Source organism: Ruegeria sp. H9 (assembly GCF_056532915.1).
The window spans coordinates 165,031-221,805 of sequence record NZ_JBQFNX010000002.1; the positions used below are offsets into that span (position 1 = coordinate 165,031).

Genomic DNA, 56,775 nt, shown 5'->3' on the forward strand with positions numbered 1-56,775 from the left:
GACGGGAAGAGAGCCTCCGGTGCCACCTGACACGGTGCCTGTCATTCGGATGGAGTGGCACGCATGAAGCAGATCATTGCAGTCCTCACCGTGATCGCCGCCATTGTCGTTGTCTGGTACGCGGCCTGTATTCCTATGAATATCAAAGGGGTTCTGACTGAACAGGAGCGCGCGGGTGCTGAAGTCCAACCACCTTCAGCCAAGGATCGCCGGGACATGGGGGAGATCGGTCTGGCCTTGAACAACGCGTCTGCAATCCCAGCTACATGGGAGCAGGACCGCCCGCGGCTGCCTGCACCGCATCAAGTTGGGATTGAGCTGTGGGAAACCACGATTGAGAAAAAAATCACCTCGAAACGCTCTCTGATTTATCATGGCTGGGTCACGCTGAGCGCTACGATGCTGGGTTTTGCTATCGGAACCGGGTTGGGCATCCTGCTGGCGGTCGGGATCGTGCACAGTCGGGTGATGGATCTGTCGGTGATGCCCTGGGCGATCGTCAGCCAGACCATTCCTATCATTGCGCTGGCTCCGATGATTATCGTTGTTCTGTATTCTGTTGGGGTTCAGGGGATCATTCCTAAGGCGATCATTTCGGCGTATCTGAGTTTCTTCCCCGTCGTCGTAGGCATGGTAAAAGGGCTGCGCAGCCCGGATGCTATGCAGTTGGATTTGCTGCGAACCTACAATGCCAGCCGTTCGCAGGGGTTTTGGAAACTGCGGCTGCCGGCCTCGATGCCCTATCTGTTTACATCGCTGAAAATTGGCGTCGCTGCTTCGCTGGTCGGGGCCATTGTTGGAGAACTGCCGACCGGGGCTGTTGCCGGGTTGGGTGCACGGCTGCTGGCCGGTAGCTACTATGGCCAGACGGTACAGATCTGGTCGGCGCTGTTTGCTGCGGCCATTCTCGCCGCCTGTCTCGTCGGGTTGCTGGGGCTGATCGAGCGGACCGTCCTGAAACGAATGGGGATGGCACAATGATACCTATTGTTGGTGCAATCGCTGTCTGGTTATTGGGTTGGTGGTTGAACAGCCGTCTGGCCAGCGGACCCTATTCTGACACGCGGATGGTGCGGTTTCTTGCGCCCCTGATCTTCGGTCTGACCGTGATTGGCATCTGGGAACTGGTGGTGCGTGGACTAGAAGTGCCCTTGGTCATTCTGCCCGCGCCATCAGTCATCTGGGACCGTTTCTGGGATAGTTTGCCAACACTTTGGGCTGACTTTGTTCAAACGATCATCAAGGGAGCACTCAGCGGCTACATCATCGGCTGCGGTTCGGCCTTTCTCATGGCAATTGCCGTGGATAGATGGGATTTCCTGCGCCTCGGGCTTCTTCCCGTCGGCAACTTTGTTGCAGCGCTGCCTATCGTGGGCACCGCACCCATTTTAGTGATGTGGTTCGGGTTCGACTGGCATTCCAAGGCGGCGGTCGTCGTAGTGATGGTGTTCTTCCCGATGCTGGTGAACACGGTGGCAGGGCTGCGCGAAGCCACAACGATGCAGCGCGATCTGATGGAGACCTATGCCGCCACCTATTGGCAGAGCTTCCTGAAACTTCGCCTCCCCGCCGCGATGCCGTTTATTTTCAACGGGCTCAAGATTTCTACCACTCTGGCGCTGATCGGCGCTATCGTGGCTGAGTTCTTTGGCTCCCCCACATTGGGCATGGGCTTTCGGATATCGACCAGCGTCGGGCAATTGTCGCTTGATATGGTGTGGGCCGAGATTGTAGTGGCCGCGCTGGCGGGGACGGCCTTCTATGGCGTAGTGGCGATGATCGAAAAGGCGGTGACCTTCTGGCATCCGTCGCAGCGAGGATAAAGGAATAACTCAACAGACCCCATAAACGGGGCAAACATAAGCAACTAGGAGATATGAAGATGAAGAAGCTACTCAGTGGGGCGGTTGCGGCCTTTAGCCTGGCAGCCAGTGCGACACTTGCTGCGGATGAGGTGACACTACAATTGAAGTGGGTCACGCAAGCGCAGTTTGCGGGCTATTATGTGGCAAAAGACAAAGGGTTCTACGAAGAAGAGGGGCTGGACGTCACCATTCTGCCCGGTGGTCCTGATATTGCGCCCACACAGGTGATCGCAGGTGGTGGAGCAGACGTTACGGTGGAATGGATGCCGGCTGCACTTGCCGCGCGCGAAAAGGGTCTGCCTCTGGTGAACATCGCGCAGCCTTTCAAGAGCTCGGGCATGATGCTGACCTGCTGGAAAGATGCGGGGATTGCCTCGCCTGAAGATCTCAAAAATCGCACGCTGGGAGTCTGGTTCTTCGGCAACGAATTCCCGTTCATGAGCTGGATGAGTCAGCTGGGAATCGGTACCGATGGCAAAAGCGACAGCGGTGTCGAAGTGCTGAAACAAGGCTTTAACGTCGACCCGCTGCTGCAGCGTCAGGCCGATTGCATTAGCACCATGACCTACAATGAGTATTGGCAGGTCATTGATGCCGGTGTCACGCCCGAAGAACTGGTAACCTTCAAATACGAAGATCAGGGCGTCGCCACGCTTGAGGATGGTTTATATGTGCTTGAAGAAAATTTGAGCGATGCGGCCTTCACCGACAAGATGGAACGGTTTGTCCGTGCCTCGATGAAGGGTTGGAAATACGCCGAAGAGAACCCGGATGAAGCCGCTGAGATCGTTCTCGAAAACGATGCGACCGGTGCCCAGACCGAGGAGCATCAAAAGCGCATGATGGGCGAGATTGCCAAGCTGACCGCAGGGTCGAACGGGGCGCTGGATCCAGCCGATTTCGACCGCACGGTTGATACCCTGCTGGCGGGCGGATCTGATCCGGTTATCACCAAAAAGCCTGAAGGGGCATGGACACATCAGATCACCGACGCTGCGCTGAACTGAGCCAGCTACAGCAAAAGACGTGCCAATCAAACGCGGCCCTGACGGGGCCGCGTTCTTAGTTTTGAATGTCGAATTTGTGCCTGTACTTGCTGGACAGAACCTTTAGTATTTCCTGTAATTTATAGCATTTTGTCACAGCATACGGCATGAATGGTAGGATATGCAGGGATTTGCATCAGAATTCACCCAAGCGCTCTCGCTGATCCTCGAAGGGGATGCAGAGCTGTGGGCAATTGTGTTGTTGTCGCTGCGTGTTTCGATCTTTGCTGTTCTGATTTCGGCGGTCATCGGGATGCCTATTGGGGCAGCTTTGGCCGTCGCGCGGTTTCCGGGACGGCGGGCGCTGATTATCCTTGTGAACGCTCTGATGGGGTTCCCACCAGTCGTCGTCGGTTTGCTGGTCTACCTGATGTTGTCCCGATCCGGTCCTCTGGGGGTGCTGGAACTTCTCTACACCCCCACCGCAATGATCATAGCGCAGGTGGTGCTGGTGACGCCGATCATGGCCGCACTTACCCGGCAGGTGGTCGAGATGCTGGCCGAGGAGTATTCTGAACAACTCCGCTCGCTCGGCGTATCGCGGTTGGCTTCGATCCCGGTGCTGTTGTGGGACGCGCGTCTGGCTCTGGTCACCGCATTACTGGCCGGGTTTGGCCGGGCGATCGCCGAGGTAGGCGCAGTGATTATTGTCGGCGGCAATATCAATCACGTGACGCGGGTGATGACGACCACGATTGCGCTTGAGACTTCGAAGGGGAACTTGGCGCTGGCGCTGGCCTTGGGTGTGATCCTGATCGGTTTGGCCGTGGCGGTAAACGCGATGGTCAGCGCATTGACCCTGCGGGTCGAGCGGGAAGGGCTGCGCCATGCGTGATGTCGTAACCGAGGTGCCGGGCATGTTGGAGGTCCACGGGTTGCACATTGCACGCGAAGGCAAGGTGCTGCTCGATGTCCCGCATTTGTGCCTGGATGGCCCGGGTCCGACCTTGATCTTGGGTCCAAACGGCGCTGGCAAAAGTCTGTTGCTGCGTTGTCTGCATGGTCTGATTCAACCCGACAGCGGGCGTGTCTGTCAGGACGGTGTTGTGTTGAATGCAGCCCACAAAGCGCGGCAGGCGATGGTGTTTCAAAGCCCCGTGCTGCTGCGCCGCTCGGTCGCGGCCAATCTGGACTTTGTGCTAAAGCGGAAATCGATGCCCCGTGCCCTGCGCAAGCAACGTATCGAAGCTTTGCTGGCCGAAGGTGGACTGGATGGCAAGGCACGTCAGTCCGCGCGTTCGCTGTCTGGTGGCGAGGCGCAAAGGTTGGCGATCCTGCGCGCGTTGGCCTTAGACCCCAAGACCTTGTTCCTGGACGAACCCACCAGCGCATTGGATCCAAGCGCCATGCAGATGATCGAGCGGATGGTCCTGCGTGCCTCGGCCCGGGGTGTGCGCATCGTGATGGTGACGCATGACATCGGGCAGGCGCGGCGCCTGGCATCTGACATCGTGATGATGCAGGCAGGGCATGTGGTTGAACATGGGGGGGCACAGCAGGTGCTGGAAACCCCAAAAAGCAACGAGTCGCGCCGGTATCTGGCTGGCGGTCTGGTAACCTGATTAACAGAGATGGAGACTTCGAATGATCCCTGATTTTGTTCGGGCTTCAATTGTTGCGCTTGGACTGACCACAGGCGCAGGTTTGGCGGAAGAACCCTTTATCGTCGTGCAATCCACGACCTCGACGCAGAATTCGGGTCTGCTGGACTATATCCTGCCAGGGTTTGAGGCTGAAACAGGTATCGATGTACGGGTTGTGGCCGTCGGGACCGGTCAGGCGATCCGGAACGCAATCAACGGCGATGGCGATGTTCTTCTGGTTCACTCCAAGCCCGCTGAAGAGCAGTTTGTAGCAGACGGTTGGGGTGTCGAACGGTTCGATGTCATGTACAATGATTTTGTATTGGTTGGCCCAAAATCTGATCCAGCCGAAATTGCCGGTGGCAACGACATTGTAACCGCTTTGACCGCTTTGGCCGAAGCGAAACTGCCGTTTGCCTCGCGCGGTGATGACAGCGGCACTCACAAAGCCGAGATGCGCTATTGGGAGGCGACCGGCGTTGACCCGACGGAGGCGTCGGGGACTTGGTATCGCGAGACCGGATCGGGGATGGGGGCAACGCTGAACGTGGCCAGCGGCATGGACGCGTATGCTCTGACCGACCGGGCAACCTGGTTATCCTTCGGAAACCGGGGCAATCTGGAGGTCTTGGTCGAGGGCGATCCGCGCCTGTTTAACCAATATGGTGTAATCCTCGTGAACCCTGAAAAGCACTCCGGCGTTCGCGCCGCTGCCGGGCAAAGGTTTATCGATTGGCTTATCGGCCCTGATGGACAGGCGGCGATTGCGTCTTACACGCTGGATGGTGAGCAGTTGTTTTTTCCAAACGCACAGTAAGTTCGACTTGGGTTAACGCAACCGCGAATAGACGACAGATCAACCACTGGTGCCGTTGTGGTGGATCCGACCCAGATTTGCGAGGTCATAGCCGCCTAGTTCATCAGCGCGTTCGGTAAAACGCTCGGATTTCAAAAACTGGGTCAGCGTCTGCATGGGGGCCTCGAAGAAGGCGCGGCGCCAGATTGCAAGGTCCAGACGCTCGGAATGGGTGGGCACGAAACTCAGCCCGTACGGGCGCGCCAGTGCACCGAGGCCAAAACCAACCTCTGCCTTGCCGTCACGCAGGGCGGTGGCCAGCTCTTCTTCGGTGCGGGCGCAAACAGGCAGGGTGTTCAGATCATCACGACCCAGACCGTGGGCGCCGAGCAGTGCATCGAACAGACGCTGGCTGGCGGCGCTGTCTTGCCGCAGAATGATCCGTCTGCCTTTCAGATCCTGAAACCCTGAGATGTCCGAAGTGCCGGGTGCCAGCAACAGGCCGCGCTGCCGGTTGGCAATCTGGTAGAGGATCACAGGTGCTTCGCCCATCGTGTCGCGCAGGGTCTGAGTGTTGAAGCCTTCCGGTTCGTGGATATGCAAGGCCGCCGCCTGTGCGCTGCGCTCCGCGAGACGATTCAGCCCGTCGAAAGACCCATCATAGTAAGTTGCAAGCCCAGAGCCGCTTTCCCGCAAAGCCCAGTCCAGCAGGGGATCGTGGCTACCTGCCACGATCGGCGGCAGGGGTGGTTCGACGACATCGGGGCCAGAGCGTGAGGCGTTGAGCCACGCTATGATCTCGGCTTTTGGGAACAACAGCTTGCCCATGGCGCGTACACAGGGGATTTCGCCCGAAGATGCCAGATCATAGGCCTTCCGCTCACCAATGCGCAGCAGATCCGCCAATTCGCGGGTGGTCAGGTATTGCGGCATTCAGTCGAGGCGTACAGCCGAACCGGACGTCTTGTCGGCGGCGCTGAAACCGAATTGATCCAGCGTGTAAGGAGCGGCGACAGTGATCACGACCATCGCGGCGACGGCGGTCAGAAAGGCTTTCATGTTCTCCTCCGGCTCAATCCTGCGGTGCGGTGGCGCTGCGCAGGAACGCGACCAGATCTAACCGGTCCTGTGCTTGCGTGATCCGCTGCATTGGCATCTTTGACCCCGGAATGTAGTGGTCCGGGCCTTCGTCGAAAAGAGCATTTATTGTCTCTTCATTCCAAATAATATCAGAGTCTTGCAGCGTATCCGAGTACAAATAACCGGGCAATGTGCCCGCTTTCCGCCCAAAGATGTCGTGCAAGGTAGGGCCTGCACGTCGACCCCCATCCGGCGTCAGGCTGTGACAGATCGAACATTTGCGCGCAAATTGCCGTTCTCCGTTGCCCATCTCGCTTGGGTCTTTCAGAAAGCTGGGTTCGGCAGCGGCCATCTGTTCGCGATCGCCCAGTGCTGAAACGGGCCAGCTGTACATTGCCTCATCAATGCCGCCTGCGTGAAGATTTTGACCATCTGCAGAAAAAGCGAGCGCCCAAACCGGACCGCGCAAGGTGGCACGGAAATCTTGTGCAATGCGCCATTCAGCCGTGTCGATGACCATTATAAAGCCCTCACCATCGCCGACAGCCAACAGCTTGCGATCGGGGCTCAATGCCATGGCGAGGATCGGGCGCCGATCCAACGTAAAGTCATGTTCTTCTTCGGTGGTGAGGCTCAGGATGCGTGTCACTCCATCGACGGTACCGTAGGCGATCCAGTTGTCTTGTGCGTTCAGGACCAATTCATTGATGCCAAAACCATGCTCGATCAGGCGATTTGTTTCCTGACCGCTGGCGACATCCCAGATACGCAACGCTCCGTCGACACCTGCCGAATAAAGCTGCTTTCCGTTCGGCGTAAAAGCAACTGCATTCACCCCGCTGCCGATTGGCCCAAGCAGGGTCGGCTCGGACCCGTCCACCGGCCACAGGCCGATGGTGCCATCCCAGCTGGCCGTCGCGATATGAGTTTTCGACGCTGCAATGCCGATAATCTTGCCTTCGTGCTGCCCGACAACATCCCCTCCAGGCCAGCGGCGGAGGGTAAAGTCATCCCCGGCAGAATAGATTGCAGTGCCATTGAAAACGACCGAGTTCACTGCCGCTTCGTGCCCCTCCAGCCATTCCGGTGTCTGTCCGGTCCAGAGACCGACCGAATTGTCGAAACTGGCCGTTGCGATACGCCCATCCGGCGCCGAAGCGATCCCCATGATCGGCCCGCCATGGCCTTTGAGCGTGAAAAACTCGGACCAGGCGGGCAGGGGGGTCAAAACAAGCGCAAGAGCGAGCCAGCGCATCTATTCTGCAGGTGAGGCCGCTGCCTTGCCGGCCTCTTTTTCTTGCACCTCTTCCAGCCACAGCGAGTGGTGCTCGCGTGCCCATTGTTCTTCGACTTCACCGGTGCCCATGGCGTCAAACGCACCCTCCATGCCCACCGAGCCAAGGTAGATATGGGCGATGATGATGGCGATGAACACGTAGGCGACCATGACATGCCAAACTTGGGCATATTGCATCTCTTCCTGCGGTGACATCTGCACTGGCAGGTTCAGACCCAACGCCTGCGGAATACCTGTCGAATTGGCGATTGAGAAGGTTTTGGCGAACATCGGCAGCTCGAACGGGAATAGCAGCGACAGGCCTGACAGGCTGATAGAGACACCCAGTAGAATGCAAGCCCAGAAGATTATCTTTTGACCCGCATTGAATTTCTTGGCTGGTGGGTGGCTGTCTTTGGTGAACAAGCCCCCTCCGGCGGCCAACCATTTCAGGTCGGTCTTGTTGGGGATGTTATGGGCAATCCAATTTATGGTGATGATTATCAGTCCCAGCATGAAGGCCCATGCGAGGTTGTTGTGAAGCCACTTGCACCCTTGCGCGATAGTGGCGAACCCTTCTTTGCCAAAGACCGGGATCAAGAAATCGCGGCCATAAAGGGTCAGCAGGCCTGTGATGCCGAGCACAAGGAACGACCCGGCAAAGAGCCAGTGACCGAAACGTTCGAAACTGTTGAAACGAAGGACCGTGCGGCCGGTTTTTTCTCCGTCGATGCGGATTTTTCCTCGGATCAGAAAGAAAAGCACAATGATCGCAAGCATTCCGCCCAGAATGTAGGTTCCATAATCACGCAACGGGCCAGTTCGGAAGTTCAACCACCACATGCCGCCGTCTTGAATCAGCACGCTGTCCGCAGGTCCCTGGGAAGAAACGGTGACGCCCGCAGATCCGTAACGCAGCGCGCGGTAGACATCACTGTCAGAGGCAACACCGCGGGTGCCGAACTGTCCCAGCAGGCCTTCAACATTGCCCTGACCGGTGTTTTCAGATCTGTAGCTGTTGTCGACCTTCTCGCCTCGCTGGCGGGCCAGAATGTCCTCAAGCGTGGTCGCGCCGCCGGTTGTAGACCGGTCGGTCGGATCCGCAGGGGCGGCCCCCTCACTGGTTTGAGCGCCCGCAACTTGGGTCAGCGTTAGCGAAAGCAGGAAAGCGATGAATAAGCGCAACATCGGAACCTCAATAAAAATCCAATGCAGGATGACCCACATCTGCGGGTCATCCGTTTTGCTTTAGCAGACGGGGTCAGCCGTCTTTCTGATCGTAGGCCGTGCCCCAACCCCAAGCGCCCGAACCAAATCCGCGCGCGACGACACGCTCACGGTAAATAGCCGAGACCACGTCGCCATCGCCGGCGAGCAGGGCCTTGGTAGAACACATCTCGGCGCAGATGGGCAATTTGCCCTCTGCGATCCGGTTGCGTCCGTATTTGGCGAACTCTGCGGTCGAGTGCGTTTCCTCGGGGCCGCCAGCACAGAAGGTACATTTGTCCATCTTGCCTCGCGATCCGAAGTTGCCCGCCTGCGGGTATTGCGGCGCGCCGAAGGGGCACGCATAGAAGCAATAGCCGCAGCCAATGCACAGGTCCTTGGAGTGCAGGACGACCCCTTCTTCGTTCTGATAGAAGCAGTCGACCGGGCACACCGCCATGCAGGGCGCATCCGAACAATGCATACAGGCCACCGAGATCGAGCGTTCACCCGGATTGCCGTCATTGATCGTCACCACCCTGCGGCGGTTGATGCCCCACGGCACCTCGTGCTCGTTCTTACACGCGGTTACGCAGGCATTACACTCGATGCAGCGTTCAGCGTCGCAGAGAAACTTTGCTCTAGCCATTATCGTCCTCCTTACGCTGACCAGATTTTGCAGAGAGTCGCTTTGGTCTCTTGCATCTGGGTCACTGAATCATAGCCATAGGTCTGGGCGGTGTTGGTACTTTCACCCAGCACATAGGGGTCTGCACCAGCAGGATACTTGTGCCGCTGGTCTTCGCCCTGGAAATGGCCGCCAAAGTGGAAGGGCATGAAGGCGACACCGGCACCGACCCTGTTGGTCAGCATCGCCATCACCTTGACCTTGCCGCCTTCCGGACCTTCGACCCAGACCTGCGATCCGTCACGAATACCAAGGTTATTGGCATCGCGCGGATTGATCTCGACGAACATGTCCTGCTGCAGCTCGGCCAGCCACGGGTTCGACCGCGTCTCATCGCCGCCACCTTCATATTCGACCAGACGACCAGACGTGAGGATTATCGGGTAATCCTTTGAAAAGTCGTTCTTTTGGATCGACGCATAAAGGGTAGGTAGACGATAGGCCTGACGGTCATCGTAGGTTGGATAGTCCTCCACCAGATCGCGCCGGTTCGTGTAAAGCGGCTCGCGGTGCAGTGGGATCGGATCCGGGAAGGTCCATACGACCGCGCGTGCCTTTGCGTTCCCGAAGGGCGCACAGCCATGGGCAATCGCGACCCGTTGGATACCGCCGCTAAGGTCGGTTTTCCAGTTGGTCTCTGGTCCCGCAACGGCGTCGATGGCCGCACGTTCCTCAGCCGTCAGGTCACCGTCCCAGCCAAGGTCCATCAGCATCTGCATCGTGAATTCCGGATAACCATCCTGAATTTCCGAACCAACGCTATAGACCCCTTCGGCCAGCAGGTTGTCGCCGTCACGTTCCACTCCGAAACGGGCGCGGAAGGTCAGGCCACCTTCGGCCACCGGTTTGGACATATCATACAGGTTTGGTGTCCCTGTATGACCCATCTCAGCCGTTCCCCAGCAGGGCCAGGGCAGACCGTAATACTCGCCGTCGTTGGGGCCACCAATGGCTTGCAGCGTGGTTCTGTCGAACGTGTGCTGGTTGGCCATATGGCTTTTCAGACGTTCCGGCGACTGACCGGTATAGCCAATTGTCCAAAGGCCGCTGTTGAACTCACGCGTGATGCTTTCAACATTCGGGGTTTCGGGATCTTCCATCTCGATATTGCGGAAGAACCGATCCGCCCAGCCGAACTTGTTGGCGAACTTGGCCATGATGACCTCGTCCGGCAGGCTTTCGAACAGAGGTTCGACCACGCGGTCCCGCCACTGCAGCGATCGGTTCGAGGCCGTGACCGAGCCACGGGTTTCGAACTGCGTACAGGCGGGCAGCAGATAGACGCCATCGGTGCGGTCATGCAGCACGGCCGAGACGGTGGGATACGGGTCGATCACGACCAGCATGTCCAGCTTCTCCATCGCCGTCTTCATTTCCGTCATCCGGGTCTGCGAGTTGGGCGCGTGGCCCCACAGAACCATGGCGCGGACATTGTTGTCCTGATCCATGTTAGCTGGGTCTTCCAGAACACCGTCGATCCAGCGGGAGACCGGGATGCCGCGCTCATTCTGCAGCGGTTTATCCTTGCCTTCCTTGTCTTTGATCGTGGCGAACTGGCCTGCAAGCCACTCGGGCTCTTCACCCCAGACACGGGCCCAGTGACCCCATGCGCCTTTTGACAAGCCATAGTAGCCGGGCAGGGTATGGGACAGAACACCAAGGTCTGTCGCGCCTTGCACGTTGTCATGGCCGCGGAAGATGTTGGTGCCACCACCCGAGGTGCCCATGTTGCCAAGCGCAAGCTGAAGCACGCAGTAGGCGCGAGTGTTGTTGTTGCCGTTGGTATGCTGCGTACCACCCATGCACCATACAACGGTACCGGGGCGGTTGTTCACCATGGTCCGTGCGACGCGGCGCAGCTGCGAGCCGGGCGTGCCGGTGACACGTTCAACCTCATCCGGGTTCCACTTGGCAACCTCTTCACGGATTTGGTCCATCCCCCAGACACGGGTGCGGATAAACTCTTTGTCCTCCCAGCCGTTGTCGAAGATGTGCCACAGGATACCCCAGATCAGAGCGACGTCGGTACCGGGGCGGAAGCGGACATATTCATCCGCATGGGCCGCGGTGCGCGTAAAGCGCGGGTCACAGACGATTAAAGGCGCATTGTTCTGCTCTTTCGCACGCAGAATATGCAGCAGCGAGACGGGGTGCGCCTCGGCCGGGTTACCACCGATGATGAAGATGGCCCGGCTGTTGTGCATGTCGTTGTACGAATTGGTCATGGCGCCGTAGCCCCATGTATTCGCAACACCCGCAACAGTGGTCGAGTGGCAGATACGCGCCTGATGGTCCACGTTGTTCGTGCCCCAATAGGCGGCGAACTTGCGGAACAGATAGGCCTGTTCGTTATTGTGCTTCGCAGACCCCAGCCAGTACACGCTGTCCGGCCCGGATTCTTCGCGGATGCTCATCATGCCATCGCCGATCTCGTTGATCGCCTCTTCCCAGCTGATGCGCTTCCACTCGCCACCTTCCTTTTTCATCGGATATTTCAGGCGGCGCTCGCCATGGGCGTGCTCGCGGACCGAGGCCCCCTTGGCGCAGTGTGCACCCAGATTGAATGGGCTGTCCCAGCCGGGTTCTTGCCCGATCCAGACTCCGTTCTGTACCTCGGCAACGACCGTGCAGCCGACCGAGCAGTGAGTGCATACGGATTTGATATTCTCAACGGCGGTGTTTGCCGCTGTCTGGGCACTGGCGGGCGTCACGGTTCCACCCGTGGCGCTGATCGCGGCAAGGCCGCCGATCGTCAGGCCCGAGCCACGCAAGAATGCGCGGCGATCGACGGTTTTCTCGCCGACCTGGGACAGGATACTTGTCCGCTGGGGGCGTCTCGCAACCCCGTTGGTCTTTTTCCTAAGCATTTCTTTCCTCCCTTGCTGGCCATGTAACCCATGGCTGGCTTGGTACTTCGCGAAACCGACTTCAGGGCCAATCGCAACCGTCAGTCGGGTATGACTACGTCCGGGTCAGAACCGGGCGCTGTCGAGGTATGCGCGCGTGTGCGCGGTGTCCTGCATCCGGGTTTCGTCCGTCGGCAGTTCGGCTGCTTCGGCTTTCCCAGACAGGCTGGCGGCGGCTACAGCAGCGGGCGCTGCGGTACCGGCCAGTTTCAGGAAGTCGCGGCGGGTTGCGCCTTCTTCCTTGGTCTTGCTCATGGGCTCCTCCTGTCCCAATTGCGGTTTGGTGCCTAAAGGCACCGGCGAGTGGCGGGCTAGGCCGCCGTCATTCGAAAGGCTTCACGTTCGATCTCCATGAACACCCGACCAGCCGTGCCGACCGAGGCGTAGAGAACCGAGTTCTCGGCACCTTCCAAATCCGAATAGAAATGCGCGGCCCAGGGCCCGATATGTTTGCTCCAGAACGCCTTTTGATCTTCCAGCGTGGCGGGCGCGCCGAACCGACCGACGATCATGCCCGCCATCATTTCCATTAGCGAGGCGATGTTGTCTTCGGGTTCATAAACATTCTGCGCCCGGGTGATGCCCCGCGCGGCCATGTCATTGCGCAGCTGCGCTAGGGGTTTTTCGTTCAGAAAGCCCGTCAGGTAGAAAGAGGCATAAGGCAGCAGTTCGCCTCGGCCCAATCCGATGAACAGTGCGTTGAATTCGCGCTCTGCGGCGGCAGGCTTGGTCACCTTGGCCACCCGTGCCATTGCCTGAATGGCCTGACCTAGATCCGAGTCATCACCGCTTAGCCCGGCCATCTGATCCAAAAGCAACTGATCGGGTGGACCGGCCAATAGCAGGCCAAGAAAATTATAGAAATCCGCACGCAGACGATCCTCAGTCGAGATATCCAATGTTTGCGCGTTGTCTGCGGTCATAGAGTTATCCTTCGAATTCGAATTTCATACGGCGTGGAGCAGGGGGGAGTTCGATCTCCTCTGGCTCTTCCATTTCAACCATCTGTGGGGCTTCCGGTTCTGGTTCGACGGCGTTGATCGGTTCTTCACCTGACTCGATCGCCTCGGGCATGTCAGCTTCTGTTTCTGCTTCGGACACTTCTGCCTCGGCAGCGAGCGCTTCGACATGCGCCAACATACCCTTGCCAACCTGATACGCGGTCTGGATGTTCTCAATCACGCAGGCCGCATCGGTATAATCCTCGCCGTAATCGACCAGCCCGTCGACATTGGCCAGAACAGGATTCAACCGCCATAGGCGCCGCAAGGCGCGGCGGCGCAAACGGTTAGGTACAGCTTTGGCCATGAAGCCCGAGACATCATCGCCGGCTTCCAGCGTGTCGGGATCGGGCAGATCAAACTCGGCAAGAATTTCGGCGTCGCTTTTTTCCTCCAACTCAGCTTGCCGCGTTGTGATAATCTGTTCCTCTGCGGCCAAAGCTTCTGCTTCGGTCTCGGCCTGAACGGCGGCCTTGCGGCGGGACCAGAAATCGCGGGCCTGGGTCATTGCAGCACCCGACGCGGAGCCCGGTAGACATCTGAATCCTGCCGGATTCGTGCATCGCCCTTGCCGTCTTCCACCAGATCGGTGCGTTTCTTGTCCCGTTTACGTTTTATGAACACCTCGTCCTGATGATGCTGCAGGGTGAAATCGCGGAGCCATGCAATCAACCCTTCGGTCATCGGAATCTTCTCAACGATCTCTTCGCCGGTATCCGCATAATCCTGACCCTCGAACGGTGAGGCGGTGATCAATACGGCATTCAGGGGTGTTTCGCCTTTCAGCTCATCCCGCAAAACCAGGTACAGCGAAGGTTGACCGTCCGACAGGTTGACCATGTAGGCTTCGGTTTCATCGGCCCACAGGGTGAGGGGCAGGGTGGCTGCATGGTATTCGATGGCCTCACCTTCACGTCGCAACTCTTGCCAGTCGGCAGGCTTTGCACCTGGCAAAACAGCGACCGCGCGCCAGTTCCAACGCGCCCAGCGTGTCACCCCGGGTGTTCTGCGCACGACGACGCCAATTGTCATTTCAGTCCGGCTTGCGGCCTTGGCCACTGGCTCCTCCCTGGAAGGCTCTCCCCTGCCTTCCATTGATGTACTATGTTACATAAATTGGCGACCTGCCAAGTCTAGTTTCGCCTAATATGAGACATTCACTTAGAGTTTATTTCCAACTTCAGGTTTTGATGGCGATTTGTGATGAAAAATAATGCACATATCGGGATTTTCTCTGATGCTTCGCATTGCCTCTGCGCGGATTGGGTCTAAGCTGCTGATGGGGCAGAACGCAGCGTCGGGAGGGGAAATGGCCAGCAAGCTCATATTGTGTGATTGCGAGGGGACGCAGTCCCTGAACGCAGATGGTATTTCTGCAGCCTGCGATACGGAGTGCTCGAAGGTGCATACCGCCCTTTGTACGCGCCAGATTCAAACTGCCGCCGAGTTGATGACGGGCGATGAGCAGGTGGTGTTTGCCTGCGCTCAGGAAAGTGCAGTTTTTAGCGAGCTTGCCGAGGAACTGGGTGTTGAAGCGCCCGGATTTGTCGATCTGCGCGACCGAGCTGGCTGGTCCGAACAGGGGACCGATGCAACCCCCAAAATGGCAGCGCTCGCGGCTGAGGCATCACTGCCGCAGCCAGTGACCCCAAGTTTCGATGTCATCAGTGAAGGAACCTGCTGTATTGTCGGGCCCGGAGAGGTTGTCTTTCCGTTGGCCGAACAGCTGTCCGCTGTGTTGGCCGTGACTGTGCTTTTGGTTGACGATGCAGAACCGCTAAGCCGCAACTATGACGTTGCGCGCGCACGAATACGCAGACTGACCGGCGCGCTGGGCGGATTTGTTTGGCATCTGGATCAGGTGCAGCAACTAGATCCCGGCGGACGCGGAGAATTTGGTTGGAGCACACCCCGTGACGGTGCAACGTCGCGTTGCGACATTGTTGTTGATCTGACCGGAGCAACACCTTTGGTTAATGCCCCCGAAAAGCGCGAGGGGTACTTGCGCGCTGATCCTCGCGATGCGGTGGCCGTCGCGCGTCTTGCTTTTGAAGCGGTGCAACTGGTCGGGACTTTTGAAAAACCTCTCTATGTCCGATTGGATGAGACGCTTTGCGCCCATTCGCGAGCGGAACAAACGGGGTGTTCAAACTGTCTGGACGTCTGCCCGACCGGTGCGATCACACCGGCTGGCGATCATGTAGCCACTGATCCGATGATTTGCGCTGGGTGCGGTGCGTGTTCGGCGTTGTGCCCGTCGACTGCTATCACATATGAAGATCCTCCGGTCTCGGCGGTATTGTCGCGGATGCACATACTGGCCCGGACCTTCCGGCGCGCGGGCGGCGTTGCACCGCGACTACTGGTGCACGACGCCCAAGGGGCGCAGATGATCCGGATGGCGGCCCGGTTTGGACGGGGACTGCCAGCGGATGTCATTCCGCTGGAGCTGAATGTGGTTTCGGGCTTTGGACATGCCGAGATGCTCGCAGCGCTGGCGCATGGCTTTGCGCGCGCCGATATCCTGATTAGCCCCAAGACCGAACGGGACGCGCTTGATCGTGAATTAGAGCTGGCTCGGGCTATCGCAGTGCAAGACGCGCTGAGTCTGATCGATGAAACCGACCCGGATGCGCTGGCAGATCTGCTTTATGCGCAAGATGTTCCGCAGCCATTGATTGATCCGGTGCTTCCACTGGGTAATCGTCGTCAAATAGCGCGTCTGGCGGCGCAAGCTTTGAACCCGGAGGTCGAGGTGCCGCTGGCTCTGCCCGAGGGCGCACCTTATGGCGCGATTGCAGTAAATACCGACACCTGTACATTGTGCCTGAGTTGCGTGTCCCTTTGCCCATCGGGGGCGCTGATCGATAACCCGGACAAGCCGCAGTTGAATTTCCAGCAGGACGCCTGCCTGCAATGCGGGATTTGCCGAACGATCTGCCCAGAACAGGCGATCACACTAGTGCCCCAGCTTGATCTGAGCGACCAAGCGCTGTCACAACAGGTGCTGAATGAAGAGGAACCCTTTGAATGCGTCGAATGCGGCGCAGCGTTTGGCGTTAAATCAACGGTTGAGCGGATCATGGAAAAGTTGTCGGGCACACATCCGATGTTCGCGACCTCGGATCAGGCGCGGATGATCCAGATGTGCGACAATTGCCGGGTGAACGCCCAGTTCCATAGCGCTGACAATCCATTTCAATCCGCCCCCAGGCCACGGGTTGTCACAACGGATGATTACCTTTCAAAGCGCAAGGATCACTGAAGTTGCAGTGGCGCGCCCAGATCGGCGGCGCGCATGGCGGTCACGAAAGCCAGAATTGCTTCGAGGTCATCCAGGCTCATCTCGACCGGATGGATCGGCGAGGGACGCTCGGGCGGGAAAGGTTCGGTGACGCCCTCGATCTGCGTGAAAGCTGGGTGTGGGTTCAGGGCAAAGAACGCCTGAAACCGTTCCGACCAGTCGGGCATTGCGCGCAGCACTGCGAAAGACGGGGTCGAACCCAGCCCGTTCATCCGATTCTTTGGGCCAATTACGTGGCACCGGCCACAATGGGTCATCGACAGATCTTCGCCAAGCAGCGCGTTTCCGTCGACCACGACCTCTTTGGTAACAGTGGCAGTTTCGAAACGTGCGCTAAAGGGCGTGCCCTCGTCGGGGATGAAGTTTTCAACCGTCCGTCTGCCAATGTCGGAAAGTAGCCATTCACGAAACCTTACCTGCTTGGCGCTGTCGTCGATTCGTAGATGATAGACCACCCCGTCACGGGCAAAGACCGGATCGCCGGGCGAACTCGGGGCCAGTGACATGACGCCGCTTTCATCCGCAACAACACGTATTCCGGTCTTGAGAGAAAAGCGCGGAAGAATATGTTGCAAAAGACCTGAGTTTGTCACCTCATCCGGGGCGGCAAGGCCCAATGCCTCTTGCGACCAAGAGGGGGTGGCGGTGAGCGTCAGGCTCAGGCACAACAGGACAAAGCGCATGGTTAAGCCTAACGGTGGCTGACCCGATGCGTCAAATGTACAAAATGAGACGGAGACACATGCAATGAGCGGCGACTATATTCTGTCGATACGCAAGGCGCCCAGCGCGGGGCGGATCAAGGGGAAGACGGCATGAGCATCCGTGATGCAGTTCTAGCAAACTTGAAGAAGATTACCGATCCGGTTTCTGGTCAGGATATTGTGAGCGCGGGTATCGTGCGTGCATTGAATGTTGAAGGCGATACCGTTCGGTTTGTGCTGGAGATCGATCCCAAACAGGCCGAGAAGATGGAGCCCGTACGAGCCACAGCCGAACAGGCGGCGCAGATGGTTGATGGTGTTTCCAAGGTCTCGGCAATGTTGACCGCGCATTCGGACAAGGCGCCGCCTGATTTGAAGCCCAAGCCCAAGCCCTCACAAACCGGACCGCAGGCCGTTCCCGGTGTGGACCGGATCATCGCGGTTGCGTCGGGCAAGGGTGGCGTGGGCAAGTCCACCGTGTCGGCCAACCTTGCCTGCGCGCTGGCAGCTGAAGGCCGTCGCGTAGGCCTGTTGGACGCAGACGTATATGGCCCTTCACAACCCCGGATGCTGGGCGTGTCGGGGCGACCGGCCAGCCCAGATGGCAAGACGATCCTACCGCTGCGCAATCACGGTGTCACCATGATGTCGATGGGGTTAATGACCAACGAAGGGCAGGCGGTTGTCTGGCGTGGCCCCATGCTGATGGGCGCCTTGCAGCAGATGATGAGTCAGGTGCAATGGGGCGCATTGGATGTGTTGATCGTTGATCTGCCCCCCGGAACCGGCGATGTGCAACTGACGCTGAGCCAAAAGTTTCAGGTGGATGGAGCCATTGTCGTCTCAACCCCACAGGATGTTGCTTTGATCGACGCCCGCAAGGGGATCGATATGTTCAACCAGCTCAAGACGCCCATTGTTGGGATGATCGAAAATATGTCGACGCATATTTGCTCGAATTGCGGACACGAAGAACATGTCTTTGGCCATGGCGGTGTTGCCTCAGAAGCCGAGGCGCTGGGCGTGCCATTGCTAGGGGAAATTCCGCTGCATCTGGATATCCGAGTTGCCGCCGACGGGGGTGCCCCCATCGTTGTCAGCAAACCTGACAGCCCGCAAGCCGAAGCCTTCCGCAAGATCGCCCGCGACATGATTGCCAAGGGCAAAGCGTGACCCAGCCGGTCTTTCCCCCATTACTCAAAGGGCAACCTGCCAAGGCCGGCGAAGACCCGTTCGAGCGGGCCCAGGCCATGGCAGCGCTGGGCTGTGACGCGGGAACTGTGGTCCACAATATTCAGGCGGATCGTCTGCGCGTTGCGATAGTATTCGCGCCCGAGGTTCCGTTGCGGGATGCTATGGCGATGCTGCCGCTTTGTGCTGTCGGGTTCCAGAATGCGCTGGGCGCGCTGGCCCCACCCGAGGTCGCGGTGCACTTGGGTTGGGATGGGCTGATCTGTGTAAACGGTGCAAAATGTGGGACAATAAAAGTTGCAGCGTCGTCTGCCGAGGTGGATGAGGTTCCCGATTGGCTGATCGTTGGTTGGGAACTGGCCTTGCTTCAAACCAGCGATGCACCAGGGGAAACACCGGATGTTACCTCGCTCTATGATGAAGGATGCGCCGAGGTTTCTGCGACGCAGTTGGTCGAGAGCTGGTCGCGTCACATGTTGACCTGGTTGAACCGCTGGAACGAGGACGGTAATGCGCCGCTTCATGCTGAGTGGATGGGGCTGCTGCGCGGTGTCGGAGAACCTATTGGAGAAGGGGGTGTCTTTCTGGGCACCGATGAGCGCTTCGGTATGCTGATCCGTGACGGCGCGGACACACATATACGCCCGCTGACAGAATTATTGGAGATCGCCAGATGAAACTCGCCCGTGCTATCCATTTTGATGAAAGCGATATGAACGTGTTTCATTCACCCGCAAGAACCGGTGAATGGTGCATTTCGGGCGGATTCGAGTTTTCGAACTGGAGTGAGGCTGATCTGGAAGGCAAGGCGCGTCAGGCCTTTGCCAATGGATGGCTGGGGCTTGAAACCTTCGGGCGCGTTACATTTGTTGCCGTCACGCAAGTCGAGCAGGCCGAGATTGACCAGATCACGCAATATCTGGCCGAGCATTTCGTGCAATTCTACGGCGCGCCTTCGGTTGAAGCCGCGTTAGAAGTGGCGCAGGCCGAAGTCTCACATATGTCCGAGCTGTGCGAAGATCATGCCCCGAACACATTGCTGACCGTCGCCCGAGAGCTGACGGGGGCAGGGGTGCACGAGGCATTCCGAGTGATCACCCCGCAAGAGACGCAACTTGAAGCGTTGGCCGTCCACGGCTCGCTGGACGATTAGATCAGATCGGCGAAGCCGCCGAATTGTCCGCGCTTGAAGATCAGCCCCTGACCTGGGCGATGCATGACCTGTTCAACATGACCAACAAGGATCAGGTGGTCACCTGCCTCATGACGGGCCGACAGGCGGCAATCGAAGCGGGCGAGGCATTCCGCAAGTCGGGGGCGCCCCGCGTCATCCTCCTGCCAATCCGCATGAGAAAAATCGAACCCGTTGCGCGCGAATTGCAATGCTTGGTCGTGCTGGTCCTGCGCCATAACGTGGATCGCGTAGTGTTCGCAGTTGTGGAACGCGTCGTACCGGTTCGAATCCCGATCAAGACACCACAGGACCAGCGGCGGGTCCAGCGATACAGACGCAAATGAGTTCACCGTTATTGCTGCGGGGCCCTCGGAGGTATTTGTGGTCACAACGGTGACGCCGGTGCCGAAACAGCCCAGGGCCTCGCGAAAGGCAAGGCTTTGCTCGGGGCTGGGAATGAAAGTTTTTTCCATCATCGCGCGCTCGTACATGGGCCTGTCTCAGGTGCCACGCGACGCCGGGATTGTCCACGGAAAGCTGCGGTGATTTTAGGAATTTCTGGTCAGTTCAGGTCTTCAAGCAACCGTCCGTGTTTGCGAGTCTCGGTGATGACGTCGCCAAAGGTCACCAAATTACGGGCCGTAAGCATCGGCAGCATCCGAACCAACACTTCGGCGGTCGCCACGGCATCACCCAAGGCCGTGTGACGCAAGGCTTCCGGGATGGTTATGCCTAACCGCTCGCAGACCGCGTCCAGCGTATGCGTTTCGCTTGCCCCGAACAGCACCGCCGACAGCAGGACCGTGTCCAGAATGGGGTGGCTCCATTCCACCCCCATACGCTCGGCATGGCGGCGCAGGAAAGCCATGTCGAATGGTGCATTGTGGGCAACAATGACGGCATCCCGGGCAAATTGGTGAAAGCTGCGACCGGCCTCGGCAATATCAGGCGCACCCTGAACCATCCGGTCGCTAACCTTATGCACTTTGGTTGAAGCTGGGGGGATCGGGATGCCGGGATCGACCAGGGTATCAAGCCGTTCGCCTTCGACGATCTTACCCTTTACGACGCGCACCGCACCGATCTGTACGATCTCATCCTTATGCGGGAGCAGGCCCGTGGTTTCGGTGTCAAAGACTACGAAGCAGAGGTCCAACAGGGGTCTATCTTCAAACGCGTCGTCACCGGGTGTGTCGAGAAGTTCGAAATCGTAAACCAGCGGGCGGGCCGCGTCGGGTTCGATTTGCGCGGCACTGTCATCGAAGACCAGCATGTAACCGGGGGCATCGCCCAATGGTTTCATACGGGCAGAATACGATTGCCGCCCATCGACACTGGTTAGTGTGCAATGGACGTCTTTCCCGGTTTTGATCAGCTTCGCGTAGGAATCCGTCAGACCGGTCGCTTCGAGGTAGTCAAAAAGCGAGGCGTTTAGCCGAGGATGTGCGATCTGTGCCAGAACCTCAGCCGCCTGCGCGTCATATAGAACGATCTGATGCTTCGGTCCGGCTAAAAGCATTGCAACCGGAATCTCGGTCAGCAGCGCCGTTAGACGTTGTTTTTCCGAGGCCAGATGGGCTGTTTCCGCGGCCACGGCCTCAGCCGTGGTCATGGCGTTGGCAGCCAGTTGTTCGGCCAGTCCAGCGGCGGCGGGGGCCAGATCGCCCAAATAGCGCGCCGCCTGAAGGTCCAGATCCGTGCTGACCCCGGCGTGTGCGCGCGCCCGGAGTTGGGCCGAGAGCCGCTCGATCGGTTTTGCAACGTTATCATCAAAAAGAAGCCAGACTCCGGCAACTAGCGCCAACATTCCAAAAGCGATCAGTATCTCTGCGAAGATGAACGCATCCATAAGGGCGGGATCACTTGCCCTCTGATAACCGACCCACAAAGCCAGGGTGCTGATGATCAGCCCTCCTGCCGCAAGTAATAGGAAGAACAGGAACACCCTCAGGCGCAGGCTCAGATGGTTCAACATAGTCAGACCCCGCAGGTTGCCTCGATTACCGGATCTTCAGCGTCGATCTTGATCCAGCTGGCGTTCAGCAAACGTCCGTCATCGGCGAATTCGGCCCCGTCTGCCAGGTTGGCGCGGCTGTTTTCGGCGCAGTTTACAGCGACCGGCATCTTCGAGACCGGTGCCCAGCGACCAAAAAAGTAAAGATCGACCAGACGCTCGTCCGGCAAATTGGCATTGGTGCGTACCGATGTGGCGTCGATCGCAGCAAAGCGGTCGACAAAGGGCACGGCATACGTCCAAGGGCGATAAAAGGCGCGGCTTTCCACCTCCTGCACGATGGTGAGGCTGTCGGGCAGTTGGTCGCGCGTACGGTCATACCAAGAATACTCGCTGGTAATCGTCATACCGATCATCCCCGCACCTGCCGCAACCGGCGCGGCCCATTTGGGCAAGCGGCCCCCGGTCAGCTTGTTCACCACCATCACGACACCCGCAAAGGCAAAGCCTGCAAAAATCGTGCCGATCAGTTCCAGAAACATGTGATTTCTCCGTTCATTTCCAGTTTCTTAACCCAGCATTCCTTTGCCATGGCCAACCGCTGATTGCATGGTTTTTACCACGACAAAGGCATCGCGGAGATGACTTCGCTCAAAGTCCGACAATTCAGCGGGTGGCAGGTAATTGTCCGGTGCATCCCCGGATTTGACCAGACGCACTTGATGTTCCAATCGGGTCTCAGCGATCAGGTCATATGCGTCCAGTAAATCGCGTGCGCCAGACGCGCTGAGCACACCCGCAGCCTCGGCGGCGCTAAGACGGGCGCGGGTGTTCGCTTCGGTTAATTGTCCCTGCAGGCTGTAGATGCGTGCCAGATCCACGACAGGCACCACGCCATTATGCTTGAGGTCGAGCGTATTGCGATGCTCACCCGAACGTATGGTGGCGAATCCACGCAGCAGGCCCAGAGGAGGCGTGTGTTTCAGTGAGTTCGAAATCATATGCGCGACAAAGATCGAATTCGCATTGGCTGCCGCCAGCGTATCGGCCTGCAGGTCGGTGAACAGATCGAAGGACCCTCCGATGGGCCGCAGGTCAAACATCACCGAGGCCAGCATTTGCGCCTCAGGGTTGGGTTTGGCGATCCAGCCATTGAAATACTCGCGCCAGACACGCACGGGCTGGCACCAGCGAGGGTTGGTCGCCATCATGTCACCGGGGCAATAGAAATAACCGCAGGTATCCAGCCCGTCTGAGACGAATTTGGCCAGCGCAGCGAAGTAGGCCATATCACCGACCGCCACACTGTCATCTAGCATCAGGCAATTGTCCTGATCAGAAACTCCGGTCTGTTCCTGCCGTCCTTGCGAGCCGCAAGCAAGCCACAAGTAGGGCACTGGCGGCGCACCCAGTTCAGCCTCAGCCAGTGCCAGCAACCGCCGCGTCGCAGTGTCTGCGATGTCGGTGATCAGCCGTGTAACGATCTCGTGCCGGTTGCCACCCGCGACGAGTTGGACCAGCAGTTGTGGTATCTCAGCGGTGACTTGAGCCATCTCTTGCGGGCTGTCGGCGCGGGCAATTCGTCCTACCAACTCGGCAGAATTGACCGCCTGATAGCGGGTGAGGTCGGTTTGGGTTACGATTCCGACCAGCTTACCGGCCTCGGAAATTGGAATATGACCGATGCCACGTTCCATCATCACGTGTAATACGTCCGAGCCGATATCTGTCGGGGCAAGAATGATTGGATCGGCGGTCATGATCGCCGAAACCGCGGTGTCAGCGGGCATCGCCTCGGCGACGTATTTGCCGGAAATATCGCGGAGGGTTGCGATACCCAACAATCTGTCCCCTTCGGTCACGCAAAGCGATGAGATATGGCGGTCGCGCATGATCTGCGCAGCGTTTTGAACCGGAGTATCGGGCGGGCAGGTGGCAGGGTCACGAGCCATCAGCACGTCAATTGCACTGGTAGCCAAGCTTTGCGGTCCGCTCCGCCCACCGCGTGAACGGTTAAAGAACTTGGACACCACGTCGTGACCTTCGATCAGGTTTTTCACAAGGTCTGGCGGCAACACGATCAACACTGACGGCGTGTGCGCGCGCGCATGTGTGGCGGCCTTGCCGTCCTTCAGCAATCCGCGCTCACCAAAAGAATTGCGCAATCCCAGATGCGAAACGACAGCGCCGTTCTCATCGGTAATTTCTACCTGTCCTTCATAGATCACAAAGACGCCGGGCAGAGCGTTGCCCAACTGGTAAATGCTGCCATCGGCATCGACTTCGCGCACTTCGATCTGCTTGGCCAGATCGTCCAAAGCATCATGGGGCAACGAGTCATAGGGGTGTACAGACTTCAGAAACCGGGTGATTTCGTCATGGGACAGGGGCATTTACGCTCTCCGGAGTTCCGAATAAAAATCCCGCCCGGTGGTGTGCCGGGCGGGAACAGTAAGTCGAAAGATGCGATCGAAGACAAGAGCCGCCGACCGCATCACACTCAGTGATCCTGAGCTGCGCCCGCACCACGGGGAATGCGAATGCTTTCGACCATATCTTTGATCTCCTGCGGAGTCTCTTTGGTCATACCGGCAACGACGTAGGCGACGCCGAAGTTGATCATCGCACCGATGGCGCCGAACGAGGTCGACTTGATCGGACCCAGAAGCGGATCAGCATCGGTGAACGAGTTGGTGCCCGGAATGAACAGCCAGCCCTTATGCAGGAAGATGTAGACCAGGGTTACGGTCAGACCAGCCAGCATACCTGCAACCGCGCCGGTGTTGTTGATGCGGGTCGAGAAGATCCCCATCATCAGCGCCGGGAAGATCGAGGCTGCTGCCAGACCGAAGGCCAAGGCCACGGTTTGTGCCGCAAAGCCCGGAGGGTTGAGACCCAGATAGGTTGCAACGACGATGGCTACAGCCATTGCAATCCGTGCTGCCAGAAGTTCACCCTTTTCAGAGATCGACGGGTTGATTGCACCTTTGACAAGGTCATGGGACACAGCCGACGAGATCGCCAGCAGCAGGCCCGCAGCGGTTGACAGAGCAGCCGCAAGACCACCAGCAGCGACCAGACCAATCACCCAACCTGGCAAGTTGGCAATCTCAGGATTGGCCAGAACCAGGATGTCGCGGTTGAACTTGGTCAGCTCGTTACCGACCCAGCCTTTTTCTTCGGCGATTGCAGTCATCGCCTCGGATTTGTCGTTGTAGTACTGGATCTTGCCGTCGCCGTTCTTGTCTTCCCAATCCAGCAGACCGGTTTTCTGCCAAGTGGCCATCCAGTCGTAACGCGGATCATTGTCGATTTCCTCAACCGAAACAGCGCCACCTTCGATGCCACCATTGGGCCACATCATGTCGGTGATGTTCAGGCGCGCCATTGCACCAACAGCAGGAGCCGTCAGGTACAGCAGAGCGATGAAGACCAGCGCCCAGCCCGCCGACCAACGTGCGTCAGACACTTTGGGAACGGTGAAGAAGCGCATGATGACGTGCGGCAGACCCGCAGTACCGATCATCAGCGACAGGGTGAACAGCACCATGTTCAGCGTATTCGAGTGGTGGGCCGTGTAGTCGTTAAAGCCCAGCTCGGTCACGATGGCGTCCAGCTTGGTCAGCAGGGGTTCACCGCTGGCGGTGTCACCAAACAGACCCAGCGCCGGAACAGGCGTGCCGGTCAGCTGCAGCGAGATAAAGATGGCCGGGATGGTATAAGCGGTGATCAGCACGCAGTACTGAGCGACCTGAGTGTAGGTCACGCCCTTCATCCCACCAAACACTGCGTAGGCAAACACAACGCCGGCGCCGATCAGCAGACCTGTAGTGTTGGACACTTCGAGGAAGCGACCAAAGGCCACGCCAACACCGGTCATCTGACCGATCACGTAGGTCACCGACGCAACGATCAGACAGATCACAGCAACGATACGTGCGGTCTGGCTGTAGAAACGGTCGCCGATGAATTCCGACACGGTGAACTTGCCGAACTTACGCAGGTAGGGCGCAAGCAGCAGAGCCAGCAGCACGTAGCCACCGGTCCAACCCATCAGGAAGGTCGAGTTGTCATAGCCGGTAAAGGCAATCAGGCCCGCCATCGAGATGAACGAGGCCGCAGACATCCAGTCCGCTGCTGTCGCCATACCGTTGGTGACCGGGTGAACGCCGCGACCGGCGGCATAGAATTCCGATGTGGAACCCGCACGAGCCCAGATCGCGATGCCGATGTAAAGCGCAAAAGACGCGCCCACAAACAGCAGGTTGATGGTAAACTGATCCATGCCGATTACTCCTCGTCCACGCCGTGCTCAGCGTCGAGCTTGTTCATGCGCCAGGCGTAGTTGAAGATCAGCACCAGAAAGACCAGGATCGATCCTTGCTGAGCGAACCAAAAGCCCAGATCTGTACCGCCAACGGCGATGCCGGACAGCAGCGGACGCAGCAGAATGCCGAATCCAAACGACACCAGCGCCCAAATCGCGAGGCTGATGTAGATGAGGCGCAGGTTGGCCTGCCAATAGCCCTTGTCGGCTTCAGCAGTCTGCGCGGAGTTTGTTGAATGATCCGCCATCGCGGGTTCCTCCTTCGCTTCCCTCATTGGCGGCCCATTGCCCAACTCCTCCAGTGCGGTGGGCCGCTTCTCGGTTGTGCCAAACGCCCCGTGACGTCAGGCATAACTTCTCTGGTCCGCCAGGGCGGGTCCATTGAAGTATTCTGATTTAGGATCAAAGCCCTAGGGCTTATCTCCTCCCCTTATTTCATGACCTCGCCGACAATCCCTTGAAGGTCTTGCGCGATGTCGTCGATCTGACCCATGGCATCGATGCCTTTCAGCACACCTTGGGCTTGATAGTAGTCAATCAGCGGTGCGGTCTGCGCGTGATAGGCCGCCAGACGCGACGCGACCGTCTCGGCATTGTCGTCGGCGCGGCGTTTGAATTCTGTGTGTCCGCACTTGTCGCATTTGCCGTCTTCGACGGGCTGCTTGTACGTGTCGTGATAGCCCTCACCGCATCCAGCGCAGGTGTAGCGACCCGAAATCCGCGTCACCATCTCGGCGTCTTCAACTTCAAGGCTGATGGCCGCGTTGATCTTCTGATCTGAAGACGCGAGCAGACCATCAAGAGCCTCGGCCTGGACTGTGGTCCGGGGGAAACCATCTAGTATGACGCCCTTGGCGCAGTCCGGTTCTGCCATGCGGTCGCGCAGGATCGCGATGACGATGCCGTCGCTGACAAGATCGCCTGCCTCCATAACCGCTTTGGCAGCATTACCAGCCTCGGTACCTGCGGCGACCGCGTCACGCAGCAGATCACCGGTGCTGAGTTGTACAAGCCCGAACTTCTCTTCAAGCATACGAGCCTGCGTACCCTTCCCGGCGCCCGGAGGGCCGAGAAGGATCAGAACAGCGGGGGATATGGTCGTGGCAGCGTCCATCACATCCTCACTTGTTTGCCCGGTTTTCGATCAGGTCTTCGACCACTGACGGATCGGCCAGGGTCGACGTATCGCCAAGCGAACCAAAGTCGTTCTCGGCAATCTTGCGCAGAATTCGGCGCATGATCTTGCCCGAGCGAGTCTTGGGCAGGCCGGGGGCCCACTGGATCACATCAGGCGAGGCAATCGGGCCGATCTCGGTCCGGACCCAGGTGCGCAGCTCTTTCAGCAACTCATCCGACGGCTCGCGGTCATTCATCAAAGTGACATAGCAATAGATGCCTTGCCCTTTGATTTCATGGGGGTAACCAACCACAGCGGCCTCGGCGACGGCGGCATGGGCGACCAGCGCGCTTTCCACCTCGGCCGTGCCCATCCGGTGGCCGGAGACGTTGATTACATCATCGACGCGGCCAGTGATCCAGTAATCGCCATCCTCATCGCGACGGCAGCCATCGCCGGTGAAGTAGTAGCCTTTGTAGTCCGAGAAATAGGTCTTCTCGAACCGCTCATGATCGCCCCAGACGGTGCGCATCTGACCGGGCCAGCTGTCTTTGATGCACAGAACACCCTCAACGCCATTTCCCTCGATCTCAACACCGGATTGCGGGTCCAGAACCACCGGCTGGATGCCGAAGAACGGTTTCATCGCCGAGCCGGGCTTCATCGCATGCGCACCGGGCAGGGGGGTCATCAGGTGACCGCCGGTTTCGGTCTGCCACCAGGTGTCAACAATCGGGCATTTACCTTTGCCAACAACTTCATTGTACCAGTTCCAGGCTTCCGGGTTGATCGGCTCGCCGACTGTGCCCAGCGTCCGGAGATCGCTCAGGTCGCATTTCTCGACGAACTCGGTACCCTGACCCATCAGAGCGCGAATTGCCGTCGGAGCGGTGTAGAACTGGTTCACCTTGTGCTTTTCGCACACCTGCCAGAAGCGTGATGCATCCGGATAGGTCGGCACGCCTTCGAACATCAGTGTGGTCGCTCCGTTGGCCAGCGGGCCATAGACGATATAGCTGTGGCCGGTGACCCAGCCGACATCGGCGGTGCACCAGTAAACGTCGCCTTCATGGTAGTCGAATGTGATCTCATGCGTCATCGCGGCATAGACCAGATAACCGCCGGTCGTATGGACGACACCTTTGGGCTGACCGGTCGAACCGGAAGTATAGAGAATGAACAGCGGATCTTCGGCATTCATCTCGGCGGGTGCGCAATAGTCATCCGCTTCAAGCGCCATTTCGTTGTAATCATAGTCGCGGCCATCAATCCAAGTGGTCTGCCCACCGGTGCGTTTGACCACCAGACATCTCACGCTGTCTTTGCAGTGCAGCAGGGCCGCGTCTGCGTTGGACTTCAGCGGAGTCTTTCGGCCACCACGTGGTGCCTCATCGGCAGTGATGACGACCTTGGCATCACATCCGTTGACTCGGGCTGCCAACGCATCGGGTGAAAACCCAGCAAATACAATCGAATGGATTGCTCCGATCCGTGCACAAGCCAGCATCGCATAGGCTGCTTCAGGGATCATCGGCAGATAGATTACAACGCGGTCACCTTTGCGCACGCCCATCGACTCGAGAATATTGGCCATGCGGCAGGTGCGACGGTGCAGTTCGGCGTAGGTAATGTGCTGAGCTTCGTCGTTTGGATCATCCGGTTCCCAGATGATCGCTGTCTGATCGCCGCGCGTATTCAAATGACGGTCAAGGCAGTTGGCCGAGACGTTTAGCGTGCCGTCCGCATACCAGTTGATACCAACCGAACCAAAATCATAGCTGACGTCTTTGACCTGAGTATAAGGCTTGATCCAGTCAACGCGCTTGCCTTGCTCATCCCAGAATGCTTCGGGGTTGTTGATCGACGCAGCGTACATATCTGCGTATTTGTCGGCGTCGACATGCGCACGGGCGACAGTTTCTGCGGATGGCGGATATGTCTTGGCATCTGCCTGGGCAGCGGTAGTCATCTTTGAGGCTCCTCCCTCTGGACTGGATTACATGGGATCGATTTTGCCAGCCGATCAGGCAATGTCGATCCGGTTCCTCCCCAAGTTGAATAATACGGGGATCAGAAAAGAAATAAATAAATTGCCATAATCCTTGGATTTCTTTGTAAAGAAATTTCATTTCCGGCACTAGCATTGTAAATAATTCTGAAATTGTGCGTAATATACACCTTAAATCAGCAAGATAGCTGTAATGACATAAGTGCTCATTGGCATGTGTCTGGGGCTTTGGCCGATAGCTTCACTTTAATATCGAAGTCTGGTGGCGATAACACCACTTCTCCTCGCAGGGGTTGGCAGCTTCTAGACTTGGCGCTAGCTTCACAATCAAGCATCCCGATAGGGGGCGCAACTAAGGGAGATACCACTATGAAAAAGATGTTGAGCGGTGCGGCTTTTGCCGCCCTGAGTGTGGCGTTTGTCACCGAAGCAGCCGCGACCGAATGGAATGCCTCGGTCTGGGGTAAGCGCCGCGCATTTACCGAGCATGTTGAGAAACTGGCTGAACTGGTGAACGAAAAAACCGGCGGCGATTTCACCATCAATGTTAGCTATGGCGGATTATCGAAGCCCAAGGAAAACCTGGATGGTATCGAGATTGGCGCGTTCGAGATGGCGCAGTTTTGTGCGGGCTATCACCGCGATAAGAACCGCGCGATCACCGTTTTGGAACTGCCCTTCCTTGGCGTAAACACATTGGATGAAGAGGTGGCCGTCAGCCACGCAGTCTATGATCATCCAGCAGTCAAGGACGAGATGGCGCAGTGGAACGCGCGCATCATCATGACTTCACCGATGCCTCAATATAACCTTGTCGGCACCGGTGACCCTCGTGATGAGCTTGCCGAGTTCGACGGTATGCGCGTACGCGCCACTGGCGGTTTGGGGCAAGCATTTGAGGCGGTTGGTGGCGTACCTACGTCCGTGCCCGCGACCGAAGCCTATAATGCGATGGAATCTGGCGTGGTCGATACCGTGGCCTTCGCTCAGCATGCGCATTTGTCATTCGGGACGATCAACGAAGCTGACTGGTGGACGGCCAATCTGAATCCTGGAACGGTAAACTGTCCGGTGGTGGTGAATATCGACGCTTATGAAGCGCTGCCAGCCGAACATCGCGAAGCGCTGGACAGCTCGATTAATGAGGCTATCGATCACTATCTGGCCAACTACGGTGGACTGCTTGAAAAGTGGGATGGCGTGCTGGCAGAGAAAGGCGTTGAAAAGGTCGAGATTGACGATGCCGTGCTTGAGGAGTTTCGCGCCAAAGCCGCTGATCCGATTCGCGCGAAGTGGATCGAAGACATGACCGCCCAGGGTCTGCCTGCGCAGGATCTTTATGATCTTGTGCAATCGACACTGCAACAGCAGCGCGGCGGTAACTGATCGCCACAGCCGGGTGTCATTAGGCACCCGGCATCTCCTTCAATCAAAGGAATGCTGAGATGGCAGGACATGCCACGGTGCTTGAGGATGGCAGTCTTCTAAGCCGGTTGGATCACCGTTTGTTACGTCTAGAGCGTTTTATGGCGTTGATCAGCGGATTCGCGGTTTTCGGGCTGATGGTGCTGGCTGTTGTGTCAGTCAGCGGCCGAAACGCATTAAACGCGCCTTTGCCCGGATATGTTGATTGGATTGAACAGGCGATGCCCTTGATCGCGTTTCTGGGTATCTCGTTTGTGCAACGTGATGGCGGGCACATCCGAATGGATATCGTTATCTCGCGCCTGAAAGGGCGGGCGCTGTGGTTGTTCGAGCTGATCTCGGTTCTGTTGATACTGCTGCTGATGCTGGCGCTGGTTTGGGGTAGTTGGTCCCACTTTGACCGCTCATTTGACTTCGGCGCTCCGATGTGGAGTCGCGACAGCTCGATTGATATCGGGATTCCTATTTGGCCAGCCAAGCTGCTGGCACCCGTTGCTTTTTCGGTGCTGTGCGCCCGGCTAATCTTGCAGGTCTGGGGCTATGGACGCGCCTTCATGCTGGGGCTCGAGGCACCGGTGGCCGTACCGCTGATACAGGATGCCGCCGCACAGGCTGCAGCCGAGGCCGAACAATTCGAAGGACGTAACTGACCCATGGACACGATTGATATCGGCCTTTGGGTCACTGCCGGACTGTTGGTTCTTGTCGTCACTGGCATGCGGGTGGCATTTGCTGCAGGTCTGGCAGGGTTGGTTGGCCTTGTTTGGATATTCTGGGCAAAGTTTGGGTATGATCCCGAGCGGTTTGGTAAGGCACTGACGGTGGCCGTCAAAACGGCTGGCCAGGTGCCACATTCCAAGGTGGCGTCTCATACGCTGAGCCTGATCCCAACATTCATCCTGATCGGCTATCTAGCCTACTACGCTGGCCTGACCCGCGCCTTGTTTGAGGCGGCAAAACGCTGGGTGGCATGGGTGCCTGGCGGGTTGGCCGTTTCAACGATTTTTGCGACCGCCGGTTTCGCCGCCGTATCAGGTGCATCGGTCGCCACATCAGCCGTCTTTGCGCGCATCGCCATCCCTGAAATGCTGGCCGTCGGGTATAATAAACGTTTCGCCGCCGGTGTGGTTGCCGCTGGCGGGACCTTGGCCTCGCTAATCCCCCCATCTGCGATCCTTGTGATTTACGCCATCATTGTCGAGCAGGATGTGGGAAAACTGCTGCTCGCAGGCTTCATCCCCGGTGCGTTTTCGGCGGTGATCTATGGCTTGCTGATCGTCGGTATCGCCGTGATCTTCAAGTCCGTCGGACCGCCGGTCACCGGGTTTACCTGGAAACAACGATTTGCTGCACTTCCGGGCGCACTGCCCATTGTGGCGGTGATCCTCATCATCATCTGCTTTGTCTATAACCCCTTCGGCGACAAGGCTTGGGGCACCCCGACCGAGGGCGGGGCCATCGGGGCCTTCATCGTGTTCTGCTTTGCCCTGATCCACGGCATGCGCTGGCCTGAATTCAAATCGGCCTTGCTTGAAACCGCCAAACTGACCGCCATGATTTTCGCGATTATTTGGGGTGTTTTGATCTACGTGCGCTTTCTTGGTTTCGCAGATCTGCCGGGGGCGTTTTCCGACTGGATCACTTCGCTCGAAATGTCGCCTATGTTGATCCTCATTTGCATCCTGCTGGCCTACGCAGTGCTGGGCATGTTCATGGATGCGATCGGTATGTTGCTTTTGACACTTCCGGTTGTGTATCCCGCCGTTATGGCCCTGAACGGAGGCGAGGCCGTCAGCGCAGCAGACAGCGCCTTTGGTATGTCCGGGCCGATGTGTGCGATCTGGTTTGGTATCTTGGTGGTCAAAATGGCCGAGTTTTGCCTGATCACACCTCCTATTGGTCTAAACTGTTTTGTTGTCGCAGGCGTGAGGCCTGATCTTAGTGTTCAGGATGTCTTCAAAGGGGTAACGCCGTTCTTCATTGCCGATGCTCTGACCATCGCACTGCTGGTGGCCTTTCCAGGGATTGTTCTATACCTGCCATCGCTTGCGGGATAGGAAAAAGCCCCGGCCAAAGGCCGGGGCACAGTTTTAGAAGTGCGGGTTCTTTATCCTGCCCGCATCAACATCCCGAACAGATCCCGCGGGTCGTCTGGGTCTGCGAGCATGTCCAATGGCTCATAGAAATCAGTGCCTTCAATCGCGCTTTTGATGTAACGTAGTGCCGAGAAGTCCTCGATCGCGAAGCCGACACTGTCGAACAACGTGATCTGTCGATCATCGGTGCGCCCTGTGGCTTGTCCGGTCATAACTTCCCACATCTCGGTGACAGGGTGATCATTCTCCAGAGCTTGAATTTCACCTTCGATCCGCGTTTGCTCGGGGTATTCTACAAAGATATTCGAGCGCAGAAGGATATCGCGGTGCAGTTCGGTTTTGCCGGGGCAATCACCGCCAATCGCGTTGATGTGCACACCGGGGCCGACCATGTTGTCGGTCAGGATGGTGGCGTATTTCTTGTCAGCGGTGCAGGTCGTTATGATCTGAGCGCCTTCGATTGCGTCCTCCGGCGTTTTGCAGGGCACGACCGTCAGCCCTTTGCCCTGCAGATTGGCTGCACATTTCGCCGTCGCGTTCGGGTCTGTGTCGTAGAGCCGGACCGTATCGATTCCGCACATGGCTTTGAAGGCGAGGCACTGGAACTCGGATTGCGCGCCGTTTCCAATCATCGCCATCGTCGTCGCGGATTTGGGCGCGAGATATTTGCCGACCAGCGCAGAGGTTGCCGCTGTCCGCAAAGCAGTCAACATCGTCATTTCGGTCAACAATGTCGGGTAACCGGTATAGACATCAGCCAGCAGGCCAAACGCGGTCACGGTCTGCAGGCCCTCAGACGTGTTCTTGGGATGCCCATTGACGTATTTGAACCCGTACGCCTCACCATCCGAGGTTGGCATCAGTTCGATCACCCCATGTGGTGAGTGGGCCGGGATGCGGGGCGTTTTGTCAAAGCTCTCCCAGCGTTTAAAATCGGATTCGATCTGCGCGGCAATCTGCGTGATCATCTGTTCGACCCCGATGTGATGGACCAGACGCATCATGTTGTCGACGGATACAAATGGCACGAGGGCCTTATCAGAAGGTTGCATCAAAGACTCCTATCGGCGGGAAAGATGGATACCAGCGATCATACAACGTACGGATCCACCGGCTGTTTCTATTGTGGGAACCGAGAGCGGCAGCGGAGTTGCACTGGCTTCGATGATCGCGACTTGAGCAGGTGTAAGAGCCTGTAGCGCTCGGCTGGACAACGCCAAGACAAGACCATCATTGCCACTAAGCTCAATCGCGTTTCCTGCAAAATCTGCAATCTGCTCATGGGACAGATCGATGACAGTACGGCCAGATTCCTCAAGCCGTGCCCGAACTGTTGCCCGACGTTCTGGGTTGGAAATCATGTCCAAACAGATAAGGGCGTAGTGCGTGCCGATCCCCATCAGGACATTGGTGTGATAGACATCACGGCCTTCAGCGTCCTTTGCATCAAAGGCAATCGGCTCATAGTTGAAATGCGTACAGAAACGCTCCAACAACACCGGATCGGCGCGGTTGGATCGAACAGTGTAGGCAATACGGCCCACGTGATCCAGAACCATTGCGCCCGTGCCCTCAAGCGCGAGGTCGTCCTGTTCGAGGCCGGAATAGTCGATGACGTCTTGCACTCGATATTCCCTCTTCAGTAACTCAATTACATCTGAGCGTCTTTCGCGTCTGCGCGATGGAACGAACATCGGATAAACAGCGACATGACCGCCTGGATGGGTCGAAAACCAGTTGTTTGGGAACACGCTGTCGGGGGTGTCACGTTCGCCTTCGTCGTCAAACACATGAACGGTCACACCAGCAGCGCGAAGCTGTTCTACTGCTTTGTCATGCTCATCCCGCGCGGCAGCAGACGTCGCTGCAGCAGATCGATTTGCCAGTGTTTGAAATGCATTGTCGTCGCGGGTTTCAGGATTCGACGCAAATGCGTGCGGGCGCACCATCACGACAGCTGAAGGAGATTGAAGAGAAATCATCAGAAGCTCCGGGTTGGGCGATCGAAGATGCGACGACCCATCAGCGAGGCTGCAAGATCGACCATCAGTTTTGCGGTTCGGCCGCGCTCATCCAGGAATGGGTTCAGTTCAACTAGATCCAGCGAACAAACGAGACCGCTTTCATGCAGCAATTCCATGACCAGATGGGCCTCACGTTCGGTGGCACCGCCGGGGACAGTGGTGCCGACGGCTGGTGCGATCGACGGGTCAAGGAAATCTACATCCAGCGAGACATGCAGGATGCCGTTTGCTGCGCGTACTTTATCAAGGAAGGCCAGTAGGGGTGCCTTGATCCCGTGCTCGTCGATGCTACGCATATCGGCCAGCATCGCGTGATCTTTTTCCAACGCCGCACGTTCGGCGGGATCGACCGAGCGCAGACCGATCATACCGACGCGATCCGTTGGGATCGGCGATATCAGCGGTGGAAAGGCGTCAAAGCCTGACTGGCCAGTGAAATAAGCGACCGGCGTTCCATGCAAATTACCGCTGGCCGTACTGCTGGGCGTATGGAAATCACTATGTGCATCTAACCAGAGCACGAACAGAGGGCGCCCGATACGGTTCGCATGTGCCGCCATTCCTGCCACTGTGCCCATCGACAGGGCGTGATCACCGCCCATGAAAATAGGAAGGCCTTCAAGCGCGGCTTCCTGAGCCGTGCGGCTCAGCGCCTGTGTCCAGCCAACGCATTCCGGTAACGAGAATAGATGGGTGTCTTCCGACATGTCGACGGCATCTGGTCGCGTGTCACCGATGTCCGACACAGAATGCCCGAGATCTGACAGCGCTTGGGCGAGACCCGCGACCCGATAGGCATCTGGACCCATCCGACAGCCTTGGCGGTGTTTGCCGGCATCCATAGGCGCTCCGGCGAGAATGATGTTCATTTTGCTCATAAGTCTATCTATCGATACGATATGAGTTGAGAAAAGAGATCAAATTGGTCAAAGTGAATTGGCTAATTCCGATTTGGTAATCACGCATGGACGAACTGGACAATCGCTTATTGAACGCACTGCACAGGGACGCTCGGGCATCATTGTCGGAACTGGCTGAACTGCTCGGGGTGACCCGAACAACCGTGCGCAGCCGACTAAAGCGGCTTCAGCAGTCTGGCGAAATCGTCGGCTTTACCGTTGTGACACGGCAGGGCGTATCGGAAAGCCCTGTTCGTGGATTGATGATGCTTGAGATCGCAGGCCGCGGGACCGAGCGGATCAGATCGCGGATCGCTGCGATGCGTCAGGTTCGGGCGGTGCACTCAACCAATGGAAGTTGGGATCTGATCGCAGAGATCGGAACCGATACACTGGATGAGCTTGATGAAGTCCTGTTCCAGATCCGTCGGATGGAGGGTGTCACACGATCTGAGACCAATCTGTTGCTCTCGACACGCAAGGGACGCTCGTGACGCGTTGGCCTAGGCCCTTTGCCGGATGGAAAATTCGTGCAAAGCTTTGAATTGACACTGATCTGAGGATCGCGGGGCAGGGGCGAACGGAATGACGACACAGCCGACAACGGAAGAGACACGCGCCGTACGTCTGGCCGAGTATGTGACAGGGCTGTTGGAAAAGCCGCTGGTCAAGATTGCGGTTCCGTTGCTGATTACAGGAATCGCGCTTGCGGTTCTGCATGACCTCTCTGCGCATGTGAAATGGTCAGATATCCAAAGCGATATCGCAGCGAAACCATGGAAATTCATGTTTTTTGCGATGTGCTGGACGGCTTTCAGTTTTCTGTCGCTTTCGTTCTACGATGTGCTTGCCGTGCAGAGCGTCGCCGATGGAAAAGTGCCTTTGCCCGTCGCAGGGATGGCCGGAGCAAGCGGCTATGCGGTATCGAACTGCCTGGGATTCTCCTATATCACCGGCACCGCGATCCGATACCGTATCTATGCGTCGCTGGGGCTTGATCTTGGCCGCGTGGCCGGGGTGATCGCGACCTCTTGGGTGGCGTTCTGGATGGGACTGATCCTGCTTTTGGGCCTGTTGCTTACAATACACCCGGATGGCATTTCCAAGGTCCTGCCGATCAGTGAAACGACGGAAACTGTGATCGGTCTGAGCATGTTGGCGGGGCTTGCGGTCTTGTTTGTCTGGCTTTCAAGCGGAGGGCGGCGATTGGCCTATGGCGGGTTTGGGTTCAACCTGCCGGGCGGCAAGCTGGCAAGTCTGCTGACAATCGCGGCGGTAGGCGATCTGTTCGGCGCTTCAATGGCGCTGTATGTGCTCATGCCGGACGATCTGGGGGTTGGCTACCCGTATTTCTTCGCGGTCTATATAGGCGCAATAGCGGTGGGTATCCTTAGCCATGCACCGGGTGGAATCGGTGTGTTCGAAGCCACTCTGATCGCTGGTCTAGGGGCGTCGGGCCGGTCTGATGTGATCGCTGCGCTTCTGCTCTACCGACTGGTCTATACGTTCCTTCCGTTTGCCATCGCCAGCCTGTCGATCGCGGTCGCGTCGGTGCTGACACAGCGCCATCGCATCGGGGGCGCGGTCACTTGGGTCTATCGCGCAATTCGCCCCATTGTCCCGATGGTGGCTGCCGGCGTCGCGGCTGTGGCAGGAGTTATCCTGTTGGTTTCAGGGGCTTTGCCTTCCAGTACGCAGAACCTTGGCGTACTGCGAGAGGTTTTGCCTTTGTCATTTGTCGAGGCATCTCATCTTGCAGGCAGCGCCGTGGGTGTACTTCTGCTGCTTGTCTCACGTGGCCTATTCCGCAAGCTCTATCGGGCATGGGTTGTTGCCATGCTTTTGATGGTGGCGGGTTTCTTCGCCTCGCTCGCCAAAGGGCTTGATACGCATGAAGCCCTTTCATTGCTGTTCACGATTGGCCTTTTGGCGATGTTTCGGGGTGCGTTTTACCGGGTAAGCGGTGCATCTATTTTTCGGCTAAATATCCCTTGGCTGGTCAGCGTCGTCGCGTTGCTGGCGGTGATTTTCTGGATTGGATTGTTCGCTTATTCCCATGTCGAATATCAAAACGCGCTGTGGTGGGACTTTGCCTGGAGTGGAGATGCCTCGCGATTCCTGCGGTCCAGCCTCGTGGTGGCCGTGATCGTTGGCATCGTGGCGGTGAACTCGCTGTTCGGCCGTGAAATCCCCGCGCCGGTTAGGACTGAAATCCCCGAAGTTGTCGAACGTCTCGTGATGGAGAGCGAAGACACCGAATCTCAGATTTCACTGACGGGTGATAAGCAATTCCTGATCTCGCCTGACGAAACCGCATTCCTTGCCTATGCCGATACTGGCAATGCGCTGATCACCAAAGGAGAGCCTGTGGGTGATGAGCAAGCGGGGCAGCAACTGATCTGGCAATTGCGAGAAATGGCCGATCGCGAAGGCAAGCTTTGTGCGTTTTACAGTGTATCGACCAAATATCTGCCGACATTCCTGGACCTCGGCCTATCGATCCTGAAGATCGGAGAAGTGGCCCGCGTACCGCTGCAGAATTTTTCGCTGGACGGAAAATCGCGCAAACGGTTCCGGCAGGCGAAGAACAGGGCTGAGCGTGAGGGGTACAAGTTCGAAATTATCCCCAAAGAACAGCTTGCACCGGTGTTGCCCGAACTTCGTCAGATCTCGGACGATTGGTTGGCGCAAAAGGCAGGTGAGGAAAAGGGTTTTGCCTTGGGCGGCTTTGATGATGCCTACCTTTCTTATTTCGACCATGCGGTTCTGCGGGATGAGACGGGCAAGATCATGGCCTTTGCGAACCTGTTTCAAGGCGGAAACAAATCCGAACTGTCTCTGGATTTGATGCGTTATGAACCGGACAGCCCCAGCTTTGTCATGGATGCGCTGTTTGCTGAGATGATGGTCTGGGGGTCCGAGCAGGGATTCCACTGGTTCTCACTGGGTGCTGCGCCATTTTCAGGGATCGAAAACCGGCAGTTGGCCTCGCTTTGGAATCGGATCGGTGGGTTCGTTTATGAACATGGCGAACAATTCTACCACTTCGAAGGCCTGCGCACCTTCAAGCAGAAATTCGATCCGGAATGGAGCCCCAACTATCTAGCCAGCCCCGGCGGGTTGGCCGCGCCACGTATCCTCTACGAAGTTAACATCCTGATCTCGGGTGGCCTGCGCGGGTTGACGAAATAGGCCTTAGTTCAAGCTGGCGCGTGTTGGCGTTTTCTCCAACAGATCACCCCAATCGGTGCGATAGGCCATCTCGGCCAGCACCGTCTCGGGTAGGAATTCCTGATTCTGCCGAATCTGCCAACCACCACCCAGACCTTTGTAGATCGCGACCAGATTCGAAGAGACCTCCTGCCGGGCCTCGATCAGGTTCGCCTGCGATCGTAATAGCGCGGTCTGCGTGTTCAGGATACGCGAATAGCTGGCGATGCCGTCTCGGTACTGATCGACCGCGATTTCAGCCGCCTTGCGCGAAGCTTCGACGCTGCGCTGATAAAAGGTGACCTGTTTGCGCGCCTGTGCGTAAGCAACCATCGCGCTTTCGACCTCGGAATAGGCGGTCAGCACAGTGTTCTGGTAATTGGCGATCAACGCTTGATAGGCGGCATCCTGCGCGCGGACATTGTTCTTAATGCGGCCATAATTCAGGACATTCCAGACAACGCCTGCGCTAGCCAATCCTGTGGCGCTGTTGGTGCTGAACAGATCGCGCCCACCCGAGGCCTGCAAACCGATCGCACCCGACAGAATGAACTGCGGATAGAGATCAGCTAACGCGATCCCGACCTGCGCCGATTGGGTGGCTGCCGCCAACTCGGCGGCGCGGACGTCGGGCCGCCGCCGCAGCAATTCGGCAGGCACACCCACGGCCACGTTGCTGCGCCCAGTGGGAATACGCCCTGAATTTCCAATCAAGCCCGCCATCTGGGAAGGGGTTTTGCCCAATAGAACGGCCAGCGCGTTCTTGGCCTGTTGAATATCGCTTTCCAATTCGGGCACGAGTGCCTTGGTGTTGTTGAGCAGAGCAGTTGATTCCTGAACATCTAACTCGGTTGTAACGCCGTTGTTGAAGCGCAGCTGAGTGAGGTCTGCCGATGCCTGCTGAATCGTGATGTTTTCCCGCGCGATGCGCAGAGCCTCTTGCAACGAACGGATGTTGATATAAAGCGCCGCTACGTCCCCGGTCAGCGTGACCAGTGCGTCGTCATAATTAGCAACCTGCAGTGCCAGGTTCGATCGCGCGGCCTGTACGCCGCGACGTTGCTGGCCCCATACGTCCAGTTCCCATTGCGCATCAAACCCAACTTGCGAAGTCGAGAATTCGGTGTCCAAGGGAATGATCCGCCGGATGTCCGAAATCGGTCCAAGATTGTCGCTGATCTGTCGGCGTTGGAGCGAACCGCCCACGGCCTGCGATTGCGGGTAGAGCTCTCCGAATGCGATACCAAGTTGCGCGCGGGCCTGAAGTACGCGGGCACCTGCGACCTGTAAGGTCAGGTTCTGCGCATAGGCTTCGGCGATCAGTTTGTTCAGCGTCGGATCATTGAACGTTTCCCACCAGCGCACAACCGGGGCGCTGCGCGAGGTCAGGCCGCTCTGGCCCGCGCTGGGGTTGTTGACCTCCATCCATTGCTTCACGACCGGAGAGTTGGGGCGCACAAAATCAGGCCCCACCGGCGTACAGGCGGTGAGGGTAGCGGCGCAAAGGGCAGTGCCTAACAACCGGCGGAGTGTCATCGTACGCATCCTCAGATATCCAGTGGCCGGATGAAGTTGGCGAAGGAATAGAGGCGAATGTTGATGCGCCTCAGAAATTCAAAGCTTTTTCCCATGCCGGTGTAAATCGCCACCGCAGCGTGGCCACCTGCAGGAAAAGTATGCCCCTCAGGCACATCGACCGAGATCTGAACAGCGATCCGACCGGGCAGTTTTGGCAGCTCAAAGCCGGGCAGGCGGCCTGAGGGCAAGTATTGGCCCTGACGTGTGGCCCACCAGACCGCCTCAACCTTGCCGGTCAGAATTTCTCCGGGATAGAGGTCCAGAGCAACTTCGACCGGTTGGCCGACCTCGACAAATTTCAGGTTCTGCTGGCGGAAGGTGGCTAGAATATAGGGGTCTTCTTCGGTGACAAAGCTGGCAATGGCACCCAGACGAATTTCCCCCACAACCATCCCCGGGCGGGCCTGTTGCGAAACGATCATGCCATTTTCGGGGGCATAGATCGTTGTGTTGTCGAGAAAATACTCGGCCTCGGCCAGCTGCGCCTCAGCCTCAATAATGCCGGTATTCACGCCGTCGATCTGCGAATCCAGCGCAAGGTTGGCCTTCTCAAGATTGGCCTGAGCTTCCTTAATCTTCGCCTGATCTTCCGCGACCTGTTCGTTCCAGCGGTCAAGTTCATCCTGGCGGGCGCCCCCGGCGGGAACGAGGTTCTCGTATCGCGCTTGTTCGGTCAGCGCATAGGCCAGCTGCGCGTTCGCGCGTTCGACCGCTTCACCAGCGGCGATGACATCCTGTTCAAGGATCTTCGCGTTTTGCTGCGCCGCCACCAGCTGTGCATTCGCCTTGTCCACGGCCAGCGAAAACACCGTGTCGTCGAACTTATACAGTGGATCGCCCTTAGTGACCCAGGTGTTGGGCTCGACCAAAACCTCGGACAGGATTGTGGGCTGTGTCAGGCGCGGAACAATCTGGATTGTTGAGCGCACGACGTGGCTGTCGACGGAAAAGGGCTGAAAGAAGCGCAGCGCGACCAAAAAGATCAGCAGTAGATGAGCGCCGACCCAGAATGAGACGATCCCCCACATGATGTTGAATTTCAGCCATTGCACCTTGAAGAAGATGAACCAGACAAAAATAATGTAGAAAAGCGTGATGCCTAGGGCGACGAACATGAGTGCTGAATTCCTTTGGCCTTAGGCTTGCTTTGTTTCGTCGGTATCAAGTGGGTCCTGGTATTCCGGTTTGACTGTACCGCCCAGACGCTTGATTTCATCCCTTATGGCCTTGCGTTCTTCATCAGGGCCGCGGCGCATGTCGACGGTGACGCCGTCGTGAAACGCCCAGATAAAGGCATGCACCCAAGGGACAATCGCCAAAAATCCCATCCATCCCATGATCTTGACCGCTTCGGCATGGGGGTGATTGCGTTTGATCGCGATACGTCCGGGCAGGCCCATTATGAATAGAAACAACGCCATCACCGCTGCCAGCAGCAAGATAAGTGCCACAAATGTCAGATAGTCATAGTAGCCCAGCGGCTGCCCCAAAAGTCCCATGCTCGCGCCTCCTGTTGTTGGAAACTGTTCCATCCTCGGGCGCTGTTGTCCAGCTAATCAATCACTTTCTGGCTGATCGGAAGGATGCATCAGCATTCAATAATTTTGGTGTTCCAGTCTATGCACTTCTGATGGAGGTCGCCGGGTAGCGGTAGATCGGTATAAACCATATCAACATCGGATAATGAGGCGATGCGTGCGGGCGCGGTGCGCTGAAACTTTGAAGCATCCGCTACTAGGCTGATCTGCCGGGCTTGTTCAATGATAGTTTGACTGACCAGTACTTCTTGGAGATCGAAATCCATTAGATCCCCATCCGCATCCAATGCGGAACAGCCGATAATCGCGTGATCGAATTTGAACTGGCGGATGGTCGAGACCGCAAGATTCCCGACCAACCCACTATCTGATCTGCGCAGCACACCGCCTGCAACGACGATCTGGCAATCGGGGTTATCGGCCAGGATATTGGCAACGTTCATATTGTTGGTCACGACCATTAGGTTTTTGTGTTTCAGCAATTGGCGGGCAACGGCCTCGGTCGAGGTGCCTATGTTCATAAAGATCGAGCTGCCCTCGGGGATGTCGGCCGCGCAGCGTTCAGCGATGCGTGTCTTGGCTTCATGGTTCAGGGCGCGCCGGTCTTCGTATCCAATATTAGACACGCCAGAACGCAGAACGGCACCCCCGTGAACCCGATCCAACTTACCAGCTTCTGACAGTTCAGTCAGGTCACGGCGAATGGTTTGAACCGTCACCTGAAAGCGCTCGGCCAGTCCTTCGACAGTAACGCGGCCCTGTTGCTCGGCGACTAAAAGAATGTCCGATTGGCGAAATGATAGTGACATGGGCGGTCCTGAGTTCCGGTGTATTCGTTTTTGTTCTAATTTTGCGGTTAAGCAAGGGAATTCGTTAGTTGCACTTATTAATACTCGTTGTTTCAGCTAAAAACGAACATTATCGAAAAATAAAGTTGACGATACGAACCATCATACTGCTAATGCGCTTGAAACTGCCACGTTGGGGAATCAATTGGATATGTCATCGGACAGCAGCCAAGTTACCGATCTTTTTGTGATCGGCGGGGGTATAAATGGGTGCGGTATCGCACGTGATGCGGCAGGTCGGGGCCTATCGGTCACCTTGGCTGAAATGAACGATCTGGCCTCGGCGACGTCGTCAGCCTCGACCAAACTGTTTCATGGCGGGCTACGGTACCTGGAATTTTTTGAATTTCGTTTGGTGCGTGAAGCGCTGGTCGAACGCGAGACCTTACTGCGCGCTATGCCCCATATCAGTTGGCCCATGCGTTTCGTGCTGCCCTATCACGCCGATATGCGTTTTGACTCTGAAACGCCGACCTCACGGTTGCTCAGTACGGTGATGCCATGGATGCGCGGGCGTCGTCCTGCCTGGCTAATACGGCTTGGCCTGTTTTTGTATGACAATCTGGGCGGTCGCAAAATCCTGCCGGGCACACGTTCGCTGAACCTGCGCGCAGCACCCGAGGGGGCTCCGCTGCAAGACAAATTTGAAACCGCCTATGAATACTCGGACTGCTGGGTCGAGGATTCGCGGCTGGTGGTCCTGAACGCCCGCGATGCCGAGGCACGCGGGGCCAAGATCATGGTCAGGACCGAGGTTCTTTCGGCTGAGCGGATCGATGAACTGTGGCAGGTTACGATTCGGGATCGGGATAGCGGCAAGACCGAAACCGTCCTTGCGAAGATGTTGATCAATGCGGGCGGACCTTGGGTAGGTGACATCATCCAGACCAAGATCCGGGTCAATTCCCGAGAAGGCGTCCGTCTGGTACGTGGCAGCCATATCGTGACACCCAAGCTGTTTGACCATGACAAGTGCTATTTCTTTCAGGGCGAAGACGGGCGCATCATCTTTGCGATCCCGTACGAGCAGGATTTTACCTTGATCGGAACCACGGATCAGGATCATTCTGACCCCTCCGAGCCTCCGGTATGTACCGAGGCCGAGCAGGAGTATCTGTGCGCTTTCGCATCGAATTACTTCGCGAAGCCCGTTACCCGTGAAGATATTGTCTGGACCTATTCAGGCGTCCGTCCGCTATATGATGACGGCGCAAGCAGTGCCACGGCGGCTACCCGCGATTACACGCTGAAAGTTGATGCCGAGAGCGGGGCTCCGGTGTTGAATGTCTTTGGTGGTAAAATCACCACCTACAGACGCCTCGCGGAAAGCGCGCTGGAGAAGATTGGAGAGCATTTCCCGGATCTTGGCGGACCATGGACCGCAGGCGTCCCATTGCCCGGCGGGGATTTTCCGGTCGACGGCGTGCAGGATTTGATCGGGAAACTGATGGCGGAGTACCCGTTCCTGACCGATTTTTGGGCCCGTCGATTGATCCGGGCCTATGGCACCGAGACCTGGGACCTTCTGGGTCCGGCAAAAGATCAGAGCGATCTGGGTGACGATTTCGGCGCGACGTTGACCGAGGCCGAACTGGTTTGGCTGATGGACAAGGAATACGCGCGCACCGCTCAGGATGTCGTGTGGCGGCGCAATAAGCTGGGTCTAAGGCTCAGCCTCGAGCAGATCGGCCGGATAGACGACTGGATGGCCAAACGGTTAACTGACTAGCGCGCGGATCGGTTGATCCGTGCAAAAAAAGAAACGCCCCGCAGATGTGCGGAGCGTATTTCGATTTCAATGCCGGCCCTACGCAGCTTCCTCTGACGGTTCCGGATCGTTCTTGCTGCCTTTGACCCACTCGCGCAGGCTCTGCATCACAGCGTACAGGACGGGAACCAGAATGACCCCGAACAGAGTGGCTGCCAGCATACCGCCGAACACGGCAACGCCGATGGCCTTCTGGCTGGCAGCTCCGGCCCCGTTCGCGGCCAGCAGGGGAACCACGCCCAAAAGGAAGGACAGGGCGGTCATCATCACAGCGCGGAAACGCTGATATGCGGCTTCGGCCGCGGCCTCCTTGATTGACAGCCCCTTGGCCCTTTGCTCCATCGCGAATTCGACGATCAGAATCCCGTTCTTTGACGCAAGCCCGACAAGCATGATCATCCCGATCTGCGTGTAGAGGTTGATGTCGCTGCCAACGATTGCCACCGCTGCGACGGCACCGAACAAGGCCACGGTCACCGACATTAGGATCGAAACGGGCATCGTCCAACTTTCATATTGGCCGACAAGGAACAGGTACCCAAACAGGATCGCCAACCCAAGGATCACCACGACCAGACCGCCCGAGGCCAGCTGCTGCTGCGCCGTTCCGGTCCATTCATAGGCATAGCCGGGGGGCAGGGCGGTCGCCGACTCCTCGGTCATGACATTGATGGCGTCCCCGGTGGAGAGCCCCGGTGCCGGAACCGCTGTTACAGTGGCCGAGCGGAACAGGTTATGCCGCTTTAGCAGGACCGGACCCAGCACGTTCTCGATATCGATCAGCGTGCCAAGCGGTACCATCTCGCCTTTGGTGGAACGTACATAAAGCTCTGAGATATCATCGACCTTATTCCGATACGAGCCTTCGGCCTGGATCATTACGCGGTAGACACGACCAAACAGGTTGAAATCATTTACGTAATACGAGCCAAGCTGCGCTTGCATGGTCTGGAAAATCTCGGCCACCGAGACTTGCAGGGTTTTGGCCTTTTCCCGATCCAGATCGACAAACAATTGCGGCACGTTCGCGCGGAAAGTGGTATAGGCTTGCGCAATCTCAGGCCGCTGGTTTGCGGCATAAACATAAGACCCAACGGCCGAGGCCAGATCCTGCGGCGAGCCGCCACCGGTCTGCTGCACTTCCATTTCAACCCCTGCAGACATACCAAGGCCCTGAATGGGTGGCGGGTTGAACGCAACAATCGATGCGGCAGACTCACCATATGCAATCGCCAGAACCTGGTTCAGGATCGCATCCGCACTGAGCTCGGGTTCCTGCCGCTCTTCCCAGTTGGTCAGGTTGACAAAGATGGCTGCGCCATTGGTAGTGGTCCCGTTCAACAGCGAGAACCCATTGACCAGAACGGTACTGGCCACACCCGGGATCTGCTGAATCTGTTCATCGATCCGGGCGGAAACCGCTTCGGTCCGCTCAAGAGTCGCTGCGTCGGGAAGCTGGATATCAACGAACAGATATCCATTGTCTTCCAGCGGAATAAACCCTTTGGACGTGTTGCCCATAATGGTCCCGGTGCCCGCCGCGAAGGCCGCAATGATCCCAATCGAAATGACTGGCAGGATCAGTAGCTTCCGCACAATGGCGACATAGCCGCTGCGCATGCCGCCGATAAATCCCTCGAACACGGCCAGCAGCCCCTTGGGCGGTCCTGAACGCGCCCGCAGCACCAGCCCGCAAAGGGCCGGTGAAAGCGTCAGAGCGTTGATCGACGAGATCACAACAGCGGTCGAGATCGTGACGGCAAACTGCGAATACAATCGCCCGGATATGCCGGGCATGAACGTCACCGGCACGAACACGGCCAGCAGTACCAACGTGGTTGCGATCACGGGGCCGGTGATCTGACCCATGGCTTTGCGGGTCGCTTCGGCAGGGGATAGGCCTTCGTCGGCGATGATACGCTCGACGTTTTCCACCACAACGATGGCGTCATCCACAACGATCCCGATGGCCAGCACGAGCGCGAACAGAGAGATCGTGTTCAGCGACATGCCAAAAGCCAGCAGGAAGGCAAATGTCCCGATCAATGAGACCGGAATTGCCACCGCAGGAATGATCGTCGCCCGCCAACTGCCAAGGAAGATGAACACAACTGTGATCACCAATATGAATGTCAGGATGAGGGTCGAGACCACGTCATTGAGCGACTGTTCCACGAAATCCGTCGTATTGAATGGAACATCGTATTCGACATCTGTGGGAAAGGACCGTGACAGGCGCTCAAGTTCGGCCTCAACGCGTTCGGACACCGCAAGGGCGTTTGCGCCGGGGGCCTGATAGATGCCGATAACGGTCGCAGGAACGCTTTCGAAATAGCCCGAGGCGGAATAGAACTGCGCCCCCAATTCAACCCGCGCAATGTCTTTGACGCGCACGATCGCACCGGCTTCGCCTGTACGGATTACAATATCTCCGAATTCATCGGCCGAGGTCAGGCGGCCTTTGGTCTTGATCGTGTACTGAAAGGTTTGTCCTTCAGGCACAGGAGGCGACCCGATTGAGCCCGCAGAGACTTCGATATTCTGTTCGCGGATGGCATTGATCACATCACCCGGAGTGATTGACAGCGCGGCCATCTTGTCCGGATCCATCCAGATCCGCATGGCGTATTCCAGATTGGTCAGAACATCCGCTTTACCCACGCCCTGAACCCGCGCCAGAGCGTCTTTCAAGTTGATTGAGGCATAGTTCGACAGGAACACACTGTCATATGTGCCATTGGGCGAGGTCAGCGTGACCAGCAACAACATGTTGGTTGACGCTTTTTGCGTGACAACACCGGATGAAGTCACTTCGGACGGCAGCGATGCCATCGCCTGTGCCACACGGTTCTGTACGTTGACCGAGGCGATATCGGGGTCGGTGCCCACCTCGAACGTAACGTTCAACGAATACGAACCGTTATCCGATGAGGTCGACGTCATGTAGATCATGTCGTCCACTCCGTTGACCTGCGCCTCGATCGGGGCGGCCACGGTGTTTTCCACGGTTTCGGCATTTGCACCTGTATAGGTGGCCGTTACGCTGACCACCGGCGGCGTGATATCGGGAAACTGCGCAACCGGCAGAACCAGATAACCGATCCCGCCCAAAATGGTCAGGACCAGCGAAATGACAAGCGCCAGCTTGGGCCGGCTGATAAACAGGGCTGAGAACATCAGTTATTCTCCGGCTGCTCGGACGCAACGACTGCATCAACGGCGACGCCGGGGCGCACGCGTTGCAGGCCTTCGACGATGACGCTTTCGCCTTCGCGCAGGCCATCTGTGACGATAATCGCCGAATCCACGGTATCTCCGGTTGTGATATAGCGTTGTTCAACCATCTGCTTGTCATTGACGACCAGAACGAATTCGCCGCGCTGATCACGCTGCAGCGCTGCTTGAGGGATCAATACCTGCAGCGTCGGCTCAAGCGCTTCGATCTGAACGTTCACGAAGGCACCATCAACGAGCAGACGCTTGGCATTGTCGAATTGAGCCGTGATCGTAATGGCGCCGGTCAGCGGATCTATGCGGTTGTCGACAAAAATGATTTCGCCGGTTTCATCCAGCTCAGTACCGTTCGGCAGAGTCACATGAACATTCGGGCTTTGGCTGCTTTCAGCTAGCGTGGCCGGGTCTTCGCCAAATTGTTCAAGAACCGACGTGAACTGCTTCTCATTCAACGAAAAATTCACATAGATGGGGGCTTCGCTGACCAGGGTGACAAGCGGCGGATTGTTGGGGCCCACAACATCACCGACACTGGTTTCCACGCGGCCGATGCGGCCCGAAAACGGGGCGTGGATCTGTGTGTAGCTCAGATCAAGCTCGGCCTGTTGGATCGCTGCATTGGCGGCTTTGACCTCGGCCTCGGCGACCAGTTCATTGGCTCGGGCAATGTCACGTTCTGATTCCGGTGTAGCGTCGCGCTTATACAGCTCTTCCTTGCGGGCGAGATCGACTTTGGCCAGTTCAAGGTTTGCCTGCGCCCGATCCAGATCGGCTTTACGCGCCTCAAGCGTGGCTTCGTAAAGATCAGGTTCGATCGTGAATAGCAGGTCATCCTCATTCACCGGAGAGCCATCGTCGACGTTCTGGCTGTCCAGGAAACCACTGACGCGCGCGATAATATCGACCTTGTCGATTGCCTCGGCCCGTCCAATGAAGGTGGCCTGATCGGTGATCTCTTCGGTATAAGCTGCGGCGATCGACACCTTGGGCGCAGGGGCATCACCCTGATCCTGCGCGACCGCTATCTGAGGCAGGCTGGAACATGCAAACAAAGCGGCAGAAACGCCTAGTGCCCTGAAATAGCCGCGTGGGCGGAGTGCTGGCTTCTTAAATGCAAGGGACATGTTGGCGCCTCGTTCAAAGTAAAGATTGCACAACCGGGCAACAGAAACCCCCGGATGAGTCGATTGATTTTATAGGCAGGATGGCGGGTTTGACGCAGTTTCTCAAGCGTGTTGAGGTAATGCGTTGGCAAGAATCGACCCGAAATTTCTTTCCAGTCTGCAGACTTAGCCTGCATCCGCAGGCGTTTACCTGCCCGATGACAATAGGGGCGGGCGAATTTTCTCTGCCAAAAACCAGCAGCGGAGAGGCTTCAGGGCTCCGCTGCGGCATTCATAAATCGAATTTTGTTGTTATTCACGCGTTCCCGCAAACCGATTCTGCCAGCCTTCGCGCTGTTCGTCCGTGATTTTGGCAAACAGCACGTCGGGAACCGAAAATTCATGGCCAGCGGGCAGGGCGCGCAGCGCGGCATCGACATCTTCGGGCCAGCTGGTATCGAGTGTGTTCATCGCACTAAGCATTTTTGCAGACGCATCGGGAATGAACGGCGCGCTCAGAACTGCATAGAGGCGGATCAGGTTCAGCCCCAGCCGCACCTGCGCCGCAGCCTGCGCAGGATCTTCCTTAAAGGTAGACCATGGTGCGGCAGCCTGCAGATACTCGTTGCCAGCGACCCAGATCGCTCGCAGCTCTTGCGCGGATTTGCGCACTTCCATCGCTTCCATGTGGCCTTCGTAGGCACGTACTCGGCTAGTAAGCTCAGCAATCAGGGTCTGTTCACGTTCGCCATACGCACCACCTTCGGGCACTGCTTCACCGAATTTCGAGCGGCAGAACTTAGTGATCCGGCTGACAAAGTTACCCAGAACATCCGCAAGATCTTTGTTCACCGACTGCTGGAAGTTCTCCCATGTGAACTCGCTGTCGCTGCTTTCTGGCGCATGGCTCAACAGCCACCAGCGCCAGTAATCGGCGGGCAGAATGTCCAGCGCCTGATCCATAAACACGCCACGACCCTGCGAGGTCGAGAACTGGCCGCCATCATAGTTCAGGTAGTTGAATGATTTCAGGTGGTCGACCATCTTCCAGGGCTCGCCCGATCCCAGAATGGTGGCCGGGAAAGACAGGGTGTGGAAGGGCACATTGTCCTTGCCCATGAACTGAACGTAACGCACATCTTCTGCGCCTTTGTCGGTACGCCACCAACGTTCCCAATCGGCATCAGACTTGCCATTGGCGTCGGCCCATTCCTTGGCGCAGGCGATGTATTCAATGGGGGCATCGAACCAGACATAGAAGACTTTGCCTTCCATGCCGGGCCAATCTTGATCACCTTTCTTGACTGGTACACCCCAATCCAGATCGCGGGTAATGCCGCGATCCTGCAGGCCGTCGCCATCATGCAGCCATTTCTTGGCGATCGAGGTTGTCAGGATCGGCCAGTCTGTCTTGCTGTCAATCCACGCGTCCAACTGATCTTTCATTGCGGATTGACGCAAATACAGGTGCTTGGTCTCACGCACCTCAAGATCGGTCGAGCCGCTGATCGCGCTGCGGGGCTCGATCAGGTCGGTCGGGTCTAGCTGCTTGGTACAATTTTCGCACTGGTCGCCGCGCGCGCGCTCGTAACCGCAATTGGGGCAAGTGCCTTCGATATAGCGGTCGGGCAGAAAACGGCCATCGGCGTTGGAGTAAACCTGCTTTTCGCTGACTTCCCGGATCAGCCCGGCTTCATCCAGTTTGCCAGCGAAATGCTGGGTCAGTTTACGGTTCTGATCGCTGGACGAGCGGCCAAAGTGATCAAAGCTCAGGCCAAAGCGCTTGGCGATATCGGCCTGTACTGCGTACATATCAGCGCAATATTCAGCCACAGGTTTGCCCGCTTTGGCGGCGGCCAGCTCGGCCGGGGTGCCGTGCTCGTCGGTTGCACACAGGAACATGACCTCATTGCCCCGGCCGCGCTGATAGCGAGCGTACAGATCGGCAGGCAATTGCGAGCCGATCAGGTTGCCGAGATGTTTGATCCCGTTGATGTAAGGGATCGCCGAGGTGATGAGAATTCGGGCCATAATGCGCTTCCACGTATCTGTCTGCGCGCCCGTCTACCTTATGTGGCCAGTAAGCAAAAGCCCGCATTCATACCCGCTTGAATTTAACGGGTATTACTACGCGACTTCGTGCATTCCCGGGAGTTTGTGTCGCGTTCGTCAGCGATTTCGCCCCGTGCGTACCAATGGTGTATGATGATCAGGAGAACCCAGCTTAGGGGGAATTTCATTATGCAGAGTTTATGGATGGGCTGCTGTGCCGCCGTTGCAGCTATTGTATTTACCGCCAGCGCCATCGCCGACCAGAGCGCCACAGATGATCCGGTGCATGCTTTTGACCACGCTATGCTCTCGATCTTTCACCGAGGCCAGGATGCGCTGACGGCTGAAACCCGGCCCGTCATGATTATCGCACGTGATGTCACAGTCATGACCGAAGACGGAGAGGCGAGCTATCCAAGGGATGCGCCAACCTATCAACATCTGAAGTCCACGTCGCATGTTGTGTTGGGATTGATCGGGGCGGTGACTCCATGGCCTGATGAAAATACCGATGATGAGCGCTGGAAGGCGGAGTTTGCAATTATCATCAATGAGATAGATGTATTTCTTGCGGCATTGGACGAACTGGACATAGCCAAGGACGACTTGGCGAGCCAGCGCAAAATGCTCGAAACAGCCCGGGCATTTGCTCAAGGTGCACTCGACAAGGATCAGATCACACGTGAAACGGTTTCGCAGGTGATCAACGACATGCGGCCCATCTGGGCAGAGAATATGGAGAAATCTGCACGTGCGGAGTTGAACGCACTTCATACCGCCGTGTCCGATGCACGCGCAGCCATAAGCGAAGAGGAGTGGGCCAAGATGTATGTGGTGCATCACGGCGGCTCCAGCGTCAAAGACGTCAATGTCGTGCTACTGTACCTACAGCGCGTGATGCCGGAAAAGGTTGCTGCCGGGCAGGTTCTGTTCGCTGAGAACGCACACGGGAACGACGCGTTGGCCGGATACGCCGGATACGTTCGAATGCAGAGGCATGTTGGTGCATGGGTGTTCGGGGACCCTGAACGGATGCGGGTTGACCTGCTGGGATATGAGGCGGGATCGATCCTGGATGAAATGATCCCGGCACCACCGCCAAAGCCCACCGATTAGAGAATTACTCCAGCAGGTGTGAACAGGTAATACGTTTCGCACGGGCGAAAGAAATTGAGCTTAATGTCATGGTTGCAGATTGTAACTGACATTTGGATGTAAATAACCTCAGGTTGAAACACAGAATCACAACCTCTTGAAATTGTAGCAATGACTTCCCATTTAAAATGTATACAAAAGTATACAATAACGAGGGCAATCTGCTGATGTTTGACTTTTTACTAGAGGGCGCATTTGTGCCCTTTACCTTGGCGCTTGCGCTTCTGTTCGGTCTTCTGGGCCTTGAACTGATCGCATTGGTTTTCGGGGGAAGTCTTCTGGCAGGCGAGGGCGAGGTTGATCTGGACATGGTCGACGCGCCCGATCTGGACGTCGTCGACTTTGATCTGGATATCGACGCCGACATCGATCTGAGTGACTTGGAACTGGCCGAAATTGAAACCGATGTGCCTGCGGCTACGCCCGTCGGCCCGTTTGGCTGGTTGGGCATTGGCAAGATGCCATTCATGATCTGGCTCGTTGTGCTGCTGGCTGGTTTCGGCCTGAGTGGCATAGGCCTGCAACTAGCGCTGCGTGATCTGCTGGGCTTTGACTTACCTGCATGGTTGGCCGCGATTCCGGCCGGAGTATTCGGCCTATGGTTCGCACGTGGCTTTGGTGGTGTCTTCGCTCGCCTCCTGCCCAAAACCGAAACCGAAGCGATGTCGGAACGGATGCTGGCCCGCCGCCGTGGCGTGATCACTCAGGGTATCGCATCGCGAGGCCGTCCAGCCGAAGTCCGCGTTATGGATCGCTTTGGCAACACGCACTACCTTCGCGCAGAGCCGTTGCAGGACAAAGATGCGCTGGAGCAGGGAACAGAAGTCCTTGTTCTGCGTGATCGACGGCGCGACCGGTTCGTTCTGGTTCGCATGTCAGTTTAACCAAAAAATCTTAACCCCAATCCGGAGGATATTGCATGGAACTATCATTCCTGGCCGTTACAGTTGTGACTATTTTAGCCGTACTCTTGTTCATAGGCCTTGTACTTGGCCGCCTTTATCGACGCGCCACGCGCGAGATCAGCCTGGTGAAAACCGGCGCGGGTGGCAAAAAGGTCATTATGGATGGCGGCGTCATCATCGTACCGTTGCTGCACGAAGTCAGCCCGGTCAACATGAAGACTCTGCGCCTTGAGGTGCAGCGCAGCGGTGAGGCCGCGCTCATCACCAAAGACCGGATGCGTGTCGACGTGGGTGTCGAATTCTACGTCTCGGTGATGGCGACTGAAGAGGGCATCGCGCGCGCCGCGCAAACGCTGGGTGATCGCACCTTTGACGTCGAGCAACTGCGTGAGATGATCGAAGGCAAGCTGATCGACGGTCTGCGTGCCGTGGCCGCTCAGATGACCATGGATGGTCTTCATGAAAACCGCGCCGACTTTGTGCAGGAAGTGCAGAATGCGGTGTCCGAAGACTTGCTGAAGAACGGTTTGTCGCTGGAATCGGTCTCACTGACTGCGCTCGACCAGACGCCGTTTGAAGCGCTCGACGAAAACAACGCCTTTAACGCCGTGGGTATGCGCAAGCTGGCCGAGGTGATTGCCATATCCAAGAAAGAACGCGCGCAGATCGACGCCGAGGCCGAGGTTGAGGTGCGTCGTGCGGCGATGGAAGCGGAGCGTCAGAAGTTGCTGATCGAACAGGACGAACAGCAGGCGCGCATCGAGCAGGCGCAGAAGGTGGAAACTCTTCGTGTGGCGCAAGAGGCGGAGATCGCTGCGCGAACTGAAGACTCGGTACGCGAAACCGAACGCGCTCGGATTGCCCGTGAAGAGGCCATTCGTTCGGCCGAGATTGAGCGCGAGCGCAAAATCCGCGATGCCGAGATCGCCAAAGAGCGTGAGATCGAAGTCGCGGAACAGGAACGCCAGATCATCATCGCGCAGAAATCCGAAGAGGAAAGCCGCGCGCGCGCATCCGCCGATCTGGCTCGAGCCGAGGCGACCAAAGCAACCGAAGCCGTGGCTACGGCGCGCGAAGTGGCCGAGGCCGAGCGTCAGAAGCAGATTGTTCTGATTGAAGCCACCCGTGAGGCCGAACGCCAGGCCACCGCGATCCGTTTGTCAGCGCAGGCCGAAAAAGAGGCCGCCGCAGACCGCGCCGAAGCCCGCCGCGAGGAAGCGCAGGCCGAAGCAGACGCGCTGAACATTCGCGCCGAGGCCAAGAAGAACGACATGCTGGCCGAGGCGGAAGGTAAGCGTGCGATCGTAGAGGCCGACAATGCCCTGTCACCTGAGCAGATCCGGATGAAGGTCGACTTGACCCGCATTGAAACCATGCCCTCGATCATATCGGAAATGGTCAAACCGGCCGAAAAAATCGACTCGATCAAAATCCATCAGGTTGGTGGGATCGGAGCTGCCAATGGTGGTGGTGTTTCAAGCGGTGAAAAGCCGGTTGTCAATCAGGCGTTGGATTCGATCATGGGAATGGCCGTGCAGATGCCAGCGCTCAAGAAACTGGGCGAAGAGCTTGGCTTGTCCATGGAGAACGGTGTCGGTGGTGTCGTGAACGGTGCCCTTGAGAGCACCGGGGACCCAGATGAGATGGTCGACGCGGTCGAGGACCACGGGCCAGCGGTCCAGCAGTAAAACAGAAGGGCCGGGATTTCCCGGCCCTTTTTCATTGCTTTTCGCGAGAACCCTTGAGCAGCCTGCCGATGGTAAAGGATGTGCGCGGTGCATAGACATAATTCGTCCGTTTCTCGGGCGTCGGGCGCGAACGCATACGGGCGAGGCCAAAGACAATAAGAAACACATGACCCAATGCAACAAAAGCAAACAGGGCTCCGGGGCCGAATTGCTGGATCAACGTGGATGAGATGTAGGGCGATGCAATCGCCCCCAGCGCGTACCAGAACATCAAGGCTGCTGCCAATTCAACGCGTTGTTCGGTCGTGGCAAAATCATTCGCATGCGCCGAGGAAACCGAGAAAATCGGAAACGTGGTCAGGCCAAAGAACCCGGCGGCCAGCATAACGCCGACCGTTCCAGTTCCGCTAGCCAACATCGTGACACCGCAGCTTAGCACCGCTGCCACGGATAGCCAGATCAGCACCCAGCGTCGATCATACTTGTCTGCGAGCCAACCCAAGGGGTACTGGGCCAGTGCGCCGCCCAGAACGAAAGAGGCCAGAAAGAAGGCAATCTGATCTACGCCCAATCCGACCTCCTGACCGTATACCGGGCCGACCATGCGCAATGATGCCGAACTGAGCGCAGCCACGATAACGCCCGCCACAGCCAGTGGTGAGCTGTGCCAGGCCAGCTTGGGACGCAGGCGCGGGGTGTCCGGTGTCTTGGGTTGGCTGGCGCGAGTTAGGGCCAGCGGCAAGATCGATGCACAGCATAGGATCGCAAGCAGGTTGTATGAAACGTAAGAGGCGGGTGGCAGAACAGCAATGATAAGCTGTGCACAAAGCGAGGCCCCCATATCGGCGATACGGTAGGTGCCCATCGCGCGGCCACGGGTTTCGTTGGTGACCTTGGCGTTCAGCCAAGCCTCGATCACGGTGTAACACCCAGCGACACAGGTTCCCGACGCGATACGCAGCGCGGCCCAGACATAAGGGTTTTCAGTCAGCGTATGCCCCAGCAACCCCATCGCGCCCAAAGCGGTGCAGACCGCAAATGCGCGCGAGTGCCCGACGCTGCCCATAAGCCGCGGAGCCCACCAGCAACCAACAAAGAACCCAATGAAGTGCGATGACCCCAGCAGACCGATCTGTTCGGTCGAAAAATCAAGCGTCAGCCCCGAGATTGCATCCAGCGGACCAACACCGCCCGTTGAGAGCTGCAGCAGAATGACCGAAAGAAAGAGGGCGGCAAATGAAATGATCGTACGCATGATAGGTGCAACTTGACCTTGTCGCCACGAAATGCGCGCGCCTAATCGACGCCCTGACGTCGTTTTTTGCCTTTTTGTGGTTAATCCTGCCGGATGATTTCGGCGTGGATGTCCAGGCCGATCGTGGGTTGTACAAGATCAGGATATCCAGACGCGCCAAACTCATTTCGATTGATCGCCCCCTCTAGCCGGATGGACAGGGTGTCCAAATCATCCACCGCGCTTCCCGGTCTCCGATACAGATTGGCGCTCAAAGTCACCGGACGCGTGATACCGCGCACTGTCAGATCGCCGGTCACGGTTGCACCTTCCGAGATACGGCCAGTGGGTCCCAGCTGAATCTTAGTCGTGATGAAACGGATGGTGGGGTATTGGGCAGCGTTCAACACACTTTTTCCCAACATCGGACCTCGGGCAAATGGTAGGTTCGTCCGCGCCCGGGCCACGTCCAGCACGACATCGACCCGGCTGTTTTGCAAGCGATTGGTATCAATCAGAATTTGGGCCGACTGTACTGGTATCGTGCCCGTCTGAAGCGCGCCGGACAAATCATAGGTGAAGCCGACGGAACTGCGCGATGCTGCCAGCGCATATGGGGTGAGGGCGGCCATCGCTGCCCGTGCCATTGGTAACGCGCAAAGGCTTGCAATCAGGCTGCGTCGGGTAAGGTTCCTCATGCCATCGCCGTGCGACCGCGCTGGCGCGAGCGTTTCATGAGCATCAGCACGATTGCGATGTTCAGCCCGTTCCAAAGGATGCCATTGATGAAAG

Annotated in this window: 52 protein-coding genes (2 of these 52 cut by a window edge); 20 read left to right on the top strand and 32 right to left on the bottom strand. The window is 57.4% G+C overall.

Annotated features, from left to right (window positions below):
- The 7 genes from ACR0CZ_RS09390 to ACR0CZ_RS09420 form a co-directional block, all read left to right on the top strand.
- Positions 1-67, top strand: the 3' end of a protein-coding gene (locus tag ACR0CZ_RS09390) for a GNAT family N-acetyltransferase (RefSeq protein ID WP_170393374.1). The gene continues 365 nt to the left of window position 1, outside the view; the window shows 67 of its 432 coding nt (coding positions 366-432); its start codon lies off the left edge, out of view; the stop codon is at positions 65-67.
- On the top strand, positions 64-981 hold the full coding sequence (locus tag ACR0CZ_RS09395) for an ABC transporter permease (RefSeq protein WP_170393372.1): 918 nt from the start codon (positions 64-66) through the stop codon (positions 979-981). Before ACR0CZ_RS09390 ends, ACR0CZ_RS09395 begins: the two co-directional genes overlap by 4 nt.
- The gene (locus ACR0CZ_RS09400; protein ID WP_170393370.1) at positions 978-1,823 is read left to right on the top strand and encodes an ABC transporter permease; all 846 of its coding nucleotides are present in this window, start codon (positions 978-980) and stop codon (positions 1,821-1,823) included. The genes ACR0CZ_RS09395 and ACR0CZ_RS09400 overlap by 4 nt, the downstream gene beginning before the upstream one ends.
- 59 nt (positions 1,824-1,882) lie before the next feature.
- The gene (locus tag ACR0CZ_RS09405; protein WP_170393369.1) at positions 1,883-2,872 is read left to right on the top strand and encodes an ABC transporter substrate-binding protein; all 990 of its coding nucleotides are present in this window, start codon (positions 1,883-1,885) and stop codon (positions 2,870-2,872) included.
- A 160-nt stretch (positions 2,873-3,032) separates the two neighbouring features.
- Entirely contained in the window at positions 3,033-3,746 is a 714-nt protein-coding gene (locus ACR0CZ_RS09410) for an ABC transporter permease (protein ID WP_170393368.1), read from the top strand.
- Complete coding sequence (locus ACR0CZ_RS09415; RefSeq protein WP_170393367.1) at positions 3,739-4,473, top strand: ATP-binding cassette domain-containing protein; 735 nt, start codon at positions 3,739-3,741, stop codon at positions 4,471-4,473. Before ACR0CZ_RS09410 ends, ACR0CZ_RS09415 begins: the two co-directional genes overlap by 8 nt.
- Positions 4,474-4,495: 22 nt before the next feature.
- A complete protein-coding gene (locus ACR0CZ_RS09420; protein WP_170393366.1) occupies positions 4,496-5,311 on the top strand; it encodes a substrate-binding domain-containing protein in 816 nt (271 codons plus the stop codon).
- A 39-nt stretch (positions 5,312-5,350) separates the two neighbouring features.
- Here ACR0CZ_RS09420 and ACR0CZ_RS09425 read toward each other — a convergent pair whose 3' ends face one another.
- The 10 genes from ACR0CZ_RS09425 to ACR0CZ_RS09470 form a co-directional block, all read right to left on the bottom strand.
- Positions 5,351-6,223 (bottom strand): helix-turn-helix transcriptional regulator, encoded by an 873-nt coding sequence (locus ACR0CZ_RS09425; RefSeq protein WP_170393365.1) that lies wholly within the window; start codon positions 6,221-6,223, stop codon positions 5,351-5,353.
- Complete coding sequence (locus ACR0CZ_RS09430; protein ID WP_255612119.1) at positions 6,224-6,349, bottom strand: hypothetical protein; 126 nt, start codon at positions 6,347-6,349, stop codon at positions 6,224-6,226.
- 13 nt (positions 6,350-6,362) lie between these two features.
- On the bottom strand, positions 6,363-7,625 hold the full coding sequence (locus ACR0CZ_RS09435; protein WP_170393364.1) for a c-type cytochrome: 1,263 nt from the start codon (positions 7,623-7,625) through the stop codon (positions 6,363-6,365).
- The gene (locus ACR0CZ_RS09440) at positions 7,626-8,834 is read right to left on the bottom strand and encodes a formate dehydrogenase subunit gamma (protein ID WP_480536958.1); all 1,209 of its coding nucleotides are present in this window, start codon (positions 8,832-8,834) and stop codon (positions 7,626-7,628) included.
- A 73-nt stretch (positions 8,835-8,907) separates the two neighbouring features.
- Positions 8,908-9,501 (bottom strand): formate dehydrogenase FDH3 subunit beta, encoded by a 594-nt coding sequence (gene fdh3B / locus ACR0CZ_RS09445; RefSeq protein WP_037307340.1) that lies wholly within the window; start codon positions 9,499-9,501, stop codon positions 8,908-8,910.
- 11 nt (positions 9,502-9,512) lie between these two features.
- Entirely contained in the window at positions 9,513-12,407 is a 2,895-nt protein-coding gene (locus ACR0CZ_RS09450; RefSeq protein ID WP_170393362.1) for a formate dehydrogenase subunit alpha, read from the bottom strand.
- Between the two features lie 105 nt (positions 12,408-12,512).
- Complete coding sequence (locus tag ACR0CZ_RS09455) at positions 12,513-12,701, bottom strand: ubiquinol-cytochrome c reductase iron-sulfur subunit N-terminal domain-containing protein (RefSeq protein WP_170393361.1); 189 nt, start codon at positions 12,699-12,701, stop codon at positions 12,513-12,515.
- Positions 12,702-12,757: 56 nt separating this feature from the next.
- On the bottom strand, positions 12,758-13,369 hold the full coding sequence (locus tag ACR0CZ_RS09460; protein ID WP_170393360.1) for a molecular chaperone TorD family protein: 612 nt from the start codon (positions 13,367-13,369) through the stop codon (positions 12,758-12,760).
- Positions 13,370-13,373: 4 nt separating this feature from the next.
- Positions 13,374-13,955: a DUF3306 domain-containing protein gene (locus ACR0CZ_RS09465; RefSeq protein WP_170393359.1), complete on the bottom strand. Its 582-nt coding sequence runs from the start codon at positions 13,953-13,955 to the stop codon at positions 13,374-13,376.
- Complete coding sequence (locus tag ACR0CZ_RS09470; protein WP_170393358.1) at positions 13,952-14,506, bottom strand: DUF3305 domain-containing protein; 555 nt, start codon at positions 14,504-14,506, stop codon at positions 13,952-13,954. Before ACR0CZ_RS09470 ends, ACR0CZ_RS09465 begins: the two co-directional genes overlap by 4 nt.
- Before the next feature lie 250 nt (positions 14,507-14,756).
- Here ACR0CZ_RS09470 and ACR0CZ_RS09475 point away from each other — a divergent pair, with 250 nt between their 5' ends.
- Positions 14,757-16,712 (top strand): 4Fe-4S binding protein, encoded by a 1,956-nt coding sequence (locus tag ACR0CZ_RS09475; RefSeq protein ID WP_170465525.1) that lies wholly within the window; start codon positions 14,757-14,759, stop codon positions 16,710-16,712.
- Here the strand turns inward: ACR0CZ_RS09475 and ACR0CZ_RS09480 are convergent.
- Positions 16,706-17,434, bottom strand: a complete 729-nt coding sequence (locus tag ACR0CZ_RS09480; protein ID WP_170465457.1) for a cytochrome c family protein — start codon at positions 17,432-17,434, stop codon at positions 16,706-16,708. The genes ACR0CZ_RS09475 and ACR0CZ_RS09480 overlap by 7 nt on opposite strands.
- 132 nt (positions 17,435-17,566) lie before the next feature.
- On the opposite strand from ACR0CZ_RS09480, the gene ACR0CZ_RS09485 reads away from it, so the two are divergent.
- The 3 genes from ACR0CZ_RS09485 to ACR0CZ_RS09495 are packed head-to-tail and all read left to right on the top strand — an operon-like array spanning position 17,567 to position 19,799.
- On the top strand, positions 17,567-18,628 hold the full coding sequence (locus ACR0CZ_RS09485; protein ID WP_170393356.1) for an Mrp/NBP35 family ATP-binding protein: 1,062 nt from the start codon (positions 17,567-17,569) through the stop codon (positions 18,626-18,628).
- Complete coding sequence (locus ACR0CZ_RS09490) at positions 18,625-19,323, top strand: biotin/lipoate--protein ligase family protein (protein ID WP_170393355.1); 699 nt, start codon at positions 18,625-18,627, stop codon at positions 19,321-19,323. The genes ACR0CZ_RS09485 and ACR0CZ_RS09490 overlap by 4 nt, the downstream gene beginning before the upstream one ends.
- Positions 19,320-19,799: a DUF6505 family protein gene (locus tag ACR0CZ_RS09495; RefSeq protein ID WP_170393354.1), complete on the top strand. Its 480-nt coding sequence runs from the start codon at positions 19,320-19,322 to the stop codon at positions 19,797-19,799. The genes ACR0CZ_RS09490 and ACR0CZ_RS09495 overlap by 4 nt, the downstream gene beginning before the upstream one ends.
- Here ACR0CZ_RS09495 and ACR0CZ_RS09500 read toward each other — a convergent pair.
- The 8 genes from ACR0CZ_RS09500 to acs form a co-directional block, all read right to left on the bottom strand.
- Positions 19,796-20,296, bottom strand: coding sequence for a flavin reductase family protein (locus ACR0CZ_RS09500; RefSeq protein ID WP_170393353.1), 501 nt, complete (start codon positions 20,294-20,296; stop codon positions 19,796-19,798). The two genes, ACR0CZ_RS09495 and ACR0CZ_RS09500, sit on opposite strands and share 4 nt — an antisense overlap.
- Positions 20,297-20,382: 86 nt before the next feature.
- Positions 20,383-21,795, bottom strand: a complete 1,413-nt coding sequence (locus ACR0CZ_RS09505; RefSeq protein ID WP_170393352.1) for a 3'-5' exonuclease — start codon at positions 21,793-21,795, stop codon at positions 20,383-20,385.
- 2 nt (positions 21,796-21,797) lie between these two features.
- On the bottom strand, positions 21,798-22,316 hold the full coding sequence (locus ACR0CZ_RS09510) for a hypothetical protein (RefSeq protein ID WP_170393351.1): 519 nt from the start codon (positions 22,314-22,316) through the stop codon (positions 21,798-21,800).
- Between the two features lie 27 nt (positions 22,317-22,343).
- The gene (locus tag ACR0CZ_RS09515) at positions 22,344-24,167 is read right to left on the bottom strand and encodes a DUF294 nucleotidyltransferase-like domain-containing protein (RefSeq protein WP_170393350.1); all 1,824 of its coding nucleotides are present in this window, start codon (positions 24,165-24,167) and stop codon (positions 22,344-22,346) included.
- A gap of 107 nt (positions 24,168-24,274) precedes the next feature.
- Positions 24,275-26,059, bottom strand: a complete 1,785-nt coding sequence (locus ACR0CZ_RS09520; RefSeq protein ID WP_170393349.1) for a sodium:solute symporter family protein — start codon at positions 26,057-26,059, stop codon at positions 24,275-24,277.
- Between the two features lie 5 nt (positions 26,060-26,064).
- Entirely contained in the window at positions 26,065-26,349 is a 285-nt protein-coding gene (locus tag ACR0CZ_RS09525; protein WP_010439512.1) for a DUF4212 domain-containing protein, read from the bottom strand.
- Between the two features lie 182 nt (positions 26,350-26,531).
- Positions 26,532-27,215 carry an adenylate kinase gene (locus ACR0CZ_RS09530; protein WP_170393348.1) on the bottom strand — a complete coding sequence of 228 codons (684 nt, stop codon included), beginning with the start codon at positions 27,213-27,215 and terminating at the stop codon, positions 26,532-26,534.
- A 7-nt stretch (positions 27,216-27,222) separates the two neighbouring features.
- The gene (acs, locus tag ACR0CZ_RS09535) at positions 27,223-29,187 is read right to left on the bottom strand and encodes an acetate--CoA ligase (protein WP_170393347.1); all 1,965 of its coding nucleotides are present in this window, start codon (positions 29,185-29,187) and stop codon (positions 27,223-27,225) included.
- Between the two features lie 408 nt (positions 29,188-29,595).
- Here acs and ACR0CZ_RS09540 point away from each other — a divergent pair, with 408 nt between their 5' ends.
- From ACR0CZ_RS09540 to ACR0CZ_RS09550, 3 genes are read left to right on the top strand one after another with little or no spacing between them, the layout of a single operon-like run.
- Positions 29,596-30,612 (top strand): C4-dicarboxylate TRAP transporter substrate-binding protein, encoded by a 1,017-nt coding sequence (locus ACR0CZ_RS09540; protein ID WP_170393346.1) that lies wholly within the window; start codon positions 29,596-29,598, stop codon positions 30,610-30,612.
- A 59-nt stretch (positions 30,613-30,671) separates the two neighbouring features.
- A complete protein-coding gene (locus ACR0CZ_RS09545) occupies positions 30,672-31,301 on the top strand; it encodes a TRAP transporter small permease subunit (protein WP_170393345.1) in 630 nt (209 codons plus the stop codon).
- Between the two features lie 3 nt (positions 31,302-31,304).
- Positions 31,305-32,708, top strand: a complete 1,404-nt coding sequence (locus tag ACR0CZ_RS09550; RefSeq protein WP_170393344.1) for a TRAP transporter large permease — start codon at positions 31,305-31,307, stop codon at positions 32,706-32,708.
- Between the two features lie 50 nt (positions 32,709-32,758).
- On the opposite strand, the gene ACR0CZ_RS09555 is transcribed toward ACR0CZ_RS09550, so the two are convergent.
- Genes ACR0CZ_RS09555 through rocF form a run of 3 tightly spaced genes read right to left on the bottom strand, consistent with a single transcriptional unit; the run spans position 32,759 to position 35,649 of the window.
- Positions 32,759-33,802: an ornithine cyclodeaminase gene (locus tag ACR0CZ_RS09555; protein WP_170393343.1), complete on the bottom strand. Its 1,044-nt coding sequence runs from the start codon at positions 33,800-33,802 to the stop codon at positions 32,759-32,761.
- 6 nt (positions 33,803-33,808) lie between these two features.
- On the bottom strand, positions 33,809-34,729 hold the full coding sequence (gene ctlX, locus ACR0CZ_RS09560; RefSeq protein ID WP_170393342.1) for a citrulline utilization hydrolase CtlX: 921 nt from the start codon (positions 34,727-34,729) through the stop codon (positions 33,809-33,811).
- A complete protein-coding gene (gene rocF / locus ACR0CZ_RS09565; protein WP_170393341.1) occupies positions 34,729-35,649 on the bottom strand; it encodes an arginase in 921 nt (306 codons plus the stop codon). Before rocF ends, ctlX begins: the two co-directional genes overlap by 1 nt.
- 86 nt (positions 35,650-35,735) lie before the next feature.
- Here rocF and ACR0CZ_RS09570 point away from each other — a divergent pair, with 86 nt between their 5' ends.
- Positions 35,736-36,164, top strand: coding sequence for an Lrp/AsnC family transcriptional regulator (locus ACR0CZ_RS09570; protein WP_170393340.1), 429 nt, complete (start codon positions 35,736-35,738; stop codon positions 36,162-36,164).
- 91 nt (positions 36,165-36,255) lie between these two features.
- Positions 36,256-38,862: a bifunctional lysylphosphatidylglycerol flippase/synthetase MprF gene (gene mprF, locus ACR0CZ_RS09575; RefSeq protein ID WP_170393339.1), complete on the top strand. Its 2,607-nt coding sequence runs from the start codon at positions 36,256-36,258 to the stop codon at positions 38,860-38,862.
- Positions 38,863-38,865: 3 nt separating this feature from the next.
- On the opposite strand, the gene ACR0CZ_RS09580 is transcribed toward mprF, so the two are convergent.
- The 4 genes from ACR0CZ_RS09580 to ACR0CZ_RS09595 form a co-directional block, all read right to left on the bottom strand.
- Positions 38,866-40,416 carry an efflux transporter outer membrane subunit gene (locus tag ACR0CZ_RS09580; protein ID WP_480503170.1) on the bottom strand — a complete coding sequence of 517 codons (1,551 nt, stop codon included), beginning with the start codon at positions 40,414-40,416 and terminating at the stop codon, positions 38,866-38,868.
- An 11-nt stretch (positions 40,417-40,427) separates the two neighbouring features.
- Positions 40,428-41,573 carry an HlyD family secretion protein gene (locus ACR0CZ_RS09585; protein ID WP_170393337.1) on the bottom strand — a complete coding sequence of 382 codons (1,146 nt, stop codon included), beginning with the start codon at positions 41,571-41,573 and terminating at the stop codon, positions 40,428-40,430.
- 21 nt (positions 41,574-41,594) lie between these two features.
- Positions 41,595-41,957 (bottom strand): DUF3302 domain-containing protein, encoded by a 363-nt coding sequence (locus ACR0CZ_RS09590; RefSeq protein ID WP_170393336.1) that lies wholly within the window; start codon positions 41,955-41,957, stop codon positions 41,595-41,597.
- Positions 41,958-42,046: 89 nt separating this feature from the next.
- Positions 42,047-42,805, bottom strand: coding sequence for a DeoR/GlpR family DNA-binding transcription regulator (locus tag ACR0CZ_RS09595; protein WP_170393335.1), 759 nt, complete (start codon positions 42,803-42,805; stop codon positions 42,047-42,049).
- Between the two features lie 190 nt (positions 42,806-42,995).
- On the opposite strand from ACR0CZ_RS09595, the gene glpD reads away from it, so the two are divergent.
- Positions 42,996-44,573 carry a glycerol-3-phosphate dehydrogenase gene (gene glpD / locus ACR0CZ_RS09600; protein ID WP_170465454.1) on the top strand — a complete coding sequence of 526 codons (1,578 nt, stop codon included), beginning with the start codon at positions 42,996-42,998 and terminating at the stop codon, positions 44,571-44,573.
- A 78-nt stretch (positions 44,574-44,651) separates the two neighbouring features.
- Here glpD and ACR0CZ_RS09605 read toward each other — a convergent pair whose 3' ends face one another.
- The 3 genes from ACR0CZ_RS09605 to metG all read right to left on the bottom strand — a co-directional run bounded on the left by ACR0CZ_RS09605 (position 44,652) and on the right by metG (position 50,980).
- Positions 44,652-47,789 (bottom strand): efflux RND transporter permease subunit, encoded by a 3,138-nt coding sequence (locus tag ACR0CZ_RS09605; protein ID WP_170465452.1) that lies wholly within the window; start codon positions 47,787-47,789, stop codon positions 44,652-44,654.
- Positions 47,789-48,970: an efflux RND transporter periplasmic adaptor subunit gene (locus ACR0CZ_RS09610; protein ID WP_170393332.1), complete on the bottom strand. Its 1,182-nt coding sequence runs from the start codon at positions 48,968-48,970 to the stop codon at positions 47,789-47,791. Before ACR0CZ_RS09610 ends, ACR0CZ_RS09605 begins: the two co-directional genes overlap by 1 nt.
- Before the next feature lie 291 nt (positions 48,971-49,261).
- The gene (metG, locus tag ACR0CZ_RS09615; RefSeq protein WP_170393331.1) at positions 49,262-50,980 is read right to left on the bottom strand and encodes a methionine--tRNA ligase; all 1,719 of its coding nucleotides are present in this window, start codon (positions 50,978-50,980) and stop codon (positions 49,262-49,264) included.
- 210 nt (positions 50,981-51,190) lie between these two features.
- Here metG and ACR0CZ_RS09620 point away from each other — a divergent pair, with 210 nt between their 5' ends.
- The 3 genes from ACR0CZ_RS09620 (at position 51,191) to ACR0CZ_RS09630 (ending at position 54,749) form a co-directional block, all read left to right on the top strand.
- Positions 51,191-52,117, top strand: a complete 927-nt coding sequence (locus tag ACR0CZ_RS09620) for a hypothetical protein (RefSeq protein ID WP_170393330.1) — start codon at positions 51,191-51,193, stop codon at positions 52,115-52,117.
- Positions 52,118-52,284: 167 nt separating this feature from the next.
- Positions 52,285-53,040 carry an OB-fold-containig protein gene (locus ACR0CZ_RS09625; protein ID WP_480544462.1) on the top strand — a complete coding sequence of 252 codons (756 nt, stop codon included), beginning with the start codon at positions 52,285-52,287 and terminating at the stop codon, positions 53,038-53,040.
- Positions 53,041-53,075: 35 nt separating this feature from the next.
- Positions 53,076-54,749, top strand: a complete 1,674-nt coding sequence (locus tag ACR0CZ_RS09630; protein ID WP_170393329.1) for a flotillin family protein — start codon at positions 53,076-53,078, stop codon at positions 54,747-54,749.
- A 31-nt stretch (positions 54,750-54,780) separates the two neighbouring features.
- On the opposite strand, the gene ACR0CZ_RS09635 is transcribed toward ACR0CZ_RS09630, so the two are convergent.
- From ACR0CZ_RS09635 to ACR0CZ_RS09645, 3 genes are all read right to left on the bottom strand, one after another.
- Entirely contained in the window at positions 54,781-56,004 is a 1,224-nt protein-coding gene (locus tag ACR0CZ_RS09635) for an MFS transporter (RefSeq protein WP_170393328.1), read from the bottom strand.
- An 80-nt stretch (positions 56,005-56,084) separates the two neighbouring features.
- Positions 56,085-56,681: a YceI family protein gene (locus ACR0CZ_RS09640; protein ID WP_170393327.1), complete on the bottom strand. Its 597-nt coding sequence runs from the start codon at positions 56,679-56,681 to the stop codon at positions 56,085-56,087.
- On the bottom strand, positions 56,678-56,775 hold the 3' end of the coding sequence (locus ACR0CZ_RS09645; protein WP_170393326.1) for an MFS transporter. The gene runs 1,117 nt beyond the window's last position; 98 of the gene's 1,215 nt are visible here — the last part of the coding sequence; its start codon lies off the right edge, out of view; its stop codon occupies positions 56,678-56,680. The genes ACR0CZ_RS09640 and ACR0CZ_RS09645 overlap by 4 nt, the downstream gene beginning before the upstream one ends.

Excerpts from the sequence above, each read along its gene's own strand:
- ACR0CZ_RS09395 (WP_170393372.1), top strand. The coding sequence starts at position 64 with ATGAAGCAGATCATTGCAGTCCTCACCGTGATCGCCGCCATTGTCGTT.
- ACR0CZ_RS09400 (WP_170393370.1), top strand. The coding sequence starts at position 978 with ATGATACCTATTGTTGGTGCAATCGCTGTCTGGTTATTGGGTTGGTGG.
- ACR0CZ_RS09405 (WP_170393369.1), top strand. The coding sequence starts at position 1,883 with ATGAAGAAGCTACTCAGTGGGGCGGTTGCGGCCTTTAGCCTGGCAGCC.
- ACR0CZ_RS09410 (WP_170393368.1), top strand. The coding sequence starts at position 3,033 with ATGCAGGGATTTGCATCAGAATTCACCCAAGCGCTCTCGCTGATCCTC.
- ACR0CZ_RS09415 (WP_170393367.1), top strand. The coding sequence starts at position 3,739 with ATGCGTGATGTCGTAACCGAGGTGCCGGGCATGTTGGAGGTCCACGGG.
- ACR0CZ_RS09420 (WP_170393366.1), top strand. The coding sequence starts at position 4,496 with ATGATCCCTGATTTTGTTCGGGCTTCAATTGTTGCGCTTGGACTGACC.
- ACR0CZ_RS09425 (WP_170393365.1), bottom strand. The coding sequence starts at position 6,223 with ATGCCGCAATACCTGACCACCCGCGAATTGGCGGATCTGCTGCGCATT.
- ACR0CZ_RS09430 (WP_255612119.1), bottom strand. The coding sequence starts at position 6,349 with ATGAAAGCCTTTCTGACCGCCGTCGCCGCGATGGTCGTGATCACTGTC.
- ACR0CZ_RS09435 (WP_170393364.1), bottom strand. The coding sequence starts at position 7,625 with ATGCGCTGGCTCGCTCTTGCGCTTGTTTTGACCCCCCTGCCCGCCTGG.
- ACR0CZ_RS09440 (WP_480536958.1), bottom strand. The coding sequence starts at position 8,834 with ATGTTGCGCTTATTCATCGCTTTCCTGCTTTCGCTAACGCTGACCCAA.
- fdh3B (WP_037307340.1), bottom strand. The coding sequence starts at position 9,501 with ATGGCTAGAGCAAAGTTTCTCTGCGACGCTGAACGCTGCATCGAGTGT.
- ACR0CZ_RS09450 (WP_170393362.1), bottom strand. The coding sequence starts at position 12,407 with ATGCTTAGGAAAAAGACCAACGGGGTTGCGAGACGCCCCCAGCGGACA.
- ACR0CZ_RS09455 (WP_170393361.1), bottom strand. The coding sequence starts at position 12,701 with ATGAGCAAGACCAAGGAAGAAGGCGCAACCCGCCGCGACTTCCTGAAA.
- ACR0CZ_RS09460 (WP_170393360.1), bottom strand. The coding sequence starts at position 13,369 with ATGACCGCAGACAACGCGCAAACATTGGATATCTCGACTGAGGATCGT.
- ACR0CZ_RS09465 (WP_170393359.1), bottom strand. The coding sequence starts at position 13,955 with ATGACCCAGGCCCGCGATTTCTGGTCCCGCCGCAAGGCCGCCGTTCAG.
- ACR0CZ_RS09475 (WP_170465525.1), top strand. The coding sequence starts at position 14,757 with ATGGCCAGCAAGCTCATATTGTGTGATTGCGAGGGGACGCAGTCCCTG.
- ACR0CZ_RS09480 (WP_170465457.1), bottom strand. The coding sequence starts at position 17,434 with ATGCGCTTTGTCCTGTTGTGCCTGAGCCTGACGCTCACCGCCACCCCC.
- ACR0CZ_RS09485 (WP_170393356.1), top strand. The coding sequence starts at position 17,567 with ATGAGCATCCGTGATGCAGTTCTAGCAAACTTGAAGAAGATTACCGAT.
- ACR0CZ_RS09495 (WP_170393354.1), top strand. The coding sequence starts at position 19,320 with ATGAAACTCGCCCGTGCTATCCATTTTGATGAAAGCGATATGAACGTG.
- ACR0CZ_RS09500 (WP_170393353.1), bottom strand. The coding sequence starts at position 20,296 with ATGATGGAAAAAACTTTCATTCCCAGCCCCGAGCAAAGCCTTGCCTTT.
- ACR0CZ_RS09505 (WP_170393352.1), bottom strand. The coding sequence starts at position 21,795 with ATGTTGAACCATCTGAGCCTGCGCCTGAGGGTGTTCCTGTTCTTCCTA.
- ACR0CZ_RS09510 (WP_170393351.1), bottom strand. The coding sequence starts at position 22,316 with ATGTTTCTGGAACTGATCGGCACGATTTTTGCAGGCTTTGCCTTTGCG.
- ACR0CZ_RS09515 (WP_170393350.1), bottom strand. The coding sequence starts at position 24,167 with ATGCCCCTGTCCCATGACGAAATCACCCGGTTTCTGAAGTCTGTACAC.
- ACR0CZ_RS09520 (WP_170393349.1), bottom strand. The coding sequence starts at position 26,059 with ATGGATCAGTTTACCATCAACCTGCTGTTTGTGGGCGCGTCTTTTGCG.
- ACR0CZ_RS09525 (WP_010439512.1), bottom strand. The coding sequence starts at position 26,349 with ATGGCGGATCATTCAACAAACTCCGCGCAGACTGCTGAAGCCGACAAG.
- ACR0CZ_RS09530 (WP_170393348.1), bottom strand. The coding sequence starts at position 27,215 with ATGGACGCTGCCACGACCATATCCCCCGCTGTTCTGATCCTTCTCGGC.
- acs (WP_170393347.1), bottom strand. The coding sequence starts at position 29,187 with ATGACTACCGCTGCCCAGGCAGATGCCAAGACATATCCGCCATCCGCA.
- ACR0CZ_RS09540 (WP_170393346.1), top strand. The coding sequence starts at position 29,596 with ATGAAAAAGATGTTGAGCGGTGCGGCTTTTGCCGCCCTGAGTGTGGCG.
- ACR0CZ_RS09545 (WP_170393345.1), top strand. The coding sequence starts at position 30,672 with ATGGCAGGACATGCCACGGTGCTTGAGGATGGCAGTCTTCTAAGCCGG.
- ACR0CZ_RS09550 (WP_170393344.1), top strand. The coding sequence starts at position 31,305 with ATGGACACGATTGATATCGGCCTTTGGGTCACTGCCGGACTGTTGGTT.
- ctlX (WP_170393342.1), bottom strand. The coding sequence starts at position 34,729 with ATGATTTCTCTTCAATCTCCTTCAGCTGTCGTGATGGTGCGCCCGCAC.
- rocF (WP_170393341.1), bottom strand. The coding sequence starts at position 35,649 with ATGAGCAAAATGAACATCATTCTCGCCGGAGCGCCTATGGATGCCGGC.
- ACR0CZ_RS09570 (WP_170393340.1), top strand. The coding sequence starts at position 35,736 with ATGGACGAACTGGACAATCGCTTATTGAACGCACTGCACAGGGACGCT.
- mprF (WP_170393339.1), top strand. The coding sequence starts at position 36,256 with ATGACGACACAGCCGACAACGGAAGAGACACGCGCCGTACGTCTGGCC.
- ACR0CZ_RS09580 (WP_480503170.1), bottom strand. The coding sequence starts at position 40,416 with ATGACACTCCGCCGGTTGTTAGGCACTGCCCTTTGCGCCGCTACCCTC.
- ACR0CZ_RS09585 (WP_170393337.1), bottom strand. The coding sequence starts at position 41,573 with ATGTTCGTCGCCCTAGGCATCACGCTTTTCTACATTATTTTTGTCTGG.
- ACR0CZ_RS09590 (WP_170393336.1), bottom strand. The coding sequence starts at position 41,957 with ATGGGACTTTTGGGGCAGCCGCTGGGCTACTATGACTATCTGACATTT.
- ACR0CZ_RS09595 (WP_170393335.1), bottom strand. The coding sequence starts at position 42,805 with ATGTCACTATCATTTCGCCAATCGGACATTCTTTTAGTCGCCGAGCAA.
- glpD (WP_170465454.1), top strand. The coding sequence starts at position 42,996 with ATGTCATCGGACAGCAGCCAAGTTACCGATCTTTTTGTGATCGGCGGG.
- ACR0CZ_RS09605 (WP_170465452.1), bottom strand. The coding sequence starts at position 47,789 with ATGTTCTCAGCCCTGTTTATCAGCCGGCCCAAGCTGGCGCTTGTCATT.
- ACR0CZ_RS09610 (WP_170393332.1), bottom strand. The coding sequence starts at position 48,970 with ATGTCCCTTGCATTTAAGAAGCCAGCACTCCGCCCACGCGGCTATTTC.
- metG (WP_170393331.1), bottom strand. The coding sequence starts at position 50,980 with ATGGCCCGAATTCTCATCACCTCGGCGATCCCTTACATCAACGGGATC.
- ACR0CZ_RS09620 (WP_170393330.1), top strand. The coding sequence starts at position 51,191 with ATGCAGAGTTTATGGATGGGCTGCTGTGCCGCCGTTGCAGCTATTGTA.
- ACR0CZ_RS09625 (WP_480544462.1), top strand. The coding sequence starts at position 52,285 with ATGTATACAAAAGTATACAATAACGAGGGCAATCTGCTGATGTTTGAC.
- ACR0CZ_RS09630 (WP_170393329.1), top strand. The coding sequence starts at position 53,076 with ATGGAACTATCATTCCTGGCCGTTACAGTTGTGACTATTTTAGCCGTA.
- ACR0CZ_RS09635 (WP_170393328.1), bottom strand. The coding sequence starts at position 56,004 with ATGCGTACGATCATTTCATTTGCCGCCCTCTTTCTTTCGGTCATTCTG.
- ACR0CZ_RS09640 (WP_170393327.1), bottom strand. The coding sequence starts at position 56,681 with ATGAGGAACCTTACCCGACGCAGCCTGATTGCAAGCCTTTGCGCGTTA.